Genomic DNA, 56036 nt, shown 5'->3' with positions numbered 1-56036 from the left:
GGTAAACACCGTTTCACCCTCATGATTGACCCCCTCTGGCAAGGTGATATGATCGATGATGACACCGCTGTTTTTTTCAACAATAGTCGCTTTGATTTTGGATTTATAGAGATAAATACTCTCGCCCAGTTCGATAGTAGCACTGACCGTGCATTTCTTTTTCATGTACGCCGAAGCTTTGAACGCCTCTTCCGGCATTAAAAATTTGGGTTCGCCAAAGACCAAGGTATTGAGAAGCAATACAAATAGTAAAAAAAATCTCATGTGGTTAATTCATCCTCTTTTAAAATGTTAATACTTTGTCGCTCTGAATCACCCATTCGCTAAGCTGATCCATCGTCGAGGAGATCTCTTCACTGAAATAAGGGGTATTTTTGTAGATCCCGCACCGTGCATTGCACGTTCCGCAGGCGCGAACACTCACGCCGCGTTCATACAGCTTTTTGATCGTATCGTGCAAATCAAAATCGTATATCTCCGGTTTCACACAAATACCGCGCGCCAAATCGACGGCATCGTTCATCAGGAAAATATTGACCGCTTCACCGTTTTTATGCAAACTTTTCGCTAAGCGAAGCGCATTGTAAGTAATGTCGCTGCCGTCATAAGGTTCATGGTTTAAAATCAAGGTAATCATATTAATCTCCTTATTGCTCTTTGGTCAGCAAAGTAACCCCTAATCCGGTTTCAATCGGGTATCCTTCTTGAGCCCACCCTTTAAGTCCGCCTTTGAGCGTTGTTGCATTGGTAAATCCAAGTTTTCTAAGTGTTTGTGCCGCCAATGCACCACGGCTTCCTCCACGGCAATAGGTGACGATCACGGCATTTTTGTCTTTGATTTTATTAAGCACTTCAAATTCCAAATTTCCGCGTGTGATTGCCATGGTGCTTGGTGCGTAGATTTCACCTTCTGCACGTTGATTCTCCTCACGTACGTCCATCACGATTACTTTTTTTTCAGTATCTAGCATCTCTTTGAGTTGCTTGGGAGTTATCTCACCCGATTCTTGTCTCGCTGTGTCAATCAATTTTTCGCTTTCTGGATGTCCGGCCATCAGAGGCGATCCCATCATAAAAGCTACAAGTATTAGTCCAATTTTAAACGTTTTCATTAACAACCCTCAAGTACTTAAGATATTAGCTAAATAGCTAAGTTATCTGTATGATAGTACAATTATAATAATCTGTCAAGGGTTTAATAAATCGGGATATACGCGAAATGCTCATTTTGCTTATCAATCAGCCCGATTGTCGAGTTGGGTGTCAGTTTGACATAGTCATACACATTGCTTTTATCAATTTTAAGTGCTCTCATTGTCGCTTCGCACATTAAAAACTCTACTTCATAGGTATCTGCCATCGCAGCAATCCGCTTACGGAGTTCATCGTGTACTTTTGCGAGATTTGCATCGTTTTTATACGGTGAAATTTTTAAATCTTTGACAAAAAATTTGTAGGCATCGCCATGAATGACAACGGCAACATCCAGTTTTTCCAATTTTCCTTCATAGTAACTCTTTTCGAATGCGATCCCTTGGAGTACTTTTTTTTCAAACGTACCGATGTCTCCGGTTTTCAAATCAAATACAACCTGCTTAACCCCTTCTTCGGCAAATAAAATTCCTGATAGAGCCAGGATGAGCAACCATTTTTTCATGATGAGCCTTTGTGAAGATTTTATATCATTGTAATAGCACATTGTAAAAATAATGTAAATATACTAATTAGCTAAATACTAAAATTATAACATTCTATTTAGCTAATTTGCTAATTTCATCTCGTATGCTATAATCAACGAATACTTTAGAGTTATTTAGTAAAAAGGGATTGTATGCTCGATATGGAACAAAAGCTCAAGATTTTCAAAGCACTGAGCAATGAGACCCGTTTTCTGATTTTTAAAAATGTTTTTACGGGGGGATATACCTGTTCACTGGATAAAAAACAGCCCGGTGTTGAGGTTAATCATATAGCTACTTGTGTCAGCACGATTGCGGAGCATTTTAACTTTTCCCTTCCGACCATTTCCGCCCACATCAAAGAGCTCAAAGAAGCGAAGATTATTACGGTGGAGAAAAAAGGGAATAAGGTTTATATCGAACCCAACATTGAAACAATCCGTGAGATGGCAGGATGTTTTCAGACTTTAGTGACGAATTTTGATGAGAACCGGGAACTATTTTTTAACGATGCGGTCGCAGTGAAATAACATGACGTGGTTAATCGTAAAATATCTACTGACTGCCGGAGTAGTGGTTCTAGTCTCCGAGATGGCTAAACGGAGCGATAAGCTGGGCGGATTGGTTGCGGCATTGCCGATCGTAACCTTTTTAGCACTGATTTGGCTCTATGTTGAAAATCAGAGTACCGAAAAGATCGCCAATCATGCGTGGTATACGTTTTGGTACGTTGTCCCGACGTTGCCGATGTTTTTGGCGTTTCCGATACTGTTGGAGAAAATCGGGTTTTGGTGGGCGATGGGAGCATCCGTAATAATTACAATAGGATGTTTTATTGCTTTCTCACTTATCGTCCGTCAGTTTGGGGTCGAATTGTGGTGAGGAAAAAAATTACAGATATTGACATCCAAAACATAGGCGATTTTAACTAAGTGTTCGATATTAAAGTGCTGTTTATTATGATAAATTTCTGCAAGTGAAACGATTGAGAGGGATTTATGTCCAATGGCTTGCGCCAATTTTAGCTGACTGATCCCTTTTTCCATACGAATCTTTTTAACATTCTCACCAATCTCAATGTATATTTTATCAATGTAATCATCAGGTAAGTCAATAATATCGTGCATCATTCCAACTTGTTATAAGAAGTTGTGAAGTTTATTAGGATAGAATTTTTTCATCAACTTGTTATCACAAGGTGTTTGAACTAATAGTAATTTTTAATTGCAGTGACCACAGAACAATTTAGTACAGCGGAGTGAGCGTGAGAAATTTAGTCGAAGAACATTCCCGTATTACCGATGAAGTCAAAAAAAGAATTGAACCTATAAAAATCGTTTTTCCTGCTCAATACAGCAAAATATATGCGCAGATAGCGCATTCACATGAGATTGATCTTCAACCGGATCAACTGCTAACCCGTGAAATGCTCGATGAAAAAATGGTTCGGCATATAACGACGTTATCGGTGTGTACGTCTGACGCAATAGACGCTATGAGAAATAAAGATGAAGCTCTCTTAGATGAGATAGTACTAAAAACACAACAGCTTCAAGAAGAGATTCAGGAACTTCGAAAAATTATCTATGAAGATGCTCTTACGCAAAGCTACAATCGAAAATGGTTTGAAGATGAACTGCTTGACATAGCTAAACTTCGGCTTCGAGACAGCGGAACATTAGTGATGATCGATCTGAATAAGTTTAAAGAGATCAATGATACTTACGGTCATGTTGTTGGTGATAAAGTGCTATCGCTGGTAGCGAATAAACTGCGTGAAACCGGAGGTCGGGTTGTTCGCTATGGAGGAGATGAATTTATTGTCGTGTTTGACAAAACACTTTCTCATGTGCAGGTAAAAAGCAAAATAGAATCCATTCTAAGCTACTTTCAAAAAGTCCATTTTAAAGTCGGAGAATACTCATTTAAAATCGATTTTGCATTTGGAATGTCCTCTTTCACACATGATGCGGAGGTATTGACGGTTATTGAATCGGCGGATAAAGCGATGTATCGGAATAAAAAAAAGTAGTACAAAAGAAATATACTATGTAAAATTTGTTATTAATATCGTTAACACGCTATTCAAGGGAAATTAATTTTCAAAGGGCATACTTTCGGTAATTTTAGAATCAGGAAATCAAATGCTAAAAACTATCGTATCCTCCATATTGGTATTAAGTTTGTCTCTCAGTGCAGAGACGTTGCACATGCATAAAATGGATATGACTCCCGATGATGATCGGCAATCATTAGGGATAAAAGGGACACCGCAAGGGGTACACCAACTCTCTAATATGCGAGAGCACTTAGCGGCTATCTCGGAAATCGTCGGGCTTATGAATACCGGAAAGTACGATGAAGCCTCTACCATAGCGACGGAGAAACTAGGGCTAACGTTAGAGAAAAACTCCATGTGCGGCAGTTTTAAGAATCAATCGTTTGAGCAAATGGGGGTGGTGTTTCATAAAAGCGGAGACAATCTTGCCCAAACGTTAAAAACAAAAGATCACGCGAAGTCTATGGTCGCTTTGGAAAAAGTATTGAACGGGTGCGTACTTTGTCACAGTACGTTTAAACAATAAAGCTGAATCAGCCTGAAAGTAACATTTTATTTACTTATATTTTAAGATAGAGTTTATTCAATATTATTGAGTGTATATTATGATAATATTGTGATAATTAACAGGCAAAAGGGACAAAATGATTAAATTGATTCTATTGGTATGGGTAATGGCAATCGGAGCGTTTGCCGCACCGATCCAAAACGACGATCAGTTCAAAACGGCTGTTGCATCGATGGGGAAAGAGAATAAACTGGTATTGATGATCTATACGACCGATGATTGCCCCGAATGTGCTTATATGAAAACAAAGGTCTTTCACGATAAAACGGTAGAACCGTATATGAGCCGAAATTTCGTAGTGATTGAGAAAAACGTCCACAAAAGCAAACTCCCTGATGGGTACGATTTTTTCGGGATTCCGACGATATTTTTTATCGATAAAGCAGGGAATAAGAAAGAGACAATTGTCGGAAGCAAGCGGGCACAACCGTTCTTAAAAGAGTTACACCGTATCCGAGGGATCAAATGAGGACTCTTTTATTAGCAGTTGTTTTAGGGATTTCTTTACATGCTTACGATGCAGCGCACCTGAAAAAAGCGTTGGAAGAGAAAGAGTGTATCGGATGTGATCTACGGGGTGCGAATCTCAGTAAAAATGATTTTAGCGGCGGCGATTTTCACGGCAGCAATCTCAGTTATGCCGATCTGAGCGGAAGTATGTTCGAGATGGGGGATTTCAATGATTGCAATCTCAGCGGTGCAAATGTTGAGGGGGCACTCTTTTGGAAGGGGACTATGAAACGCTCCGACCTTACCCATATCCGTGCACGCGGGGCAAATTTCAAAGGGACGCATTTGGAACAGAGTAATCTGAGTTTTGCCGATCTTCGAGAGACTAAAAGCTGGAAAGCCAATTTTTCGGATGTTCTCCTGTATAAAACCGATTTTACGAATGCAGAGTTAGGCGATGCCAAGTTTATTCGTAATGATTTACGCTTGGCCAAAATGAAAAACACACTGTTATGGCAGACCCGTTTCAGTGATACCGTGATGAATAAAGTACAATGTGTCTATGCCAAAAAAGAAGAGGCGCTTTTGGACGCCAATGTGACGTGCCGTTAAAAAGGTTATAATTAGTGTGTGAATATTTGGTCATTTGATTTTTTTGGTTTTATTACATGGATTCCTGAGTAAATATCCATTTTCCCAATGGCACATGATACAAAGCTCTTAGCACTGGTTGTCAATATTGGTAGTCTACCCAGTTCATCAGTTGTTAGTGGATAACTTAACCCACTAAGTATTAGTTTGAGCGTTTCAATTTGATTTTCTTCGATCTTCAAAATAATTTTTGATATAACTATATTATCACATAATTAGGTTACTATTATTCAAAATCTTCTTACAAAAATAGCTATAATGTTTCATTATTATTTCTAACAATATTATGAATATTTTTCTGATAATCCAGAAATAAATATCTTGTCAAATATTAGGAGACTACTTTTGATTCCTATCGATTCTTTACCTATAAATATTGCAATCTACCGTTATGAGAATGGTAATTTTATTTTTGTCGATTTTAATCGTCAAGCTGAAAAGACTGATAACATTAAACGTGAAGATCTTGTAGGAAAAAATCTGGAAAAAGTTTTTCCGGGGGTCAGAGCGTTTGGTTTTCTTGATGTACTTGAACGTGTCTATACAACAGGTGAACCTGAACATTTTGAGGCTGGTTATTACAAGGATGAGATACGAGAAGGATGGCGGGTTAATGATGTGTCACGTTTGGACAACGGGCATATTATGGCTGTTTATAAGGATGTTACACAAGAAGTACAAAACAAATATTCTCTCGAATCTTTGGGAAATTTGATCGATAAAAATCTTAATGAAATCTACATTTTTCATCCGGAAACATTGACATTCTGCTATGCCAATGGAAGTGCCTTGCATAATATAGGATATACCATAGAGGAACTCTCACGGATGACTCCTCCTGATATTAAACCAGAATATAGCATCGAAAAATTTCGTAAACTTATTCAGCCGCTTCGTGATGGAATAATACCGCTGTTAAGTATAGAGACAAAACATCGCCGTAAAGATGGGACAGAATATGATGTGGAAGCGCGTATACAAAAAATGCTCTATCTCGGTAAAGAGCATTTTGTCGTAAATATTATAGACATTACCGATCGAATCAGAGATCAGCAGGAGATGCTGAAACTTCATCGCATTATCGAACAAAGTGATGATCTTATTATGATTACAGATTCCAATGGGGTGATTGAGTATATCAACAATGCCTATGTAAACTTGACAGGATGGAAAAAAGAGAAATTTATAAAAGCAAAACCTTCCTTCTTCAAGTCGGGTATGCATTCTGATATGTTTTATAAAGAAATTTGGAAAATTATTTTATCAGGAAAAACATATAAAGGGATAATTCAAAATCGAAAGAAGGATGGTTCCCTTTACTGGGAAGAGAAAACGATTACCCCGATAAAACTTACGGGAGAGACTATAACTCATTTTATCTCGACAGGAAAAGATATTACCGAACAGATAAAACTTAAAGAAGCTCTTGAAGAAAATGAATTGCTTTTTAGAACTCTTACGGAAAGTGCCTTAGCGGGTATTTTTCTGTATCGGGAAACCTTTCTCTATGCCAATGAAGCATTTGTAAAAATGACTGGATACAGTTTAAATGACCTAAAAAAAATGACAGCGATGGAACTTGTTGCACCCCAAGAACAAGCGTTTATACAAGAACGCGTGAGCGCTAGATTAAAAGGGGAATTACAAGATCAAATCGTTTACCAAGATTTGAAAATGGTGACAAGAACCGGGGAAGTACGATGGCTCTATATTACTATTTCGACAGTAAAATTTCGAGGAGAATGGACCGGACTTGGAACTGCTATGGATATGACAGAGCGTAAAGAGATGGAAAAGAAACTTGAATATGTAGCACAGACGGATGCTTTAACAGGTTTATATAATCGCCTTAGATTTGATGATATTGTTCAGCGTGAAATTGCTTTCGGAAAACGTCAAGATACACCTCTTTCCGTTATTTATATGGATATTGATTTTTTCAAGAAGATTAACGATACCTGCGGTCATGATGTCGGAGACATCATTCTGAAAGAAATCGCCTTTATCATCCGAGATATATTACGTGCAAGTGATTACCCGTTTCGTTGGGGTGGTGAGGAATTTATAATACTTTGCCCGAGTACGACACTCCAAGAAATTAAAGTCTTAGCCGAGCGGTTACGTGAAAGAATTGCAGAGAATAATTTTTCAGTTTATACAAAAGTAACGGTAAGTATTGGACTCACACAGTATCACAATGATGAATCAGTCGATGAAATGATAAAAAGAGCAGATCTGGCACTTTACCAAGCCAAAGAGAATGGGCGTAATAGATCAATTTATGGTTCTTAGTATTAAAGTAATAAAAACAAGTTTTGAGATAGATAAAGTAATATAATTTATCTTATGCTAATTAACAAAATATAGAAATATAGTCATAATAATATAATATTTTCCCAAAATGGGAAATATCCTGCTATAATACATTCATGAGAGTCATCAGCAAACGAACACTACAAGAGTTTTGGAGTAGCCATCCCGATGCTATGAGCCCATTAGCAGGCTGGTATGCAGAGGCGATGAAAGCTTCTTGGCAATCTCCTCAGGATATAAAGTCTCAGTATCAAGTTGCCAGTTTTCTACGAGATAATCGTGTAGTGTTCAATATAGGTGGAAATAAGTACCGACTGATCGTAAAGATCAATTATCCCTACAGTACGGTATATATCCGATTTGTCGGAACCCATGCCGCGTATGACAAAATAAACGCAGAGGAGATTTAAAAGATGAATATTTTTCCTATTCGAACCGAAGAAGATTATGATGCTGCATTGACGCGTATCGATATGTTAATGAATGCTGATATGGGAACACCTGAAGGGGATGAACTCGATATTCTTGTGACATTGGTTGAGGCGTATGAAGCCAAACATTATCCAATGCCGATTTGTGATCCGGTCGAAGCGATCAAATTCAGAATGGAGCAAATGGGAATGGAGCCTAAAGATCTGACACCGATTATTGGCTCACGTTCAAAAGTATCCGAAGTGCTTAATCATAAACGACAACTCTCTATTGCTATGATTCGTAATCTTCATGTACGATTGCACGTGCCGTATGAGTCCTTAATTGGCGCATAAAACATAATTTTTGACATGAGCTATGTAGAGTAGAATTACAAATGAGAGACTTAGTATTGATGCCTGAATATGAACCTACCGATGAAGAGCTTTGTATATTGATACATAATGTGGCTAGTGAAGCAACCTATAAAGCCATGAATGCTAAAAAGCAATTAAGAGAGTCAATTGCAAAGCAGATTCAAGTAACACATAAAAAATATCAAATACATCTTATGAAAAAGTTAGATTGACTAGCGATAAAGCAAAAGTTTTAAAATCGAAATAGTTAATATTATATTGGTTAACATAAGTTATCTAAAGTAGATTTGTCTGTCATATAAGAATATCCCCTCCAATATAAGCTCCATTGAACTAAAAAAACTCCCTGCTGTAGGTATTTTATTCGAAATCTAGGTTCATTTCATGGACCAATACGTTGAGATTGTTATTTGTTAGACAATTTACATGGGTCAAACTATAAAAACTACGCCATTGACTTACCAATAAACATCTGATACAATTATCCTATGGAAATAGCCGAAACTACGATCTTTACCCGTGAAATCACCCGTATTCTCTCTGATGAGGAATACAAAGAGCTTCAAACTTTTTTGGTGGAACACCCTAAAAGCGGAGCGGTGATCAAAGGATCAGGGGGTTTGCGTAAAATTCGATGGTCTATTAAAAACAGCGGTAAAAGTGGTGGTATCCGAAATATCTACTACTATCATGAGGAAAATAGTCTTATCCTTATGATCTATGTGTATGAAAAAAGTAAAACATCCGATTTATCCCCAAAACAAATCGAGATGCTCAGAAAAACTTTCATGGGAGGCTTATGATGGAAGATGCAATGTTTAATGACTTGCTTGCAAGTGTTGGTGAAGCAAAAGAGATTCTTGGTAAGACAAAAAAACCATCACGTTCATTTATGATCGATGAACCGGATGCCAAGTCTATACGAGCTCGTTTAAAAATGACACAAGATGAATTTGCAGGACTTTTAAATATTAGTGTAAATACACTAAGAAACTGGGAACAATCACGTCGTAAACCAGAAGGTCCGGCTCGTGTATTACTAGGAATTGCAGCTACTCATCCGGAAGTATTTGCTCACTAAAAAATCGGTGTTTATTTATGAGAGAAGAATACGATTTTTCACAATCTGTCCAAAACCCGTATGCGAAACGGACAAAGAAACAGATATCGCTTAATGTTGATGTGGATACCATTGAGTATTTTAAAGAGCTATCGGTAAAAATGGGATTGCCTTATCAAACCCTAATCAACTCATACCTGGCTATTTCTCAACAAACAGGGTAAAAGTCCCATGGTTCTTAGAAATAGCTTAATTAGTGATTTCTAGCACTCTCTTGGCAAAATCTCTTAGCTCCCCATTCGGTCCAATATATTTATAAAGAGTAGGCCTTGTAATCCCCAACTCAGCACAAAGTTCTTTTACACTGGTATCTCTATTTTTCATACTTGCTTCCGCTAATCTTACTTGTGACTTGGTAAGGTTAAACTTTCTTCCACCTTTTCTTCCTCTTGCTCTTGCAGCTTGAAGTCCGGCTATTGTTCTTTCTCTGATTAAGTCTCTCTCAAATTCTGCAAAAGCACCAAAAATTGAGAACATCATTTTTCCGGCAGAAGTGGTTGTATCAATATTAACACCTTGTCCGCTTAAAACTTTAAATCCTATATTTCTTTTGTTTAAATCATCAATAGTATTGATAAGATGCTTGAGATTTCTGCCAAGACGGTCAAGCTTCCAGACAACTAAAATATCTTCTTCTCGTAAAGCTTTCAAGCAATTTTCCAAGCCGGGTCTTTCGTCTTTGATCCCTGAAATTTTATCGGTGTAAATACTTTCTTGATTTACACCCGCTTGGAGAAGTGCATCGATTTGTAAATCTAAAACTTGAGAGTCATCAGATTTTGAAACTCTTGCATAACCGATAAGCATTCCACTCCCTTTGTGATGTAAATTAAACCTTCGTTTGCATTACACTCTGAAATTTATCCATAAACTATCTGATAAGTGTAAACTTAAGTATAAATCAAACAAAGTATAGCAAACAGTATATATAATCAGAATAAATTACACAAAAAAGGAAAAAAGTGACAACTTTACAAATTTTATCAAAAGAGGAAGAAAAAGCATTCAATCAAAAACCAATATTTAATTTTAACCAGCAAAAATTTTATTTTTCAATCCCAAAGAATTTACTCGAAAAAATAGAAATCGATTTTAATCAAATTTATTTTGTGCTGCTGTATGGCTATTTCAAAGCAACAAATAAATTCTTCACAGATTTAAATGATGATAAAAATTTAGATTATATTGCCTCCGATATTTTAAAAATATCAATCGATACAGATGCTGTAAGTTTAACAAAAAGTACACTTTATAGATATCAGCAGATCATTAAGCAGCACCTGCGAATTAACGAATACACCTATGAGATAAAAGATATCCTTGTAAAAGAAGCTATCACGTTGGCGAATAATTTTACCCATCGTAAAAAAATCTTTTATGCTCTTGTTGAGTTTTCTAAAAAGCTATCAATCGAAGTGCCGAGTTACACGGAGTTATATCGCATTATCACAGTCGCCATCAATTCTCAAAAAAGAGATATTCTAGAGAGATTAACGCCATTCATTAAAGATCAAAAACTGAATATACTAGATGAATTTTTACAAAAAGATGGAGACTATAAAAACAGATGGAGTCTCACGCACTATAAGATACTGGAGCACTCTACTAAAAAAGCTGCCATGATGGTAAGTCTTCAAAAATTTAAAACGATACAATCAAAATTCAATATCTTGGAGAGTATCTTTATATCGGGAGGAATCACCCCTAAAATAGCCCAGTATCATGCTAAATGGATTGAAAAAAGCCAAGTTTTTCAAGTAAAGCGAAAGAAAGATGTAGAATCTAACTTCTTACTTCTATCATTTGTATATTATCAGTACTTGATCCGTAACGATAATCTCATAGATAGATTTATATCAACGGTGCAGACGGCTAAAAACTCCTCACTTCGTTCCCAAAAAGAGTATAGTTTTGAACAAGAACCTCATAAAAATCGGGTCATACAGTCACTTGAGAATGCAAATCTTTCAACACTAAATGATATTGAAGCTATTGTCAAAGACAGCGATTTAAGTGCTGTTCAAAAAGTAGCTACAATAGAGAAACTTCTTCAGCAAAAGACACTGGCACTCAATGAGATTCTTACAGAGAAAAAAGTTTTCGACACTGTTGTTGAATGCAAGTATGATTTTATAGAGAGCAAGTCAGTATCGCTGCAAGGCAAGCTTTCGGGGATTTTAAAAGCGATTGAGTTTGATGAAAAAGCATCGAATAAAAATCTTATTGAAGCCATTAACTATTTCAAAAACAATCCCACTCTCACCAATAAAGTACCTAAAGCATTTTTAGATGAAGAAGAGCGTATCGCTGTATTTGATGGCGATAAATTTAAAGTCTCACTCTATAAAATATTACTCTTCTTTCATGTAAGCGATGCCATTAAAAATGGAACTCTTAATTTGAAATACTCTTACAGATACAAAAACTTTGATGACTATATGATTGATAAAGATGATTGGATTAAAAATAAAGATCTACTTCTAACGAAGCATGAAATGGAGTATTTAAAACCGTTTGATACCTTTATGAACACCGTCAAAGACAAAGTTGAAGCAAGCTACAAAGAAACAAATCATAATATTTTAAATGGTACAAACACCTATTTTACGGCATCAGACGACTCTTACATCCTCAAAACTCCTAAGCTGGAAAAGGATGAAGATGAAGAAAAAAATCCTCTCGCAAAATATTTCCCAACGGAAGAGTACCTATCCGTGATTGATGTTCTCAATTCAATTGATAAGGAAACAGATTTTTTATCATCATTTCAACACTACTCTCAAAGTCGCATTAAAAGCAATCACAATCTATTACTTGCATCCATACTTGGATATGGATGCAACCTAAGCCTTTCACGGATGGGGAAAATATCAAAAGGCATCAACGAAAACCAGCTTGATAATACCAAAATATGGTACTTTTCAGAGGATAATACGACCGAAGCAAATGACAAAATTGTGGCATATATGGAGAAATTGGAGCTTGTAAAAATAGTAAGACATCACACCGATATCAATCATACTTCAAGTGATGGGCAAAAATACTCCATTGCTTCAAATATCGATTCTACTAATGCAGGACACTCAAACAAATACTTTGGTGCCGACAAAGGAGTTGTCACCTATACTTTTATTGACGAATCAAATCGCCTGTTTCATTCCACTGTTATCAATGTCAGTGAAAGAGAATCGGGGTATGTTATTGATGGACTGTTGCACAATGAGACAGTCAAGAGCGATTTACATTCCGGGGATAGCCACAGCTATACAGAGCTAATATTTGGTTTAACAAATATTCTTGGATTCAATTTTGGTCCAAGAATTAAAAATTTCAAAGATCAACAGCTTTACGGCTTTTTTACACCAAAACACTATCATAATTTAGGTTATAAATTGGCACCTAAAAGAAAAATCAATACTCAAATAATCAAAGAGAGTTGGGATGATATTTTACGGTTTGCCGTAACAATTAAAGAGAGAAAAACAACGGCTACACAGCTCTTAAAAAGGCTCACTTCCTATTCACGACAGCACAAACTATACACTGCGTTGAAAGAATTTGGAAAGATTATAAAATCCGATTTTTTGCTCAATTATATCGATGATGTAAAGCTTCGCCAACGGATAGAAAAGCAGCTCAATAAGATAGAAGCCTCTAATCGATTTTCAAAAGCGGTATTTTTTGGAAACAATCAAGAGTTTACGGTTGCAACTACCGAAGAGCAAAACGTTGCAAATAACTCAAAACGACTTATTCAAAATGCTATAATCCTTTGGAATTATCTTTATCTTACCAAAAAATTACAACATTCTAAAAATAGCACCGAGAAAGATGAAATCCTCACAGCACTTAAAAACAGTTCAATTATTCACTGGAGTCATATTAATTTTTATGGGATTTATGATTTTACCAACTATTCAAAGAGAGTTTACAATTTAATTGCGATTGATAAAGAAAAAGAGTTTATGCAGCCTTTAGGTCTCGGAAATTAATTTCGTGGCTTGTAGAGGAGATATGAGGGCTGGTTTTTAGCGAAAAGACCATTTTTAAGCTATTTCTAAGAACCATGGGACTTTTACCCTGTTTGTTGAGAAATAGCCTAAGTTCACTAAAAATAAATTGGCCTACCACCATAAAAATCTCAAAGAGTCATTAGTAGAAACAGCATTCGAGATAGTTGATAAAGAAGGGTTAAAAGTACTAACACTGCGCGAATTATCCATTCGGCTGAACATATCAAGGTCAGCTATATATCGTCATTATGATAATAAGGAAGCACTAATTTTAGATGTTATGGATAAAGGGTATAAACAACTTAATTTGGTATTAGCTCCTATCTTACAAGATAAAACTCATAGTATTGCAAAGCGTTTTGAAATGATGTTGGGGGAGTATCTCAATATTGCGATGGAGCAACCAAACCTTTACCGTTTACTGTTCGGAAATAAATATCATAAAGAGTATGAAAAATCACATGGCCATAAAGATGAAAATCACCTAATGGGCTTGCACCCCCTCATAAGTCTTCTCGTAGATGCCCAAGAAACTGAGGGTATCGTATTAGAAAATCCAATGCTTCAGCTGACAATAATATGGGCTTCTGTCCATGGTCTTGCATTATTCTTAGTTGATGGAAATTTATTGATAAAGTCGAACAAGGAAGCAATTAATGAATACTTGAAAAATGTATTGTTAAAAGTCTTAAAGGGGTTGTAAGAGTAAAAATTACTGCGAAAACTTGTTTCGCATTCCGAATAACGCGCCCGCTAAACCTATAGCCACACTTGATGCAATTATAAAAGGTAAAAAACTTCCATAATGATCCCATAACCAACCACTAACAGTTAACGATATGAGGGTAGCTGCTCCAATAGACGTATAATAGACCCCATAGGCAGTTGCTTTTAGCTCAAGCGGTGCGGTATCGGAGATAATTGCTTTTGCTAATGAGTTAAATCCTCCGGCAAAAAATCCGTAAATGGCAAATCCAAGCCATGCACCCAAAATCGTTCCTGATGACATGGCAAAAGCTCCCAAACCAAATGCTAAATAGACGATAGACAATAGCGTAATTTTTCCGAAACGGTCTGCCATTTCACCAATCGGTATAGCAAAAACTGATAAGATAAGATTATAGAGGGTGTACGCTAATGGAATCATAGCTAGGGCCATACCATTATCTCCCGCTTTGAGGATCATAAACGAATAATTCATAGCGAAGAGACTAAAGATGCTTTGAAAACCGACTAACCAATAAAACGGTGTACTCAGTGCTTTTGGACGGAATTTTCGTAATGGTGAAGGGGTGAACGGAGCATCTGTTACAAATAATACAAGAATCGCTAGAGAAATAATACCTGGGATGAGGCTAAGAGCGAAAATAGTCCGAAATGTAGCTTCACTCTGTCCCAAAAACCACAATAATACAAAAGCGCTCAATGAGCCTGCAACAGCTCCAACGCTGTCCATCATTTTATGAAACCCAAAAATAAAACCGCTTACCTCTTTCTGAGTGTTGGCACTGATAAGGGCATCACGAGGTGCAGACCGGATCCCTTTACCTACTCGGTCAGCAATACGGATTGTTGCAATCATTGTAGCACTTTGGGCAAAAAAAGCAAACGGCTTGATAATGTTAGATAAACCATATCCGATAATGGTAAGCCCTTTACGCTTTCCAGCCCGATCAGAATAAAAGCCGGATAGCGCGATAAGTAACGCAACACCCATTTCTGCAGACCCTTCAATCAATCCAATCTCACCTTTTGTTGCGTGTAAAAAATGCTCCAAAAATATCGGCAAGAGAGGCAAGACCATTTCGGTTGAAAAGTCAGTAAAAAAGCTGTTGATTCCCAAAGCGATGATATTTTTATTGATTTTTTTCACTGGTTTCCTTCCAATATAACTCGGGAAAAATATTGGGATATAAGTGTCGAAGAATTTTAGAAGTGATAGAGGTTTTATTCGCTGAGATACTTCTTTACCTGTAACACTTTTTTCTTAGCTTCACTATCACAAGAAAATTTCAATATGATTTGTCTTTAGGTTAACTAAAAACAGATTAATTCATACTTTATTGCATTCCCCAAAAGGGGAAACAGCTTTAGAGACTTTGACGAACGCGTTTGGTCGCTTCAACCATATTTTCTAATGCCGCTTTGGTCTCTGCCCATCCACGGGTTTTCAAACCACAGTCAGGATTAATCCAGAGCTGAGCGGCGGGAAGGACTTCGAGAAGTGCATGGATTTGTTTTTCCATCTCTTCAATACTAGGGATCCGAGGAGAATGGATATCATAGACTCCCAGTCCCACTTCCTGTGCATACCCTACCTCGGCGAAGATTTTGAGGAGACGGTTACCGCTACGAGAAGTTTCGATTGAGATTACATCCGCGTCCATCGCTTCGATGGTTTTGATGATATCGGTAAACTCGCTGTAGCACATGTGGGTATGGATTTGGGTATCACGTTCCGCCACGGCGGTGGATAGGAGGAAACTCTCCAATGCCCATTTTTCATATTCGGCACGTTTTTCACGACGCAGCGGATACCCCTCTTTGAACGCCGCTTCGTCCACTTGGATCATTTTGATCCCGGAGCGTTGCAAATCATCTACTTCATCGCGGATAGCGAGGGCGATTTGAGTTGAAGTGAGGGAGCGGGGCTGATCGTCACGGACGAAACTCCAGTTGAGAATCGTTACGGGTCCCGTGAGCATCCCTTTCATCGATCGCGCTGTAAGACTTTGGGCAAATAGACTCCATTCTAGCGTCATTGGGTACGGTCGGCTCACATCACCATAAAGTAGTGGTGGTTTGACACATCGGCTTCCGTAGCTCTGTACCCAGCCATTGCTGCTAAAAGCAAATCCGCTGAGTTGTTCACCGAAATACTCCACCATATCGTTACGCTCAAACTCCCCGTGCACCAAGACATCCAGATCAATCGACTCTTGAAATTCGACGCAATCACGGATCCCATTTTTCATTTCGATTTCATAGATTTCTCGGGAGATGAGCCCTTTTTTGAACTCTTGACGAATTTTGCGGATGTCTGCGGTTTGGGGAAACGATCCGATGGTTGTCGTCGGTAGAATCGGCAGATCGAACAAATCGTGCGCTGCTTCTTGTCGAAGGGGAAACGGATAAGTACGTTTGTAATCACCGCTTTGCAATGCAGAGAGTCGTATTTGAACCGCAGGGTCGGTGCGAGAGGGGTCATATCGCTGATATACGATTTCTTCATTGTCAAAAAATGCTTTTGAGAGAGCGGATAGTTCTGTGAGCTTCTCTTCGGCAAAGGCTAATAATGTCTTCACATTTGCATCCAATGTTGTTTCATGTCGCAACGTATAGGGGACATGCAAAAGTGAACATGAACTGCTGAGGCTCAGACGCTCTTTGGGAATATAATCTGCGATTGTATTCAAGGTCTTTAGTGAAGCGGAAAGATCGTTTTTCCAGACATTGCGACCGTTTATGATCCCGACGCTCACGTGTTTATCACTTTTGCCTAACACCTCAAGCGATTCGATATTTTTCTCTCCGTGAACAAAATCAAGATAAAGCCCTTTAATGGGAGTGTGCACCAAAACGGCAGTCGCTTCGTTGGAATGTTCAAAATAGGTTGCTACCCAAAGAGGCGCAAGTGTTCCCAGCCGATCATACGCTATTTTGAGCAAGGATAGATCGTGAGGCGTAGGATCACACACGAGTGATGGTTCATGTATTATGATCTCGGCATCTAAAGCTTGCAATGTTTCTAATAAAGCGACGTATTGTGCTATTACCTTATCAAACAGCGCTTGACGTACCGATTCGGAGCATTTTGAGAGAGCAAAAAATGTCATTGGACCGATCAGCTGAATACACCCCTCTAATCCGAGAGCTTTGGCTTCGTTAAACTCATGGATGATTTTTTCGGCATTCACTGCGCCGAACACAAATTGATCGTGCAATTCAGGAACAAGGTAGTGGTAGTTGGTGTTGAACCATTTGGTCATTTCCATCGCCACATGGCTCTCATCTCCCCGTGCCATCGTAAAATATCGACGTATTGGGTCGGATATATCGCTAAAGCGTTCGGGTGTAGCACCGAGGGTTACCATGATATCAAGCATAGTGTCGTAGAAGCTAAAATCGTTAATGGCAACTTTTTGGATACCGGAATCACGCTGTAAGTTCCAGTGGCGCTTTCGAAGATCAGATGCAATTGTCTCCAGTTCATCGAAGCCAATAGTTCCTTTCCAAAAACTTTCTAATGCAAATTTGAGTTCTCTTTTTTCTCCGATACGTGGAAATCCGAGCAGGGTAATAGTATTTTTCATAATGTGTTTCCTTGTACATGTAAAACCGTAGGGTCATGTTTATAGAGGCACTTCTCCATTAATTATGTCAATGGAATGTGCCACATGAGCGACTAATATGGTGCTGATAATTACGAAAAGAAAAGAGGCGAGGGCGGAGAGGTATCAGTGTGAAAATAGCGAAATAAAAAGCGAAGTTTTGGGGTCAATGAGGAGAGATATAGGGCACATCGAGTTCGACGCCCGTAGAAACGGTTACAATGGCACTGACAACGGGATACCTTTGGGGTGAAAGGTTCTAGTGCTTCGAGGAGAATATCGAGTTCATCGGGGGGAGACTCATCGATACTCGCATCAGCAGAATAAATGCGATAGGCATGGCAACTTTGGGTGCGAACGGCACGGTTATGCAACGTCGTAGCATTGACAGTTGCGGTGATCGCTTGGAGTGAAAAATATTTTCCACCGAAACCTTTTGCCATAGTATCCTCATAAAATAATTGATGGAATTATACTGAAAAATTTCGAAACTATTTGACAGTATCATTTAGGTTTAATTAGTTATAATTTAATATGTTTAATGAAATTACTTCCCGACTTATTACTCTCGAAAATGATCTAAATTTCAAATCAGAATTAGATATACGTGTACAAATTCTCTCTATTCATCAACATATTCTTGATCAATGGGGATCTTTTTCCCCTGAAGAGGGATTTTTACTCACCAATAAAATTTTTAAAATCACTGAAGAATTAAACGAGAAAAATCGCCGTCCTGAATCTAATTAATCGATTTTAAATTTCTATCTACAATTTACTTCCAGCCGGAAAGTACGTTGTTAGCATTCATTCATCATTCAACTATACAATTTCTCATATCTGTTCGATCATGCATCAGGAGAGAAACGAATGTATAAATATCACGATAAATCCAAACGATTTTTAGCCACCGCTCTGATTACTACCGGTCTATTGGGCACGACTCCATTAATGAGTGAGGAAATCATTCATTCTGATCGCTCTGCCATCACACAAGAAAAGATTTCACCACGTATCGATTCACAATTGTGCAATCAACAGTTCCAATGCGCTAAAACGGGTTTTATTCTCCATTTCTTGCCCGAGGCAAAAGCACGTTTTATTCATCCACAATCCTCTCAAGCGCTTCATGCCGATTACCGTGTCCATTTTGATCACAGTATTGCGATGAACGTATATGAGAACCCATCCAAACACTTTGATCTGATGATGCATCAAATCAACATTGCCTCCGATGGATTCAGTGCCAAGGTCAATGGAGAGACCCGCTATTTTCAGAAGGTTTAGTTCCTTTTATTTGATCTTTTGGCGCATCATGAGTTCGGGATTATTCTTCACATAAGCACTGAACGTCGTATTGGTTGACGTGTGCCCCAGCTCCATCGCGACAATTGCCAAATCTTTCCCATCGGCGAGCTCTTTGGTCGCATATCCCCTACGGATGATATGACGTCCGCTTTTATTCACCCCGATCGCTTTTAGAGCATAAGTGGTGAATTTCCACATATCCACATCGGGCATTTTCTTATTCGTGTAGGTTCCGTTGGTATAGGTACTGGAGAGGACATAGGAAGGATCCGGGAGTACGGCTCTCATGTAATGGACAAACGGTTCAATCTCTTCACGTCTCACCACTACTTCGCGGTATTTATCCCCTTTGGTCGTATGATAGGCGATCGTATAAAACAGATGTGTAGTACCATGGTCATCTTTATATTCAGACTCTTTGATATACTCCATTTTTAGAGAGATCACTTCATCGGCACGTGCACCGCTTAGGCAGTAAAGCAGTACGATCAAGGCATTGCGATAGGCATAACGCTCCGAACTCTTTGGGAAATGCTCTTTAAAAACTTCAGGCCAATGCTTCATAAAATCGATTAGTTCTTCGAGTTCACTCTCAGTGACAAACTCCGTTTTACGTTTTTGCACTTTGATTTTGGTGAAGTATTTAAAGAGGGAAGTGAAGTCTTTGTTCTCTTTATTGTTTTCACTGATGAACAGCAGAAGCTGTTTAAGTACGGTTAAACGGTGAGAGAGACTTTTCTCATAGCGATAGACAATAGAGAGCTTCGCATCGTTTTTCCCCCGGTTGGCTTTACGATTGGAGAGGACTTGATGATACTCTTCCTTCGATATTTTTTTAGCTTCGAGATCTTTAGAGGCGAGATGTTCTTGGTACCACATGAGGTAGTTATTCACAAACTTCGCCGATAACCCATCCAAATCCATGATCGAATCATACTGATGAGAAAACTCTATAAGAGGGGTCAGTGCTTCTCCGTAGGATTTACGGGTCTTATCGCTTACCCCTTGAGCCACCTTCTCAGTAATGTAGCGATCACGCCAGGCATCGAGATCGCTTACTAACCCTTTTCCGGTACAGAGATCCCACTCGGCAAGGTCGTCTTGGAAGTGTTGAGGGGACATCTAAATGCCTTCAATAGTAATAACAATTACGCTATGTTTTGTATCATTAATCATGAGTTAACAGCCATTTCCAAAGAGGGATTAAATAGACTATTTTATCTCCTACACTCATGGAGCCTTCACGCTCTTTTGTGATGAGAACACTCTTATCCACCCCTATGAACTCCATCCCCTCGGCAAGTGAGTTTATTTCACGCTCGAAGGTGTCAGGATTGCTGATATCCACGCTGACATTGATAAGCTGTTTTTCACCGTCAATTACACAATAAAAATCGATTTCCTGACGCTCTTTGATGTAATAGACTTCATTGGTTTTGGACCTGAGTGCCAAAAAGACGAGATTTTCATAGAGTTTGGAGTAATCAGGTGAAAATGAGGCATCATACACCGCTCGCAGTCCGTTATCGATTGCATAGATTTTTTTAGGATTACGCTGCTCTTCACGTACAGAGCTTCTAAATATTGGGATACTAAAAATGGCATAGGCCTCTTCCAAATATCCGAAATAATCAAACAGTGTCTCTTTGCCGAGCTTAAAGCCATTAGATTTAAAGTCGTTATAGAGCTTGGTAATACTCACCGAGGTTGCCATGTTGACGAATGCATATTTGATCAAATGTTTCAAAAGAGCGGTATTGGTAATACCATAGCGTTCAATGAGGTCCTTATAGACAATCAGATTCACGTAATCGCTCAGAATCCTTTTTTGAATGGATCCCTCTTGCCCTATTGTTTCAGGAAATCCTCCACAGAGCAGATACTCTTCAAAATTGTGCTTGATAAAGCTCAGTGATTTAGAAGAATCTAGATTGACGGTAATGTTTTTAAAACGGAGATACTCTTTGAAAGAAAACGGGAATATCTCATATGTGAGCGTTCGCCCGCGCAGCGATGTAGCTATCTCGCTACTGAGGAGTTTGGAAGAAGAACCGGTGATGATAATCTGAACATTTAATGTATCGTATATACGACGGATAAACACTTCCCATCCCGGAATGTTTTGCACTTCATCGACAAAGAGATAGATTTTTTCATCCCTTTTTTCAGGGTACAGCTCGAAATATCCTTCAATAAGATCATCCAAATCACTGACAGTGGTTCCCATCAACCGGTCATCTTCAAAATTAATATACACAATATTCTTAGAGTCGATATTCTCTCGAAGTTCTTCAATCATCTTATAAAGGATTGAAGTTTTACCACAACGACGCACTCCTATAAGAGTAATTATCTTATCATTAAATAAAGGAATTTGAACATCACGTTTAATTGTAGGTCGTAGACTACGTTCTTGAAAATCGATGATAATACGGCGAAATACTTCTCTCATATTTTATCCTTTTATATAAAACCAATTTTATATATTTTTGTACTTATTGTCAAGTACTAAATTAACACGGTTAATACTTTTATCAATCACCATACATCATAAAATCACTTGCTACATAATTGCAGCTTGTTGAACTTTGGTAGACTACAATGTTTCCACATTTTGGATGAATCTTTTTCAACCGTTTTAAAAAAGTCGATAAACCTACAAAAGGATTTTTTTTCCCATCCATTTTAAAAAATCTTAAATAGCAACCATTCAGAAAACGGAAAACATAGCACGTTAAGATAATCAAGCCTTTCCAATCTATAAGTCAAATATTATTGACCTATCTCTACATATTGTCAAATTATGAATATATAGTCTAGTTAATTAGACTATATATGATACTAATGACACATTAAGTATCTAAACAATATCCAATCTCTATTAAATGACCTCTATATTTTCAACGAAGCAATCAAAACTCATCTCTAAATCTATCGATCATTTAATAAATTATAGCAAAATTGCCTTTTACTTACAAGATAATATTGTATTATCTTAGTATTAATACCAAAACGAAGCCATATTATGTATCGATTTAGCAACGGATCGCTCCATATAGCTAAAGTGTATTATCTATGCAATATTAAAATAAATAGTTTACATAATGTCATAATTATTGACACTACTTTAATATATAGCTATTATACTTATATTAAATAGCCATTAAGTCTTACTATAAGGAATTATCTAATGAGTAATGAAAAAATAGACCGTAGAGTCGTTTTAGAGAGTAATAGTCTCGAAGAACTCACTAAAATTGCCAATACTCTCGATTTAGACAAAGGGGTTAATGAACGGGAACGTTTAGGTGCAGCGATTGAGTCTTTACTCGAAATCAAACGTCTATTTGATAAAGAGTTCATTGAACTAGACCTTACTTCCAAAGAGCGTATCCATACCATGATTGGGTTTGGGGAATACGGCTCAAAAGAAGAAGTAGTTACCTCATCAATCGAAAAGTTGTTTGCTGAGCATCGAGAGAAGATTATTAAGAAGATTGAGGCATTATAGAAGCTATTTGATTTCTAATACAATCTCATAGCGTACATTTCGTCCCTGTGTCCCCTCGATATGTCGGATACATCCGATCTCGATGAGTTGAGTGATATCTCTGGAAGCTGTTGTAGATGAAGCATCGGCAATTGTCATGTATTTCTTTTTGCTCAACGCACCCTGAAAGTTCTCAGCCCCCATATCTAGGATTTTATTGAGTACTTTGGTTTGTCTTGGATTGAGATCATACTCGCGAAACTTATCCCAAAACGTCGTTTTTTGAACAATGTAATCTAACTTCTTTTTCGTATCGATCAATGCTGTATGAAGCGTTGTGAGAAACCACTCACACCAATCGGTAATATCCAGATGGTTTGATTCTTTATGAACATACCCCGTCGTTTTTTCCAACGCTTTGTAATAACCATTACGGTCATTGTTGATCGCACTGGACATCGAATAGAGTCTTGAAACACTCGATTTTTCAATCTTAGATAAGACCAAGTCAGTGATTGCACGTCCAATTCGACCGTTACCATCATCAAAAGGGTGGATGATGACGAACCAAAGATGAGCGATACACGATTTGATTAGACTGGGCGGTGTGGTATTAAACCATTGCAGGTATCTTTCCATCTCGTGTTCGAGAATCGATAGCGGGGGTGCAACATAGTAGGTTTTCTCTTTACCTGCCGCTCCGCCGATAACCTCCATCGGATCTTCGCCTCTAAACTCAGCGACATTGATTTTAGACAATCCTCTGTATCCTCGTGGAAAGAGTGCATTGTGCCATCCAAATAATCGCTCAAGAGTTAGAGGCTTATCATAATTTGTATTGGCATCGATGAGAATTTCTATCAAATAATCAGTGCTCTCATCTCCTTTCAAAGAATCAATTCCCAAGAGCCCAAGCTTTCGTGCGATAGAGGCTTTAACACTGTCGCGGTTAAGCATTTCCCCCTCAATCGCAGAGGTACTGATCGCTTCGCTCATCAGCGCTTCGAGCTGTCGCTGGGCAATATTGTCACTGTCCATTGTCTGAGTCAATGCGATCAGATACCCCTGCTCCAATGACACCTCTTGAATTAAACGCTCAAGTCGGAATAAATCGTAGGTAAAATCGGGGTAAGACTCTTGCTCCCATATCCAGCGTTTCATGTATTGTATTGCCTTTTGGTATATCGATTAAAATTAATTGAATAGATTCAATGGACTAATCATACCATATTTGGTGTGAATACTTATTATTATCATCCCACCAAGTCACCTAAACGAAACATTATTTTCAGAAAAAGTAGACTGTTTTCCTGAAATTATTTTGGAAAATAAACATATGGGACTTTTCGAAATAAGGGTACTTTCTACCCTATACAAAAAAGGCAAAGGGTATGTGTTTTCTGTTGAGGCAATTTATACTATAATTCTGATACTTAGGCTTTCTAACGGACGCACATTGTCTGGTACTGCTTGCAGCTGAAAACCGAGTCAACATTTATCAATCAATCATAGTAGACGCTGTAATTATTTTCTATACGTTTTTCCATGAAAGTATCTTGTAAAGATAAATTTTTGTGTTTATCGGAGCAAATTTTGACATCTACAAAAGAATTAACTCTCGCATCAAGCTCTTCTATGCTGCTGATAATGAAGCAAACTCTACAGTGATGAAATAGTTCTTCTATATCCATACTTACGCTTTTAAAAAGATCCTTTTGTTTGCCGTTAATGATTATTAATGGCTTATTCGAAGAATCGTATATTTTCAATTTTCGGACTATAGAAGATAAAACCATACCTAGATAGTTACACCGCATTGTATAGTGATCAATTTGAAAATGGTTTATTTTACCATGTACCGTTTTGGGCACATTACTAAATTTCTTCAGTAAAGGAATATTCATTCTCTCTAACAATTTAGTAAAATACTTCACGCCTAAATCATAATTTGACCATTTTAATACGACATCTGAATAATTTCTTTTGCTGGGATCCTCAAAAAGATACTGTTCCAATAGCAGTCTTGCATCCTTAGCCAGTTTATCGAAATCAGAATCTGTAAAATAATCATCTGGATATTTTGATTTCAAACTGTCTAACTGATCAAGCGTTTTAAAAAATTTGTTACCTATCCTGGATTTTGGAGTATTGATAATATTGCCAAGAAGCTTGATAAGTTCATCTACATCAAAAGTGGTTCTGTCATCAGATTGGTAAACAGCCTCAAGCAGGTGTTTCAAATAAATTTGTCCGTCGACTTTTGTATCAAACAGTTCGGCATGAAGGCAATCGCAGATATCTTGGATATATCTGTCAAAGTGTATTTTCGAGATCTCTTTTTCTTTAAAAAACTCAAATAAATTGTATTGCTGGGGGACTCGATTCAATTCCTTTTTAAAATTCGGTTTGACCCCATAGCTCACCATATCAAAATAAAAAATCTCGTTGTGACGTGACTCTAACCCTTCCGTTAGCTCGTTAAAAATATCGATGTTATATCCCTGGTCATATCCATAAATCAAAAAACTGTTTTTACTGAGAATGGCTTGCTTAATTTCGTCTCTCATGTGCGATAACCTCTTCAATTAATTCATAGTGGATGTAACTTCTCATTGTAACGTCCGGAGTTACGTGACCGATTTCGATCGAAAAATTCAAAAGCGCGTCATTAAAATTTTGGCCACTCATGATTCTTTGCATGAACCACCATGTGGCATAGGAATGCCTCAACGAATGAAGAGTGGCATACCTTTTCGTCACCTTCGAAATGATTTCATTCAGAATCTGCGCCTTTGAAAGCTTCATAACGCTATCAAATTTTGAGTGTCCGGCCAGGTCAAAATCTTTAAACAAATACATCTCGTTTTTCTTAGATTTCTCTTTCAAAAATGCATCAAATATTTTCGCGTGTTTCTCGTTGGAAATGACAAACCCTACCCGTCTGCTGGCGTTCGAGGTTTTAAAACTATTGGCTGTTTTACTGTCTAAATCTGTTTTTAGACCTTCAACATTGATGTCTACCGAATACACTGCATCTTTGATCCTACGATCATATAGATACAAAGGTTCTCGAATAATATCGGCATGCCTTCTGGTTCTAATCTCATTGAGGCGCATACCTGAGTAATAACCCAGTAGGACAAACGACTGATATTGGCGAATGATGTATTTGTAGAATTTTGAATACCTTTTTTTATGTTCAGCCGCCGCTTTTTTATAAAAATTTTCAATTTCCTCCAATATCAAATCTATCTCCTCTGGGAAGACAAGAGATTTAGGGATATGCTTCGCCTTGATTTTATATTTTTGGAAATTGACATTATGAAATTTTAAAAAATCAGACACTAAGAAATTGAGCTGTTTTATTGAATTCAATGCTGCGCCGCTAGCTTTGTATGGATCCAGAATATTGGATAAAACCGCTTCATCTATATGCTCAAAATCGCTTATCTGGGTAAATAAGTGTTTACGCAATAATCCTATATATTTGATAAAGGTCGCTATATTGATACCTTCGGCTTGTTTTTTTCCTATGTATATTCTGCCTAACACATCACGGATATAATACAAGACCATCAACGTCGAAATATCTTTTTCGAATTGGATTGCCTTCTCAAAATGGCTCTTGATTTGTTCCAGTGTTTCTCGGTTCAAATCCCTTGGCGTTGTTTTCAACAGATTGACCCATTGTTTCCCTTCCTTGAATGTGAATAAAGGAGCTATCTTCAAGTTATAGTCAAATTCCGTATCGATAAACATCTCATCCACGTAATCGTCCAAGCCCTCAACCTCAGACGTTTGACCAATCAGTCCGTTATTGTATACCTCGATCTCAAGCAAGTGGGCCGGAATCTGCTGAGGGTACAAATAAGCCAGTTCCCCAAGGCAGAGTGGAACCGTAGTCACCGTTTTATATTGACACGCTACGATCGCCGGTGGTTGAGTCATCATTGCATTGAAAATAAAGGCATTACGGATCGCATCGACAGAGATTTTTTTGCCAAAATATCTTTCAATTTCTCTTTTAGACTCTTTTTTCATTCTGTTCGGATTATCAAAGAGCGGTGTTGTGCCCATCTCTTTGAACCGTGCCAGAAGCGCGTAAGCTTTTTTGATCCGAAAGATTTTCAACCTTTTAAAGCCATCTTCCAGTGGATCTTCAATGATGCATTGGTAGCCCTGGTCATGGATGACAAAAAAATTATTAAGCGATGCCCTGCGTAACGCTTCTTCGCGCCAGCCATCCTCTTCAAAATAAACCAAGGCGATATAGACGGCTAGCCGAGGATCAGTTTTCGTCAGTTCATTTAAGACATATTCCTCAAAATCTTCCACCTGATCGGCAAGATAGAAATACTTTGGCGGCAAAAAATGATGATAACGGTTGATCTGACGCAGCGGCTTTTTAAGCGCGTATGACGCGGAGCTATTGCTTATGTAGCCATGATTTTTGAGATATTCGACAAATTCAAAGATTGTATTTGACCCTATTTGAAGCGAACTCATCTGTTCATATCCGGATAGATGGATCATAAATTTTTCTGTAAGGGTGAATTTGTTGTGCCGGACCGAGAGCAACTTATCAGATTCCTCCAAGCTCAATACCTCTAATAATGCTCTATAGTGTGCCTCATATTGCTTCGGGACCGAGGATTCAAGGCTGTTCAGCCGCTCGAGCGCTTTTTCAAAGAGCAGCATGTTCATGGATGTCCTTGAGCCTGTAAATGCAAGCAATTTCATTTAGGATCGTACCAAAGGTATTGCGGTATTTTTGGGTGTCATGCATACTGAACCGTCCGAGCAGTTCTCCCCCGTTGACCGCATGCCCCATGAATGCGTTCATGTCATCTTGACGAATTCCCGCTTCCGTCGCCATAGAGGTAATCAGATGGCGCCCAAGGTTTAGAGGAACCAGATTGAGCATCTCATACAGTTCCGTATGCTGTTTATAAAAACGAAATGCCTTAAAGGCTTTTTGCATGGTACCAAGCGTCAGGGGAACGGTATTTTTGCCATCAAATAGAACGACCGATTTGGTTGTTATTCCAAACTTCTCCAGTGTCTTGAGGTAGTTTTGAATGATCGTTTGCGCCAATTCAGATAGAGGAATGCACCTGAAGCCGGTATTTGTCTCTTTCCCTTTTTCCTGGATCATTATCACCTTATGCTTCCAGCTGATCCTGCCAAGGTCGACTGATTTTCCAAAATCCCTGGTACCCAACAATAGACTCAGGGTATAGCGGACATGGATCGAATAGATATTGAATCTCGCATATTTATCAAGCCTGCGCTCTTTTAACAGGTTTTCGATATTTTGCAAGAATTCGATAAATACATCTTTCTTGACAAGCTTACGCGAACCGATTATTTTTGCTTCATCGAAATTAATAACCCGTTCATTGCTGAATGCCTTCTCAAAAATATGCACTTGTAAATGCGCTTTAATCCCCAGAAGCTCTGTGTATTCAATCAGCCAGTTGGAATACTCATCCATCTGAGATGAAGCGGCGGTGTAATAAACGATCGGACTGGCGTTCTTATCGATGTTCTTGGTAGCAAGCATTATTTCTGTGCTGATGTTTTTATAGAGAATTTTTTTGTGAACCATCGAGCAGTGCCAGATTTTTTGAAAATTGATGTGTAATTTTTTGTCAAAATCCTTTTTTTTGGTTCGGATTACTTTCCGAAATTCCTCTTCTTCATAGGGTACTTTGATGTCATACAGAGACAGAATCAAATGCATGAGTTCAAAAGGGATTTTATAGGTGATTGCATCGGTGGTGACAATCCCAACTTCTTCATCAAAGCGATCGTATTTGGCGAAGTATTCGTCTGAGATTTGAAGCTCTACGGTGTTGTTGTCACTCACGAATTTTTGATTACCAAAAAAAAGTTTCGAACATTGTTCCGGCTTTATCCCCATGACCACAGAGATGATAAACAACCCGCAATAATATTGATCCTCATCCCCTTTCATTCTTTTGATCAAAAATCGGCAAAACTCGGATAGAAATCCTATACTTGGAAGCGTATATAAAGAGGGCAGTTGCAGCTTATTCTTCGCGATCGCGGCGGAAATGGCAAGAATCTTTTTATTCTGCAATGTTTTTGTATTCTTCTTTGTTCCCGTACTCACCTGAACTCTTTGCCTGCGGGCAATACCCTCTTCTGCCTCTTCTTCGGCTTCTTGAGCGGCTGGCATTTTTTTAACTGAGGTGGTGTAGGATTCACTTGGACAATACTCATGGTTTTCCGCGGAAGTATCTATGTGGTCCGAAGAACGTTTATATGTTTTTTTGGTAAACCCATAGAAGCTTTTGAGCGCTTTGATGTCCCTCTTCAAATCGATATTTTTTAATGTAAAGTTACTGCTTATTTGATACGAAATACCATTGACACTCACAACATAGTAAGACTCCTTATTCTCCTTTGTCTCCGGCTCGTTTTTTTTATCAGCATTACCTTCATTTGCATCATTCTGATCGTCTTCGTTTTCGCTAGTATTTGAACCCTTGGTATGATGTTGAGATTTTTTGACTATAACATGGTCGTCATCAATGCATAAAAGAAGGTTTTTAAAGTCATTTTTCACAAACCGATCAATTCGAATTTTATTCTTACGCATATATTCAAGGATCTCTATCATATGAACAAAATGCCGGATGGTCGCAGACATTTCATGGGTTTTCATATGTTGTTTTTGTTTGAGGTATTTGATATGAAACTTCAACACTTCGGTCGCTGAAGCATCGGACAAACGTTCATCCATAGGGAGCTTATAATAGAGCGTCGCGATCGGGAAATCTTCAAACTGCTTTTTGTCGATCATATATTTTTCTCTGACTTGTTTATGTACCGGCTCGAACTCATCGGTACCCCTGATGAGACCATCCAAATACTCAATTAGATCATTTTGATTTTGTTGAATACTTTCTAAAAAGAGATCCCTGGTAGACTGCTCCGCACTAAGAAAAATAGATTTGAAATTAAATGCAATCTGATTTTGCGCATGTGTTTGGTTTTCGTATTCGAATAGATCAAATGTCATAGATAATTGACCATGTCAAATATTTGCAATTTGTCTTTTAAACTCCAAGTAACAATTTTTTTCCCATCCAAATAATTAGAGGAATAACGCTCAGAAATCAATATTGATTGATCTTTCAAATTCATATCTGGTATTGATTTAACATCAAATTTTTTATAAATATCAAATGGTGTGCCCTGATGGGTGCAATTAAATACGACCCTTTTACCATTTAGCTGAAACAACTTTGCATAGTGGGTATATAGATTGTTATCAATATCAATATAATCTTGTTGGTCCTCATCAGTAAAATTTATCAAAAAACTTTGGCTGCATATTGGACAACAAAAGTTAGAAAGTATTTTTGGTAAAAATCTATCATGTGCAATACCTATATTTTTATGAATATATTTTATTAATGGGATATACTCGATATCATCATATGGCTTGATAATTTGGATCATATAGCTACCATTAGATTTTACAGGTTGGACATTATTCTTAAAAAATTTCTGAAGATATTTGGTGTCATTTTCTTGAACAATATCGGGCAAAAAAAATGAGCATGGAATGTGAAAAGGATTGTACTTAGCAAATTGCGTATTCTCATGAGAGCACTTGAAGTGAATATTATTGTCTTCAATTTTTATCAAATCATCTTTTAATGGGTGCTCTATCGCGCAAATCGGACAATGAATCAGTTTAATTTCTTTTTTTGGATTGGATGCATTGTCAAAACTCAAGTATGTTTTATTGGGTTGAAGATATAGATTTAGCCAAGGATTTTCAATATCAGATTTGGACTTTACGATTGAAGCTTTTCTTTTTCTAGGAAATATATTTTTAATGCTAGTGGATCCAAAAAAATCTAATTCATTTTCACCATAAATTTTTTCCAATAGATCAACATCTAGTGAAGAAGAATTAGGATTTGTATATGAAATGAAATCCATCAAAAGTTTCATTTTTTGGTATCTGTCAAAATTTACTTCTTTTGCTATTTCATCATTGATAACAATGACATTGATCTGTATATCAGACAAATTTTTTTCTTCACTTTTTTGTAAAAATAGCCTGTATAAAATCAATAATTCTGGATTGAAAATATAGGTTATATCCAGAACAAAAAGACTAAATAAATTTTCCAATCCTTTTATTTCAGATGAAGCCTTAGCTGTAACGTTACCCTCATCACGCAAAAAAATTATTAGTGGGATCTTCAACACCTCATACATAAAATCAGGTGCAATTTTTTTCATTGTATAGGAATATATTTGGGGATCAACATCTTTATACAGTGTTTCCATAGTAATGTATCGATGGGTAAGTTTTAGACAATTTTCGATGCTTATCTGGATAGTCTTAAGTTTCATGTAAGCTCATTATTATATTTATAGATATATTTTACACTATATTTACATTTTAATTGATTATATTCAATATATCGTGTAAGACTATTAAAAATAAGCCCATAAAAATACTGATCACCCTAATCCTTATATTGATATTCATTTACTGCTTCATAAAATACTATTTTTAGTATAAATTGTAAGTATATAAAATCTATTTAGATACTTTCTTTCTATTTATATATTACAAAAGCTCTTTTTAGTGCTATAATTATTTTTATATAGCATTTTAGGAGGGATCTAATGCGTTTTTCACTATTAAGTGATGAAGAAATACTCAAAGAACTAGCGCATCGCATCGATCGAAGACGACGTGAAAAAGAAATAAGCGATGCTGATTTGGTTGAAAAAAGTGGTACCAATATCGCTACTCTAAAACGCTTTCGTGCTAACAAGGGGACAATATCTCTAACCAGTTTTATCCGAATTCTTAGAGGACTTGGGGAGCTCGATGCGCTGAATGCCCTTTTGGAATCAACCCAAACATTTAGTCCCTCACAACAAATCGAAAAACCGCTCAAGAAGCGGATCTATAAAAAGAAATCCAAACCTTCAAACTTTCAATGGGGAGATGAATAATGGCTGCACCGGTAATTACAATAAATTTATGGAGCAAGACAATTGGTTATTTGGGTTACGCTCCCGGGCAAAATGAAATAGCTACGTTTGAATACGCACCTGAGTTTGCAACCTCAAATATTCAGCTCTCACCCTTAGAGATGAAATATCCCCCTATGATTCACTCATTCCCAACTATTAGCCAAAGAACCTTTCACGGGCTCCCAGGAATCTTTGCCGATTCGCTCCCCGATAAATTCGGAAACAAACTGATCGATCGGTTCTTTGCCGATAAAGGGTTATCTGCATCGGATATTACTGCTTTGGATCGTTTGGCCTATATTGGTAAACGAAGCATGGGTGCCTTTGAATATGAGCCATCAACCAACGATACGATGGCAATGGATGGAGGAACCCTAAACATTCATCATCTCAACGAACTAGCCAATATGGTATTACGCGAAAAGAGCGATTTCAATCTCAAATTATCCACCGCATCGTATGAAGAGATGTTAGCCCTTATTCGTGTCGGATCGAGTGCCGGAGGGGCAAGATCTAAAGCATTGGTAGCCCAAGACGCGCAAGGAAGATTTTATGACGGTACGTTGGATGCGGGTGCCGATAAACGCTACTGGCTTTTGAAGTTTGATTCGGATGACAACAGCGATAAAGAGCGAAAAGACCCTAAAGGGATCACGCGAATCGAATACATCTATTCTCTGATTGCCAAGGAATGTGGAATTGATATTCCCTCAACAACCTACATCTCTGACGGTGATGATTTTCATTATATGATAGAGCGGTTTGACCGTGAAATCATTAATGGAAAGGTGCGTAAAAAGCACTATGCTTCTTGGGCAGGCTTGCGACATTTTGATCGAGATCATGTCGGTGTGTACTCGTATGAGCAGTTACTCATGTCATGTCGTGAACTTGGATTAGGTCAAAACGAATTCAATGAGCTGTTTCGTCGCGCCGTCTTTAACATCATCGGGCGTAATCAAGATGATCATGCCAAAAATTTCGGCTTCATGATGGATCGTCGTGGAGTATGGTCACTCTCACCTGCGTTCGATATGACCTATGCGTATGATCCGCTTGGAAAGTGGACCGCGCAACACCAAATCTCACTATCTGGCAAACGAGATCAGTTTGAGCGAAACGATCTTTTGGCCTTTGCATCTAAGTGCAGTATACCCACAAAACATGCTAATGAAATTATTGAACAAGCGCTTGAGGCATTTAGTAGTTTTACACGGTTGGCTATAGAACATGAAGTTCCGAATGATCTTTACAAACAGGTTTTTGCATCGCTCAGAATTAAAAATTTATAGGTCTAAATTCTTCAATTTTATGGGGTATTGACGAGTCGTTCTTCAATGATTTTGAAGCACTCCGCATCATCTGCCAGCTCAATCGCATAATGTTCGATTGAGAGTTCAATAGCGCGTTTAATCTGATACGCTTTTTTCTCATCCCCTGAAAAACACTCTATTAACATATCAACCGCGGCATGGGGCATCGTAAAACGCCATTGATTATCCTTGTAGGCTTCACTGAAGAGATCCGTATCATCGGGGTGAGAGGTAATGAAGTTACTTCTGCGAAAGTCACGTATCTGGGGATCCTCTTCTGCCTGATAGATACGAAACCTATTTTCTTCTTTATTTTGCTTATGGTGTTTTTTGGGTGAACGTTTATAGCCTATAGCATAGACGATCAAGCCAAGCAGCACAATAATATTTACCACCATCCAAAAATTACTCATTCTCGTTTCTCCTTAGCTGTTTAAAATGATTTGGGTGCGGTTTAAAAAAGCTCCAACACCCTTTTGGAAAACTCGCTTTGTGGATAAAAGATAATGGCAGCGGCCGTAAATGCTATTCCAAACAAAAATATCGCCACCCCAAATTCTTGAATACTGTGCACCCCTGCCCCTGCAATAAGTGCGGGGATAAAAAAGATCAAAGCACTCATCCATTTATTGGTGCGCATCGGTTTGTATAACCCTTTTTTAGTTTGGCATTTATCAATGCTTGAATCGACTCGGCGGCGACTTCTGCACTGTCATAAATCTCACGGATCACACCGGTGGGTTTAAGTTTTTTGATGGAGCCGTACGTGCGAACTACCATCCACTCCCCAAAGAGATTGGGGATCAATTCAAGGGTGTAATACCTCACCCTTCCCTTAACGCTTCGTGTCATTGTCATTTTCATAATCGTGTTTCCCGGACTCTAAATCTTTCATTGCACTGTTTTCCATTAAATGACCTACGTTTTTTGATTTTTGGTACGCATCGATCTGCTTTTGTGTGATACCACTTTCACAGTACCCCCGTTTCATATCCTTGTTGTTCAGATATCGCCCGACCAAACCCAGCAGACCAATAATGGTTAATGTAGCGGCGATGATAGTTGTGGGATTGATTTGATCATCGAATCCGTAGGTTTGTCCGTATTGATAGATAGCCAGCCCATAGATTTGCACAAGCACCAGCAGTGTCCAGTAGGTCAGAAATTTAGACATTCTTTTGCTCATGGTGTGCCTCCTTCATGTATTCATCACTCGATTCATAGTAATCTCCTATAAACTCGTTCCACTCTTTAAGCTCCGGATCGGTTCTATAGAGTTCCGCCATCGCAGCAGCTCCTTTTTCGATTGCAGCTTTACGTTCCTCACGAGCTTTGATTTTTATGTGGCTCTCGTTTAGCCGTCGAAACATCCAGACCATCCACCCAACTATCCCGATCAATGCGCTTGTTCCGATAATGATCTGTGTTGTAACGCTTATGCAGTGCGGTTCGCTTTGATTAATGATCTCGCATTGATCATCGAGTATATCTACTCCACGATTCCCTTTAAATAGATACGATCCCTTATGTTCCCAACCTCGGGTATGGGATACGAGGAGTGGATGGGCAGAATCATCTTTGCAGATAATCTCCCCTCCGCTATCAAAGTGATCTCCATAAAAATTCAGCCGGTCACTTCGACTGCAAATATCATCTCCCCAAACCATAACTAAAAGTAAAAACAGCCCAACCATCGGGACGATCATCTCTTTGAGAAACGTTACACTCACTCCACCCATCAAGAGTATCAGTCCCATCAATGCCATCATATCCATATCAAAGTGACTCATCTTTTCCCCCTTATGCCGCAATCAGCCCTTTTAAAGTATTTTGTGCGGCTTCCTCAAACCAGCTCATATCAAATTCCGCAGCTTTAAGCAGTTCATCGTAATGTTTTTGCTTGTAGCATTGAATATGTCTGAATCGCTCAGAGAGGAGTCGATGAAGGTTTTGACTCCCGGCAAAGAGTAATAAAGCAATGATCTTCTCATTCACCTCTTTGATGTTGTTGGGATAGGGTTTCATCATCGGTGCAGTACCGCTGATGGCACATAGGTATCCATAAGTCTCTCCGCGTGTGAGAGGCATCAATGCGCTCACCAGCTCCTCATCGCTGATTTGGGAGGCATGGGCAAGAATCTGTTTGGTCCAGTTGGCATTTTTAGCGTGTTTAAGTCTGACGTTACACGCCAATTTATCAACTTGCTTCAAATAGTCGCGTTTCATCCACAAAAACTGAATCCGATCGAACATCTTAGAAAAAAAAGCTCCAATGCTTTTTGTGTCGATCCCCATGTTGTCATAGACAAAGACGCAATTACGGTGTTGATGCTCGATCGCATGGGTAATCGCTTCAATGAGGGCGAACTCTTCGGCTTCGTGTACATTCATGGCGTGGACAAATACAGAATGGCTTTGGTTCGTATAGAGGTTTTTTACCCCTATTCCCACCTCTTTTGTGAGGTGGTCATACGATGCATCACTGAGATATATGACATTATTTTCCATGGGGTGTCTCCTCCTTTTGGGAGTGTTCTGCATGCTTTTCCTCTTCATGCATCGTTTTAAGATCCCGTATACACTGACGGCTTTGCTTTAAAAGGATCCACAGTGTGAGAGACATAGAGATCACCATAAAGATCAAGCTTGCCGCCAATAGCCATTTCATCGCTATGGCCTGCCCCACTCCCACACTTAAAACTAAATACCCGACACTGATTAGATAAAGTCGTTGACGCCGTTCATGTATGATAATCCGTAGCATCAAGACGCTAAGTCCCCAGTAAAAAAGACTTAGAAAAACGATATTACTCAGCTCTTGCGTCATCTTTTTCCTCCTCAACACCCAGCGTCACCGCCCGCAGAATCATCAACACTCCCATAACAGTGACTAAGACCATCCAATACGGAACGCTTGATGGCTCTGGAAAAGGTTTTTCAATCACCCTACACACTCCAGGATCATTAATGATCACATCCCCTTTCACAAATCCGGTCCCCTCCTCATATCTCCACCCGCTGAAGCGATCGACCCTCGCACTCTCCCCTCTCCATAAACCGCAGGACAATGCCCTCCCCTCATGAAACTGTTCCATTAAAAAACGCTCACCTAGGTAGTGTGTGTGGTTACTGTAGGCAATAGTAAATACTCCCGCAATCACCACCATCCCGACAAAAACAAACTCAGCCCCTCTTCCATAGAGGATAAATCCAGCTCCAATGAGTAGCAATACGCTCAACAGCAACACTTCGCCGGTACTGGTAACCAACATCTCAGGATGCATCTCATCTCTCCTCGTAGGTACTGGAGATCACCGCAGAGCGCTCATGGATTCGATATTCTTTGTGCTGACACAGATATACACTTCGAATTTCACGTTTCAACACGCCGCACACGTTGTACCAAGTAAATCCGAAAAAGCTTTTTTTATGGATCAGCTCTTTGGGGTGAAGGCAAAGAAGCTTTTCATAATCAAGACCCATCCCTTTATGCTCGGTGTAGAGGGTCTGTTCCCCTTCAATCTCATATCTCTCCTTATCCGAGTCGTACCGTAATATCGCGTCACGGAAAATTTTATGTTGCTCGTCACACTCCACAAAGTAAAAACGTTCCCCCTTAGGATTAATCAGGATCTCTTTTCTCCCTTCATCAATGAGTAGATCGATATCGCTAAAACACACATGGCTCATGAAATCTCCTTTTAGTATGAGTAAAAATAAACATACGTTTATTTATTAAGTAATTATATACTCATACATAAACAATGTCAACACTTTATATACTTATATGATTACATTAAAGCACTAATTATTACTTATATGTAAATTTATTGCATTTTGCAAAGTGGGTAGTCGGAAGTAGTAGTATTTGTATGAAATAAACGTTTGATTAGTAATAGTCTTATTAAATTCACAAATAAGACTTTTTAAGTCATTTAGTAAACATTTGAGGTGATTTAGATAGAATTTTATAAACGAATAAGTATTAGAGAGAAAATGGACAAATACGCTTTTAATGATCTTCTCAAAACCGCCGGTCTTTCTAAGAAAGAATTTGCCGAAATTTTAGGGACCACCGGCGGTACCATCAGTAACTGGGGGAATGAGGGGCGTGAGATCCCTTATTGGGTTGAATCGTGGCTTCATCTCTATATCGAGAATCAGCACTGTAAGAAGATCAAAGAGGCGATAAGTAAAAGCGGTGTATGCGATTTAATGGATAAAAAATCCAAGTGAACTTTTTAACTTTTGACTCTTTTATCTCGATTCCGGTACTGATAGCCTTCTATTACATCGGAGCACTGATGATCCCTGCACTGCTTTGGTATAAGCGTACATGGGTTGTGAAAATAGCCGATGCTTTGATGCGAACGTTTCCCATTACAACCTCACGGCTTGTTCTGAGTTTTATAATTTTATTTATCGGATTTGAGATACTGTGGCGGATGATGTTTGAGATGCTTATCGGGTATTTCAAGATGATTGAGTATTTACGCCATTTGTCTTCTTGAACCTTAAAACGACGTCTACTAAAACCCTCTCATCCAGCTAGGTACCATTGCACCCTGCCCTACTTTGAGAGCCTCGTCGATTTCACCTATTAGCCGATCACGATCTTTTGGGAGGGTTCCGGAGAGATGGAGTGCATTTGAGGCATGGTTGGATCTGAATATGACCTTTTCCAGAGGATTGATGAGAGAAAGTAAATCACGCTGTTCGTGCAGAATCTGTAGGTCCTTTAATAGAGTAAAGGAATCAAATGGTCTGAGAAAGCGATCCTTCACACCCTCTTCCAATCCCAGCTGTAAGGTAGAGAGATAGGTTATCGGTGCAGCGTTGATCACTCTGGCCGTATCGCTGATGTGTTCACGAGTATGTTCTGTCCCCCCTATTCCCAGTATGACGGTTGCTGAGATCTTGATATTGGCTTCATGGGCACGGTCAAGTGCTTCGATCATTTGATCACGATTGACACCTTTATCGATTTTACTCAGCAGTTCATTATTCCCCGTCTCAATCCCAAAGTACGCTAGACTCAGCCCCCCTGCTCTGAGCTCTTTTAGCTCATCAATACTTTTTTCCAGAAAGTTCTGCGCTGTAGCATAGAGCGATACACGTGTGAGTCTTGGAAACGAAGTTTTTAGTAAACGTAACAACTTTGCGAAATGCTCTGTAGGAAGTGCCAATGCGTCTCCATCGGCTAAAAACACTTTATTAGCATTTGGATAAGCGTGTGCAAGTGCTTCGATCTCACGACGTACCTCATTTAATGGACGTATTGTATAGCGTTTGGTTTTATACATGGTGCAAAAGCTACATCGGTTGTGGCTGCATCCTAATGTGGCTTGGACAATAATGTTCTCGGCTTCTGCTGAGGGACGGTAGAGGGGGAAGGAATAGTGAATCATTTTAAATTTCTATGTTCATATTATTTAAAACTTCGAGTGTTTTTGTGACATCGTAAACAGCACTATGGTATTGCTCTTCATCAAACTCAATTTGGTAATGTCTGCAGGTTTCCAACAGTTTCGGGTTCTTGAGACTCCCTCGGATATTGATTGCTCCGACAATCTTTTTATTCGATTTCATCGTACAAAAGTGTTTCTCGAATCGAACCAGTTCACCGAGATGACGCAGTTCAAACGTTATGTTGTGTGCGATAAGAGTCTTAGCACCCTGACAAAACTCTACGAACTCGCTATCCTCTGCGAAATGCTCTGCGTAATCAACGTTTGCCCGCAATCTCTCGATTCGTTGCGGTGAGAGTTTATGGACGGCAAGCGCGTAAGGGTTAACCTCATATTCGGAGAAGTAGTAGCGATGAAAGGTATCGGCGATGACATAAACACCCTCTTCTCTTTTGATCCGAAATGCTGCGACTTCGATCACATCATGGATATTGGCAGAGTTGGTTTCAAAGTCCAGAATGATCAAATGTTCTCCATCGTATATGAGCAGGTGTAATTCACTATTTTACCGTATTGCTTGTTTTGATCATATTTTTTTAGATTTTGCCTTGCTTTCAAAGCAAGGGCGAAATATATGTATTTGTTGTATACAAATATATAAGATGTATAGTAAACCCCTATTACCCGCTTATTATGGGTAGAAAAAAGGGTAATAGGGGTAACAAATAGGATATTAAAGGTAACAAATAGGATATTAGGGAATATATAAATAAGGTATTAGGGGTCTATCGCCTAATACCCTCCTTGCAATATAAGGTATTAGGGGTAAGCAAAGAAATATTTAAATGGGTAAGCGTGTTCGAACTTCATAATAGGGTATTAGGGGTAAACATGGCACATTTTTTTAAATATTTAGAGTATTAGGGGTATATCGTCTAATACCCTCTTTGCAATATAAGGTATTAGGGGTTGTATTTTAGTTTATTAGAGGTATGCCGATATGGTATATCCTAATACTCTACAGTATTAGGATAAAGACAATAGGGTATTAGAGGTTATTCTGAATCCGTCATCGGAAGAGGTTTAATATAGTAGTGGCTTTTATTTTCTAGCTCGTTAAACACAAGTGTTTCATCGCCGATTAATGTAATTCCAAATTTCTCGTTTAATAGTTCCTGTGTATCGTGACTTTTTAACAACTTGATATTGCGATCAAGCTCGATTTGACTCATAATCTTGTCAGTCCTCAATTTTTCGATGAGATTACTGATCTTGATTTTTGAATTCTTTCCATTATTGGTAAGCATGTATCGTACCACTGCCTTAACGAAGGTATTGTCGATGCTTACGATGTCGTCGATGTAATTAGAGTAATCCAATATCTCTGTACGTGCTAAAAACGCTGTATAAGCCTCTGAGAAGACGACCTTGATGGTTTTCTCACCTGATTTGACGATATTGCCCTCTGAGTCCTTTTTTGTGACTCCTGTAACGGTTTCAATGAAGTTAAATGAGAAGTCGTCTTCACCATCAAAGAGAAACCGTAAACGGCATTCAGCAATTTCATTGATTTTACTGGATAACCATTCTTTATTTGATGTAGTTACTCCAAGGCGTTTTAATATCTGATATGCTGACATCTCTACAGAAAATTTACGATCGTTTTTATTAAAAACTTTTTCGCCCGTAAGTAATACTTCGAGAATATCCTTATGAATTTGACCCAATAAGCGGCCACGTATCTGCATGCGTCCTGTTTGGCCAAATAGATCATGATCGATTTCAAGCACTTGATTGTTTTTTAAAAAGCGTTTTGAAACATCTGAATTCTCAATCCTTTTAAAGGGGAGGAATATTGAAGTTGCATTTTCAAGTAAGGATGAACATGCTCTATTAATATTTGGAGCAGAGGATACAAACTCAAGAACGGATAGAGATAAGTCTTTATTTTCTTGTTCTGACATAGTTGCCCCCTCCCCTACTCGAATTTAATGCCGCTTGCCGCAGCTTCTTTTATTTTTTTATCGAGTATGGCTTGCTCGTCTGGCGTGAGTTCTCTATTTGATGGTTCGTCTACAATTCTAATGTTCGCACCAAGAGGTAAAGTCGTTCTTCGCGGCGGCTGTGCTTTATCTTTTATAAGCCCAGATTTCTTTGTAGATACAGTGGCGTCATAATCTTTAACTGTCTGTTCAGTAAATATCTGCTGAGGAGGGAAAAATTTAATATCTTGTTGAAAGCCAAAATGCTTACTTGCATTGTAATTATCTTTGGTCAGAAACACACGGCGCAATGATTTGTCTATCTTTTTTTCATCCTCATCATGGGTAGGCTTGATTTTTTCGAATTCATATACTGCTCTAACTGCATCCACGAATGCGGAAGCGCCACGCGTTTTACTCTCCCCCCCTACCCTAACCCCTTTGGAACTGTGATGGATAAATACGATCGTCTTGTTTTCTTTAGCGGCCCACTGAGTGAAGAGCTGCATAAATTGGCGCGCATGAGCATTGCTATTTTCATCTCCTGTGAAGAAACCGATTAGCGGATCGATTATTATGAGGTCATAAGGCTTCAGTTTTGATTTCATCTGATAGAACTCAGGCCGTACAATCCCCTCCCCTGATGATTTGAATGTCATTACAGGGAATGTGGCGTTATCAGAGATATCCATTAAGCCGTTGAGCTGCATAAAGCTTTTATTTAATACTTTTGCCGCAATATCTGCCGCCCTACTTTTAGAAAGTCCCGCTGGATCTTCTGATAACCAAAGAAAAACTTTTTTTTCATATGATTCTTCTTCAATATAACGCATTGCAAGCTGAAGAGCGGCCATCGTTTTACCTGTACCGCCACCGGCTGAAAAGATTGTGATTGTCCGTTTTGGGATTGGTATCCACTCTTTGCAGATAAATTCGGGTTCTTCTATTACTACATCATGGAGACTTTTGATGCTAAAAATGTCTAGTGATTCATCGTCACGGAGTTTATCCGCAGTCGCTTCAAAGTGAGACAAGAGCTCATCGCCGTCAACTTCATCACTTATTGATTTAATTTTATTTACTGCAGAAAGGATATCCCTTTTTTTTGCCATTTTTTTTAACTCAATAATATATGACGTGATATCGGCAATCGGATTTGCGGTGAGTATTTCAACCATTATACGTTCGTCAAATATCTTCTTTTTTTCCAGCTCTATTCGAATAAATTCCTCATCAATCGGTTTTTCTGCATTGTTGAGGCTTTGAATTGCTCTGAAAATATTTCGGTGAGCCTCTAAAAAGAATACATTTGGATTAAGTGTTAAAGAGGAGAAAATGCTTGGCTCAAAAATGATAGAACTTAATACCGCTCTTTCAAATGATAAATTGTAATAAGAATCCGTCATTTCACCCACCCTATTTCTATATTGAATTATTATAGGGTATTAGAGGTAAAAGAAAGATTATGTACAGCGTTCAATAAAATCTTCCTTCAGGTTTATTATTTTCTACTTATTATCGCTCCAAATGCAACCTGGATGAATATATTGAAATCTAAGCGCTCCGGAACGCTTAGATCTTTTAATGATAAAATTTAAAAACCACTTGCATTATATTTATTTAGATGCTATTATTTTAATAATTAGAAAGTAAGCGTTCCAGCGCGCTTACATTTATAAAGGTAGTTCTTATGGCAAAAGGTCAGGTTGTGGTTGTAGCAAACCAAAAAGGCGGTGTTGGTAAATCGACTACAGTTTACGCTCTTATGGACGAGTTCGCGGAGACTCTGGGGCTTAAGATACTTGTGATCGATTATGATCCACAAGGTACCCTTACCTCATTATTAGACATTGACCAAGCAGTTCTTGCAGAATGTCGAAAAGAGGGAAGTATCTGCAATATGTTTGAGCGTAAAGAGGTAAATATCATCGAATACTCTGATAAAATCGATTTCATCCCGAGTGATGACGCTTTAAATGATTCGTTTTATTCATCTAAACCGGGCAAAGAGTTGATGTTGCAAAAATACGTCGATAAAGTTCGTGGTGATTATGATCTTATCTTTATTGACACAAAACCTGACTTACAAGCGCCGATTATCAGTGCTATATTGGCAGCCGACATCATTGTAAATACTATCGCAACCGGCGGAATCGAAGAAGATGCAACAATCAAGTTCTACAACAAACTTGACGAGATTGTCGATCTTTATAATAAGAAAATTTTGAAAGTATTTGTTATACCTACAATGCTAGACACTTCACGTGATGCTAAAGATGCTCTGTATTCAATAAAAGTGAATTTGCCGGATCTTTATAGCAAACGATATGCAGCACTTGTAAATGTGCCGTTAGAGATACTAAAACCTATTCCAAGACGTGCCGTGTTTAAAAACGCCACTGGAGTAAAAGTATCAATTCGTAAATATATTGAAGAGTTTGATACCGGTAAGAAAGATGTCCTTTTGGATCTTGAACAAATTGCTAAGAAAATATGGGGTGAGGTAAAACAAAATGGCTAAGATGAAATTTGAGCGAAAAGGGGCATTCGCAGCTGTTGTAGAAGAAGAAAATGCTAAGGTTGAAGCGGCTCTGAAAGAAGTTGAGAAGAGGGTATCCACTAATGATGTCGTGATGATCGATATAGATATGATCACAAACCCTAAAAAGCATGATAGAGTAGGATACAGTCAAAGTACCATTAACGAAATGGCTCTTTCTTTTAACGAGGTAGGTCAACTACAGCCAATAGTGGTGCGAACACTACCAAGCGGAAAATATGAACGAATTATTGGTTTTAGACGTATTCTAGCGGCCAAAGAAGCTAAATGGGGACAAATCAAGGCTATTGTCCTCGATAACATTTCTGATGACATAGCAGCTCTTATGATGTTGTCTGAGAATATGCACCGTGAAGACCCGAATATTTACGATCAAACGATTAAGCTGATTGAGTTTATTTCAATTTCAATGGGGATTGGTGAAGAAGAGTTAATCAAGCTTCTTTACCGTTTCCGCAACTTCGATTCTAATCGTCTTGATGGGCTAGAAGAGGGCGAAAAAGAAGCCCGCGAAAAGATCGAGATTATATTGGAGCGTACAGCAAAAATTACGTTGCGTACCATGTCGGATCGATTACGGGTATTGTCTCTTGATGAGGACATTATTCATGCTATGCGCGAAAGAGGGCTCTCTTATATTAATGCGGTCGAGATCAATAAAGTTAAAAATGATGAGAGTCGAAGGGTATTATTAGAACGTGCTATAGAGGAGCGACCGAGTAAGAATGAAGTGATTGCGTGGGTCAAGGCACTCAAACCCGATGAAGTTACTGAAAACTCGAAAGAGGGTGTGGTTGAGATGGCTAAAAAGCTAACAAAAGGGATCACTGCTAAATCGATTAAGAATCTTGCGAAAGCGGATCAAGACAAGTTGATGGACTATCTTAAAAAAATTGATGAAATTTTAAAAAATCAATAGGACAAAAGGGGCTAGAAGTATTTACAACTCCCCTCCCCCTCTCACAATATCCATCCCATACTTATCCCGTATCTTCGTTAATGCATCGGTAAGACGACGCATCTTGGTATCGTCTTCATATTCAAGCATATCGAGTGTTTTGGGATCGTGGTGAATAAACTTACTGGCACTCATTCCAATATACTTAACCGCAATATGGGGATAGAGATCAAGCTCTTTGAACTTATCATAAGCGAACTCTTGAATAAACTTCTCGTTAAAGAGGCGATAGATAGTGTATTGTTTCTTCGAACTTCCCCAGTTCTCATATCCGAGCGAGAAATGAAACGTTGTCGGATTGACTCCGAGTTTCATGATCGTATGGCTCCAGTGCCTCACCATGATGTGTATCCGTCGGAAGAGTTCATCACGTTCTTTGATCGGATGATCCATACTTCTGGATATTCCAATACCTTTACGACTTCGTGACGCCTGTACACTCTCATGATCTTCACCCGTGAGTCTGGCATAAAGATCTCTCCCCTGTCGTCCCCAGGAAGCAAAGAGATGAGGAGAATCCCAAGCCTGTCCTATTGTCCTGATCCCATACTTCTGCATCTTTTTGGAAAACGCTCTGCCTACTCCGGGGAACTCATCGATAGCGATATCGTTCACGAATGCTCTAATATCCTCTTTGTACACCACTTTGGTTCCATAAGGCTTTGCAGTACCGGTAGCAAGTTTCGCAATCCATTTCGCCGGACTCGCCCCTATAGAGACGGGGAGTTTGAACTTCATGGTGATATCGCTTTGAAGCTGTTTGATAAAATCATCCGTCTCATTATCTTCTATCCATCCTCGAAGATCTCCAAATATCTCATCAATGCTGTATTGCTCCATAACAGGCACAAGAGTATGCAGATATTCCATCAGCTCATGACTCATCGTGTGATAGAGCAGATGATTGGGAGGGAGGAGGGTGATATCTGGACACTTCTGTAATGCTTCATAAATAGTCATTCCCGTTTTCACACCAAATTGGCGTGCCTCATAGCTTGCAGTGGTAACGATCCCCCGTATTTTCTCACCCTCACGGAAATACTTAGAGTGATCATGCTCGCTATGAAAGAGTGAGGGGACAAACGCACCGGAATTAAGAGCAACGAGCTTTTTGGCATGCGAGGGTTTACGATCAAAGATAAACGGATCACCCCGTCCTCCCACGGCAATCTTCTTGCCGATCAAGGAGGGATTCATCACCCGCTCGCAGGAACAAAAGAAAGTATCGAGATCTAAATGGATTATCATAGTGCGAAGGATATTTCAATTTGCCACAATATGGACGATTTATTGCAAAACGTCATAGACTGGTGATTATGAAAAAGTACCTTGAAACAAATGAATTGGCAGCATTGTTCTTCTTGCATTACTTTAAGTACACCCGCTATGCCTTTAAAAAGCAAAAGAGCGAAGAAGACATTGCCTCCATCCATGCCCACAGAGAACTGATGCGTCTCTTTGGAAGGTTGCACAACGCCAGGGCGAGGGTAGGGGGGCAAAGTGTCGTCGATATGATTGTAGAGCAAATCTCACCATCCAATAACCCCTTTGTACAAAGGGTATCGAGTGTGATGGAAGAGAGCATTGCCTTTATCTACGATCATGTCCTTCTTGAAGAGAGGGAACACCCTTTGCTAGAGCGATACGCATGATAAGACGTCTATTTAAAAAACTGTTCGGTAGTCGCAGTAAACACACCAAAGAGTACCACATCACCAACCTCGCATTTGGATGCATAGAGTAGGGGGTATCCATGATGAACTCGCTAAATGATTTTCGTACCGAAGTGATTGAAACCTTGTGTGAACTGGGGGGATACTGCGAAGGCGATGCCCAAGCCATAGCAGAGGAAAAACACTCCGATATCGAATACGGCCATAAATACCGTCTCAGTCCAGCCATTATCGCAGGGTCTATTTTGGGAATAAACGATTGCTGTGTTCCAAACCAACCCCCAAAGAGTTGACCTTTGCAAAATCGATATAGCGGTGATATGGGAGACTTCGGAAAGTTTCTCCTCCTCAAACACCTTTTCCCCACAGAATCTATTGCTACCATCTGGTATCTCTATCCTGATGAGACCCACAACAATGACGGAAGTCATAAGGTTGTAGAGGGCAATAGCAACCTCTACCGCCACTGTCACTCGCTAGATCCGCAGATGTCTGAACTCTTCCACAAAATCCATCAACGAGACTGTCGTCATATCGACTTGTTTGAAGAACTGTGTGTTTTAGAGAACGGCCATTATTTCACCGAGAGTATTCTAGGAGATGGGGAAGGTTACCGGAGTCAATGGATGGAACGTGCCATAGAATTTATTCGATCCAAACCTAGCAATGTTGTCTGTATTGATCCCGATAATGGTATTGAACCCTCTTCCATCTCTAAACTTTCCACTCTTAAACAGGGAAAATACGCCACCTATGTAGAGATCGAGTCATTCTTTACTCTTGAGTGTGTAAATCATCTGGTGATCTATCAGCACTTTCATCGGCAGCAATCGCATGATATGCAGATGAGGGAAGCCAAATTAAAATTCGAGAGGCTGTATGAAGGGAGAGCGGTGGTAACTATCATCCGTCACAATCCGGTTCAGGCAAGGTTTTACATCATTCTCTCCAAACCAACTGAGATTTTAGAGCCTATACGATCATTGGAAGATCGTATGTATGGTCCCAGAGCGTTTTTTAGCATCCTTAGAGCGATGAACGAATAATAAACAACTCTGTCTTGCAATAAATCTTTTCTGAGCCTTAGAGGTGTGTTATCATTGCGCTAATGAAACATCCATAAGAGAGGAACACCATGCAGCAACCTTTTATGGCGTATGAAAACGATACGGATGGATTCACTACCGGCAATCTCCTTATTCAAAACGGTACCCATACCATCAGAGTAGAAGGCACTCTCGAAATCACCAAAGACCGCCAAGGACTCGAAGCGGCACTAAAACTTAAACGCGCCGTCGATGCCGCCATCGATGCGCTCAAACGTGATCGTAATCTCCCCGATAGCCTTCGAGACTAAGGTGAGAACGACCTATGGAAGAGATAGAAGAATTACAACTTCATCCCCAAATTAAAACCGAAGCGGCCAAAGGGCGCACCTATGGCGAGTGTGTCATGGATGAGATTATGAGTATTCGTATGATTGACGGAGAGTTTCGCACCACCTTGCACATTAAAGAGAAACCCAAACGGCTAGGTCGTGAAGATGCCTTGATCTATTACACCCAAAAACTGCGCACCGTATGGGCGAATATCTTGGAATAGGGCAGGGCGTTAAAAGGCTATTTTTCTAACGCTCTTTCGGTAATTGCCACTCCTGTTTCACACTCATAATAACCGACTTGCGTAGCGGAGGAAAAAAAGATCGCGTATTGCTCCTCTGCTTTGGCTAATTCAATTGCCTCTTCAAATGGGATCTCATAGATGCAATAACTCTCTTCACTGTGATCGTCCAAATACCCAAGCGCTTCATCAAACGGATATCCGTACTCTAAAAGCTTCTCAAAGAGCTCTTCGTTACGAGCCGTATTTTCCTCAAGACTTAGTGGTTGATTGTTTGGATTCCATGCGGTGAGAATGGCAAAGGGTGCATCGAAGGGTGGATAAGAGGGTAGGGTGTCAATGGTAAAATCGATCTCTTCGCCGTTGTGAGAGATTCTAAAATGGGTGTTATCGTAAATGTCTTTCATGCAATCAGTATAGCATCAAGATGGCTTGAGCTTAGCTGAATGCTAAAATCAAGCCTTGATGTCGAGATTTTGACCTATACCGGTCAGCTCAGCAGCTAGTGATGCATTGGAATCTTGAGGAACAGGGACACTCTCAAGCAATTTCATAATTCCTTGATCTTGCGAATCGATCGCTTTTTTCAAAGCGTACATCTGCGGTCCCATTCCACCTTGTGAATTGATTGGATCCATTAGTTATCCTCCTTTTGGAGTTAGAGATATATCGGCAAATATTTTGATAACCATTAAAAAAAGATCCATTCGAATACAACAGGGTTGCATTCTCAATTATTTACAGATACAATTTCAACAATACATACAAAGGAGAGACCATGAAAAGTCATACTATGCCTATTTCACAACCCATTACGGACAACCGTATCGTGAGCTTCTCTCTCCTCCTGCTGCCACTCCTGTAATTTCCTTTTTTTCCGTTTCTTTTTTACATTTTTAGTTTTGCTATATCGGGCGTAATGCGTCCATATGTCAGCATTTTTTTATTGTTAACTATATGAGGATATCTCTATGCACACGCATACAAAATACACACCGTATCCAACGGTCACATTGGATAAACGAGAGTGGGCGGATAAATCTGCCACAGTTGCCCCGCGTTGGGTCAGTACCGATTTACGCGACGGGAATCAAGCGTTAGCAAACCCTATGGGTATAGAGCAAAAGGTTGCTTATTTTAAAGCGTTGGTTGAATTTGGGTTTAAAGAGATCGAGGTCGCTTATCCCAGCGCATCACAGACTGAGTTTGATTTCTGCCGTCGCTTAATAGAGGAGGGGTTAATCCCTGAGGATGTCACTATCGGTGTCCTTGTCCCCTCGATAGAGTGTCATATCGTTCGTAGTTTTGAGGCATTACGCGGAGCTAAGCGGATCAATATCCATTTGTACAATCCGACCGCCGCCAATCAGCGCAGTGTCGTCTTTCGCCGCAGTCGTGAGCAGATCATTGCGTTGGCGTTAGAGGGGGTAGAGTGTATCAAACGTGAAGCACAGGACTTTGGCGGAGAAGTAGTATTCGAGTATTCACCGGAGAGCTTTTCACAGACCGAGTTGGATTTCGCCCGCGATATCTCCAATGCAGTGATTACAGCGTGGGAACCGACGCGGGAGCATCCAATGATTTTGAATCTTCCCAATACTTTGGAAGCATGTTCACCGAACATCTATGCCGATCGTATCGAGTGGATGTCCAAGCATATAAAAAATCGTGAGAGCGTCATCATCAGCGTCCATCCGCACAATGACCGAGGATGTGCAGTAGCAAGTTCGGAGTTGGCGGTATTGGCAGGAGCACAGAGAGTGGAGGGGACGATTCTTGGAAATGGCGAGCGGGCAGGGAATGTTGATTTGATCACGTTGGCGTTCAACTATTTTTCGCAGGGCATCGATCCGTGTTTGAGAGTTGAAAAGGTCGATGCGATATTAAGCCGTATCACGAGCATCACGGGTATGAGCGTAGCCGAGCGTCATCCGTATGTGGGTTCGATGATCTATACCGCATTTTCAGGTACCCACCAAGACGCGATCAAAAAAGGGATGGAACACCACAGAGAGCAAAACAGCCCCACATGGGAAGTGCCTTATTTGGCGATCGATCCGCGTGACATTGGCAGAGAGTATAAAGACTCTATCCGTATCAACTCCCAATCGGGCAAAGGGGGAGTGGCGTATGTGTTAAAAGAGATATACGGTATCGATGTCCCCAACGATATGCAGACGAAACTTGCCGACGAGGTAAAACGTATTTCGCAAAAACGAGGCGGTGAAATCAGCAGTGACGAGGTGCTAGGGATTTATGAGGGGATGATGAAACGTCATGAAAACAGTTGGAATGCACAGGAATACAATAAACATGCGTCGTTTGTCTCAACCTTAGCATTGCCCGTCGTTGACTTGCTTGCTCCGATAGAGGGAGAGGTAATATTGGATTTGGGATGCGGAGAGGGGACGTTGGCACTTGAAATCCAAAAGAGCGGTGCGAAAGTAACGGGTGTCGATTTGAGTCACGAGATGGTAAAAAATTCACGTGCAAAAGGGATTGATGCAACGGTAATGAGTGTTACAGAGTTGGAGTTTAAAAACCGATTTGATGCGGTCTTTTCCAATGCGGTGCTTCACTGGGTAAAAGAGAGTGAAACCGCCGTTAGAAACATTTATGAAGCATTGAAGCCTAATGGAAGATTTGTCGCAGAGTTTGGAGGGGAAGGTAATTGTAAAACAGCCGTCGATGCAATGAAAGAGGTGTTTAAAAATCATCCTGAATTTGGAGTGTTTGAAGACCCGTGGTACTTCCCGAGTATTAAAGAATATCGTACACTCTTGGAGTCGTGCGGTTTTAGAGTAGAATACATCGAATTAATCCCACGACCAACCCCAGTGGATGATATTGCCAACTGGCTTGATCTTTTTGCCAATGGGGTAACGGCTCATTTGAGTCGCGAAGAGTTTAGTGTGTTTAAAGAAGAGGTTAGTAGGATTACGAAACCGAAGTTGTACGATGAAAACGACGGTTGGCATGTTGATTATGTCAGGTTGAGAGTTAAAGCAGTGAAAGGAAAATAAATGATCGATACAGTGTTTGCAGAGCGCTTCGCCCATGAGTGGGTCGAGGCGTGGAATAGTCATGATTTGGAAGCGGTACTATCGCATTACAGCGATGATTTCGAGATGAGTTCGCCGTTTATCATCGCGTTCAGCCTTGAATCGGGTGGGACGCTCAGAGGCAAAGAAGCGGTAGGTGCTTATTGGGCGGCGGCGTTGGAGAAATTCAGTGATCTGCATTTCGTACTGGATAGTGTATTTGTCGGGGCGGATTCGATCGCCCTCACGTATACGTCAATTTTGGATAAAAAGGCGGTAGAGGTTTTCTTTTTCGATGAGAATTGGAAAGTGGTGAAAGCGGTGGCGCATTATTGTTAATACAGTGAGTTCCATACTTCTAAAAATGGAATATTTCACTCTCAAGCTGAAGATTGGGCGTGTGTATGTTCACGCATTCCCAACGAGGATATTGAGAATGAGGGAAAGAGTGCCACAATTATTGTTTATTACTAAACTCAAATTGACTTCTTGCATCTTTTAAAGACATCCAAGCACCTATTCCAACACATTCCAATGTAATATTTTTTTTATTAGCACGCAGTAATTTTAATCCATTCATTTTACTTGTGATGATGGATTCAAAATCATTTTGTTCTGCTTTGCCTCCCGCTGATGGCCAAAATGCCAACAAGAATGAAAAAGAACGCAGATGTACCACACGAAGTATTTTTTGACCAATATTTGGAACTTTAAAAAGAATGTGACCTACTCTATGGATTTTCGGCTCAATAATTATTGTTTCATCCGAAGTAATGGTTTTATCAATCTCTCTTTTTTTGACTTCCTCTGGATATGTAAGTAGAGCAAAGAGTTGAACAGAACGACCTAAGTTATCATCTTCTCCTAAAATATAGGGTAACATGAGTTCTAGCGCTTTTTCATCATGAGCACTATGAATTCTTGCTGAGTTGTAGCTCATTTTTAACAGCCAACGCTTTAATAGATGGTAATCATATTCAAAAGAAATTTTTTCATTGAATTTAATAATATTAATAAACTCCCTATCAAATAAATTGCAGATATACGCATCTAATATTGATAATGTAACATTATTACAATGAGCACAGACGTCTTTTATTGTTGGTTCATTGGGAATAGTACGTTGTAGTCTTGATAGCCAAAAATAATTTTCGTTTTGTTCGTTAGCGGCATAAATTCTTTTATGTAAAGAATTAGGCCATAAATGTTCTTTTGTTAATTTTTTCTCTTCTTTGCAATATGCACAAATTTTTTGTTTTTCCATTCTTTTCTTGTACGCTTAACGTTTAAATTGAACAATCATAAGCCACTTGCTGGTTTTTAAGTTACAGATCATGAAAAAATCTGCTTCCAGTACGCACCGAACTTGGTGCCTTCTATGCCTTTGCCAATATTATCCATTCCTCGAACCATTACATAGAGACTACCAAGTATCTGAATGGCATGAGTTGCACCCAATTTCGAGTAGTCGAAGTCAGGCAGAAAGATGTAGTACCCCATTAGTACACCTACACAGAACTCAAATACACCATAAGACAATCTGTAACGCTCGCGATACCAATACAGCCCTATACCGATTAAAGGAAGCGCCAGTATGGTTCCCCAAACTGGAATAGTAGAAAGTAACTGGTTGCGGTAAGAAAAAAGCATGTTACTAACTAGCGAGGCAACGATACCCATAGCAAAGCTGGTAACTGCGAAACGACTTTGAGATGAAGCTAATCTTCCAGCTGATTCCTGTAACACTTGATTGGCTTTTTGCGAACTTGTATTCGCGATGAACTGTTGCGCTCCAAATGCCTCGATATTTCTGGATTCGAGAAATTGAATTAGTGCCTTATCAGCCGTAACAACACTTACTGCTGTCTTTCCAAATCGGTTAGTGAGGTCAATAGCAATTCGAGCTATATCAATGTCAGCCCCGCTCAGGCGTTGAGCAGCACGATCCATTGATTGTATATTTAGCTTAACTTCGTGGGGGGATTGCATCACTTCGACACCACGAGAAATTGCTTCTTCGACTAGGGTTTGAAGCCCTTCCCATCTTCCAGTACTGGGAGCATGGGAGATTTCAGCTAATACAGCTTCAGGAAGCACAAGCTTAATTTGCTCACCGACTTTAGCGAAGACCTCGGGGTACTGAATAAGAACATTGGTATCTAGGATGTACCTGTGAGTCATACGATTTTCCAAGTGAAGCCTAATTGTTTATTCATACCAAAAATGTACCATTTTGATAGAAATCCACAAGATAATCGGAGGTTCAAAATATCCTACTATCAGAAACATCCAACCAGAATATTACATATTGATATATTTTAAACATTTTACGCGGATTTTCTTAAAATAATTTCTGCTAACACTTTAACTGAGGGTTTGATTCCATCGATCCAACAGCTCAAACAGCGTTTTATTGGCTGTAGGGATGTGATGCGCTTCAGATTGGATCGTATCGGTATCGGCAACAAACACAGAGTCAGATTGAAGATACTCACCATCGGCATCTAAAAGTTTCCCCATACTCTCCGCTGTCGTCTCAAAATGAAATTGAGTAGCGATGATCCGTCCATCCACCGTGGCAAACGCCTGATTCTCAAAAGCATCATTTCGTGCAATACGGACGGTATCGTTTGGTAGATCAAACGTATCTCCATGCCAATGAAAGACGCATTGGGTCTTATCCAGTGAATCGGTGAGCGGATGAGGCATGAGGTCGATACTTCTCCATCCTGCCTCGCGCGTTCCGGAAGAATAGACCCGTGATCCCATCGCGCTTGCCAACAATTGCGCGCCCAAACAGATACCGAAAATTTTGCCTCCTGATTCAATCCGTTTACGTAAAAATTCGATTTCGTTTTTAATGAAACCTATATCATCATACGCACTCATCGATCCGCCCAATACCACCAGTAAATCATCCGCTTCCAAGGGTTCGTTTTCCCAACATCGGATGATGCGGTAAGTGATTCCCTTCATACGTGCCCACTCGCCGATTGCCGCTTCGTTTTCAAACGGTACATGTTGCCAAATCGTCATAATACGCTCCTGTGTTATTTCGGTTAGAGTTGAATTCGTAACGGAATCATGGAGGACTTTTCAAATCCCATGCCCTCGTAAAAGCGGTGAGCCGCGATATTGTCTCCATCGGTGAGGAGGGTAAGGCGCTGAATCCCCTTTTCTTTGCTGATTGTGAGGACGTATTCGAGTAAGAATGAGCCGATATCCTCTCCTCGGTGATTCTCGTCGATAACCATATCTTCGAGAATGGCTACCGTTCCTCCCAATGCCGTCGACACGGTGTAGAGCAGGTTTGCCATCCCCACAATCTCGCCCTCTTTGGATGCAACGTATATCTCACCGATATTCTCATCGTCGATGATTTTTTTCAATGCCTTTGTCTGATTCGCACTATCAGGTGTAAACTCCGCTTCTTGTGAGAAGAGCTGATCTAGTAGGCGACAGAGACTTGGGATATCCTCGGTGGTTGCCGTTCGGTACGTGAGAGGTGTCTCTTTTGAGACTGACTCATAGGCGATGAGGATCTTTTTGCGCTCAATCCCCCACCGATACCCACTCATAGCACCACTTTTGGCGATGACACGGTGACAGGGGATGAGATAGCCGATATGGTTTTCACCGATTGCACTGGCTACCGCGCGCACCGCTTTGGGATTATCGATAGTATTGGCGATATCTTGATAGGTTGTTACTGCACCATCTGGGAGATTGATGAGGGCTTTCCATACATTGATTTGGAGGTTTGTCCCTTTGACCATGAGGTTGTATTTTTTGTTTTTGATAAAAATATTTTCCAAATAGGTTTGCGCTTTTTCATCATCGTGTTGCAGGTTTGCATTTTCCCACAGTTCATTAAATCGTTTAAAAATAGCCTCTTTGTTTTTATCGATAAACCCTAAATAACAGACCCCTTTGTCCGTGTAGGCGATCAGTGCTTCACCGAAGGGGGTGAGCCCGAAACCGTAGGTGATGGTGACGTCTTTTCCTTTTTCTTTCCACTCTTTTGGGGTAACCCCGATGAGATTGACAAAAAGTTCATGAAGTCTGCTGGAACTGGATAATCCGATATCCAGCGTACTGTCCAACAGAGATTTAGACTCTTTGATATGCTCTTTGGCATAGTTTAGTGTTACGGAGTGGAGAAATTGTTTGGGGGTTACTCCGACATACTCTTTAAACACCCGCATAAAATGGTATTTACTCATACCGATATTTTTAGCGATTTCATCGATAGAGGGCTGATTTTTGAAATGGGTGTCGATATAGGTGATGGCTTTGGCAATGAGATGATAATTTTGGTTTAATATTTCGAGCTCTTGCATGAATCGCCTTTAATAGGTTGCATAATTATAGACTCTAAAACCCTTCAAAAGAGTTTCGAGCTCCGCTTTAATCTCCATTTGAAGAGGGATGTTTTGTATGTCATCTAAAACATCGCTGATTCTATGCGCGATCAGGGTAAACTCTTTTTCTTTCATTCCCAGTGTCGTTAATGCGGCACTTCCTATGCGTATACCTGAGGTAGACGAAGCAGGGCGGGGATCGGAGGGGATCGAATTTTTATTGACGGTGATACCGGCATTTTCCAACGCCACACTTGCCTCTTCACCTGAAAACTCTTTGTCCATCAACGATATGAGAATCATATGATTATCGGTTCCTCCGCTGATGAGCTGAAACCCTCTTTGGTTCATAATCTCCCCTAAAAGTTTTGCGTTGCTTTTAACCGCTTTGGCATACTCTTTCCATGAGGGGTGTAAAACCTCTCCAAACGCCACCGCTTTTGCGGCGATGACATGCACCAGAGGACCACCTTGTATTCCGGGAAAAATAGCACTGTCGATTTTTTTGGCTATCTCTTCGTTATTGGTCATAATCACCCCGCCGCGAGGACCTCTGAGTGTTTTATGGGTTGTAGAGGTGACGACATCGGCGTAGGGAAACGGGTTCATATGCTCACCCGCCGCGACCAATCCGGCAATATGGGCAATATCGGCAAAGAGTATCGCACCAACACGCTCCGCTATGGTTCGGAACTTTTTAAAATCGATTTCCCGCGTATAGGCACTTGCACCGCATACGATGATTTTAGGTTTTACAATTTCCGCGATCTGAGCTATCTTTTCATAATCCATTCTTCCATCTGCTTCCACACCATACGTAAAAGAGTGGTAGTTTTTTCCTGAAAAACTGGGTTTTGCACCGTGCGTCAAATGTCCACCGTGACGCAAATCCATCCCCAATATCTTATCGCCTGCTTGCAATAACGCGGCATAAACCGCCCCGTTGGCTTGACTTCCTGAATGGGGCTGTACGTTTGCATAGTCACATCCGAAAATTTTACAGAGTCGATCTTTCGCCAGTTGCTCTACTTGATCGGCAAATTGACATCCTCCGTAGTATCGTTTGTTCGGATACCCCTCAGCGTATTTATTGGTAAATATACTCCCCATCGCCTCCATAACGGCGGGAGAGGTAAAGTTCTCACTGGCGATCATTTCCAAATGGGTTGATTGTCGCTCAAACTCATTTTGTATAATGGCGAACACTTCCGTATCTGCAACCGATAGATCCTCTTCGTGTATAAAACTCATGGTCTCCCCTTGTTGGATGGTTCGTAAAAGTTTAGCAGTTACGAATATCGGTTGCAATCCAAA

The 56036-nt window shown here is 39.6% G+C and carries 68 protein-coding genes (1 of these 68 running past the window's edge); 31 read left to right on the top strand and 37 right to left on the bottom strand.

Going from position 1 to position 56036, the window contains the following annotated elements:
• From dsbD to SULKU_RS13750, 4 genes are all read right to left on the bottom strand, one after another.
• A protein-coding gene (gene dsbD, locus SULKU_RS13765) for a protein-disulfide reductase DsbD (protein ID WP_013449997.1) crosses the window boundary here: on the bottom strand, window positions 1-264 show its beginning. Its footprint begins 1539 nt before the window's first position; only the first 264 of its 1803 coding nucleotides appear in the window; the start codon lies at window positions 262-264; the stop codon falls past the left edge of the window.
• A gap of 19 nt (window positions 265-283) precedes the next feature.
• Complete coding sequence (locus SULKU_RS13760; protein ID WP_013449996.1) at window positions 284-637, bottom strand: DsrE/DsrF/TusD sulfur relay family protein; 354 nt, start codon at window positions 635-637, stop codon at window positions 284-286.
• Between the two features lie 10 nt (window positions 638-647).
• Entirely contained in the window at window positions 648-1112 is a 465-nt protein-coding gene (locus tag SULKU_RS13755; protein ID WP_013449995.1) for a rhodanese-like domain-containing protein, read from the bottom strand.
• Window positions 1113-1195: 83 nt separating this feature from the next.
• Window positions 1196-1657, bottom strand: coding sequence for a DsrE family protein (locus SULKU_RS13750; RefSeq protein ID WP_013449994.1), 462 nt, complete (start codon window positions 1655-1657; stop codon window positions 1196-1198).
• Window positions 1658-1831: 174 nt separating this feature from the next.
• On the opposite strand from SULKU_RS13750, the gene SULKU_RS13745 reads away from it, so the two are divergent.
• Together SULKU_RS13745 and SULKU_RS13740 are read left to right on the top strand one after the other, a co-directional pair.
• Window positions 1832-2209, top strand: a complete 378-nt coding sequence (locus SULKU_RS13745; protein WP_013449993.1) for an ArsR/SmtB family transcription factor — start codon at window positions 1832-1834, stop codon at window positions 2207-2209.
• A 1-nt stretch (window position 2210) separates the two neighbouring features.
• On the top strand, window positions 2211-2561 hold the full coding sequence (locus SULKU_RS13740; protein ID WP_013449992.1) for a DUF3147 family protein: 351 nt from the start codon (window positions 2211-2213) through the stop codon (window positions 2559-2561).
• Here SULKU_RS13740 and SULKU_RS13735 read toward each other — a convergent pair.
• A complete protein-coding gene (locus SULKU_RS13735; protein WP_013449991.1) occupies window positions 2537-2809 on the bottom strand; it encodes a helix-turn-helix domain-containing protein in 273 nt (90 codons plus the stop codon). The two genes, SULKU_RS13740 and SULKU_RS13735, sit on opposite strands and share 25 nt — an antisense overlap.
• Before the next feature lie 134 nt (window positions 2810-2943).
• Between SULKU_RS13735 and SULKU_RS13730 the strand changes: the two genes are divergently transcribed.
• The 11 genes from SULKU_RS13730 to SULKU_RS13680 all read left to right on the top strand — a co-directional run bounded on the left by SULKU_RS13730 (window position 2944) and on the right by SULKU_RS13680 (window position 9792).
• Complete coding sequence (locus SULKU_RS13730; RefSeq protein WP_013449990.1) at window positions 2944-3711, top strand: GGDEF domain-containing protein; 768 nt, start codon at window positions 2944-2946, stop codon at window positions 3709-3711.
• Window positions 3712-3823: 112 nt separating this feature from the next.
• Window positions 3824-4264: a hypothetical protein gene (locus SULKU_RS13725; protein ID WP_013449989.1), complete on the top strand. Its 441-nt coding sequence runs from the start codon at window positions 3824-3826 to the stop codon at window positions 4262-4264.
• Between the two features lie 118 nt (window positions 4265-4382).
• The gene (locus SULKU_RS13720; RefSeq protein WP_013449988.1) at window positions 4383-4775 is read left to right on the top strand and encodes a thioredoxin family protein; all 393 of its coding nucleotides are present in this window, start codon (window positions 4383-4385) and stop codon (window positions 4773-4775) included.
• The gene (locus tag SULKU_RS13715) at window positions 4772-5368 is read left to right on the top strand and encodes a pentapeptide repeat-containing protein (protein ID WP_013449987.1); all 597 of its coding nucleotides are present in this window, start codon (window positions 4772-4774) and stop codon (window positions 5366-5368) included. The genes SULKU_RS13720 and SULKU_RS13715 overlap by 4 nt, the downstream gene beginning before the upstream one ends.
• Window positions 5369-5752: 384 nt before the next feature.
• Window positions 5753-7699, top strand: coding sequence for a sensor domain-containing diguanylate cyclase (locus tag SULKU_RS13710; RefSeq protein WP_013449986.1), 1947 nt, complete (start codon window positions 5753-5755; stop codon window positions 7697-7699).
• A gap of 137 nt (window positions 7700-7836) precedes the next feature.
• A complete protein-coding gene (locus tag SULKU_RS13705) occupies window positions 7837-8130 on the top strand; it encodes a type II toxin-antitoxin system HigB family toxin (protein ID WP_013449985.1) in 294 nt (97 codons plus the stop codon).
• A 3-nt stretch (window positions 8131-8133) separates the two neighbouring features.
• Window positions 8134-8487 (top strand): helix-turn-helix domain-containing protein, encoded by a 354-nt coding sequence (locus SULKU_RS13700; RefSeq protein WP_013449984.1) that lies wholly within the window; start codon window positions 8134-8136, stop codon window positions 8485-8487.
• 41 nt (window positions 8488-8528) lie between these two features.
• Window positions 8529-8720 (top strand): hypothetical protein, encoded by a 192-nt coding sequence (locus SULKU_RS13695; protein ID WP_013449983.1) that lies wholly within the window; start codon window positions 8529-8531, stop codon window positions 8718-8720.
• Window positions 8721-8996: 276 nt separating this feature from the next.
• The gene (locus SULKU_RS13690) at window positions 8997-9311 is read left to right on the top strand and encodes a type II toxin-antitoxin system RelE/ParE family toxin (protein ID WP_013449982.1); all 315 of its coding nucleotides are present in this window, start codon (window positions 8997-8999) and stop codon (window positions 9309-9311) included.
• A complete protein-coding gene (nadS, locus tag SULKU_RS13685; RefSeq protein WP_245535189.1) occupies window positions 9308-9589 on the top strand; it encodes a NadS family protein in 282 nt (93 codons plus the stop codon). The genes SULKU_RS13690 and nadS overlap by 4 nt, the downstream gene beginning before the upstream one ends.
• Window positions 9590-9606: 17 nt before the next feature.
• Entirely contained in the window at window positions 9607-9792 is a 186-nt protein-coding gene (locus SULKU_RS13680) for a BrnA antitoxin family protein (protein WP_013449980.1), read from the top strand.
• A 25-nt stretch (window positions 9793-9817) separates the two neighbouring features.
• Here SULKU_RS13680 and SULKU_RS13675 read toward each other — a convergent pair whose 3' ends face one another.
• Window positions 9818-10435 carry a recombinase family protein gene (locus SULKU_RS13675; protein ID WP_013449888.1) on the bottom strand — a complete coding sequence of 206 codons (618 nt, stop codon included), beginning with the start codon at window positions 10433-10435 and terminating at the stop codon, window positions 9818-9820.
• 155 nt (window positions 10436-10590) lie between these two features.
• On the opposite strand from SULKU_RS13675, the gene SULKU_RS14670 reads away from it, so the two are divergent.
• Together SULKU_RS14670 and SULKU_RS13665 are read left to right on the top strand one after the other, a co-directional pair.
• Window positions 10591-13620: a Tn3 family transposase gene (locus SULKU_RS14670; protein ID WP_013449979.1), complete on the top strand. Its 3030-nt coding sequence runs from the start codon at window positions 10591-10593 to the stop codon at window positions 13618-13620.
• Between the two features lie 127 nt (window positions 13621-13747).
• Window positions 13748-14344, top strand: a complete 597-nt coding sequence (locus SULKU_RS13665) for a TetR/AcrR family transcriptional regulator (RefSeq protein ID WP_013449978.1) — start codon at window positions 13748-13750, stop codon at window positions 14342-14344.
• 9 nt (window positions 14345-14353) lie between these two features.
• Here SULKU_RS13665 and SULKU_RS13660 read toward each other — a convergent pair whose 3' ends face one another.
• The 3 genes from SULKU_RS13660 to SULKU_RS13650 form a co-directional block, all read right to left on the bottom strand.
• On the bottom strand, window positions 14354-15514 hold the full coding sequence (locus SULKU_RS13660) for an MFS transporter (RefSeq protein WP_013449977.1): 1161 nt from the start codon (window positions 15512-15514) through the stop codon (window positions 14354-14356).
• A gap of 217 nt (window positions 15515-15731) precedes the next feature.
• Window positions 15732-17954, bottom strand: coding sequence for a 5-methyltetrahydropteroyltriglutamate--homocysteine S-methyltransferase (gene metE / locus SULKU_RS13655; RefSeq protein WP_013449976.1), 2223 nt, complete (start codon window positions 17952-17954; stop codon window positions 15732-15734).
• A gap of 110 nt (window positions 17955-18064) precedes the next feature.
• Complete coding sequence (locus SULKU_RS13650; protein ID WP_013449975.1) at window positions 18065-18415, bottom strand: hypothetical protein; 351 nt, start codon at window positions 18413-18415, stop codon at window positions 18065-18067.
• 91 nt (window positions 18416-18506) lie between these two features.
• Between SULKU_RS13650 and SULKU_RS13645 the strand changes: the two genes are divergently transcribed.
• Window positions 18507-18722: a hypothetical protein gene (locus SULKU_RS13645; protein ID WP_013449974.1), complete on the top strand. Its 216-nt coding sequence runs from the start codon at window positions 18507-18509 to the stop codon at window positions 18720-18722.
• A 120-nt stretch (window positions 18723-18842) separates the two neighbouring features.
• Window positions 18843-19259 carry a hypothetical protein gene (locus SULKU_RS13640; RefSeq protein ID WP_013449973.1) on the top strand — a complete coding sequence of 139 codons (417 nt, stop codon included), beginning with the start codon at window positions 18843-18845 and terminating at the stop codon, window positions 19257-19259.
• A 6-nt stretch (window positions 19260-19265) separates the two neighbouring features.
• Here SULKU_RS13640 and SULKU_RS13635 read toward each other — a convergent pair whose 3' ends face one another.
• Window positions 19266-20402 (bottom strand): tyrosine-type recombinase/integrase, encoded by a 1137-nt coding sequence (locus SULKU_RS13635; protein WP_013449972.1) that lies wholly within the window; start codon window positions 20400-20402, stop codon window positions 19266-19268.
• Between the two features lie 46 nt (window positions 20403-20448).
• Window positions 20449-21732, bottom strand: a complete 1284-nt coding sequence (locus SULKU_RS13630; RefSeq protein ID WP_013449971.1) for an ATP-binding protein — start codon at window positions 21730-21732, stop codon at window positions 20449-20451.
• A 738-nt stretch (window positions 21733-22470) separates the two neighbouring features.
• On the opposite strand from SULKU_RS13630, the gene SULKU_RS13625 reads away from it, so the two are divergent.
• Window positions 22471-22791, top strand: coding sequence for a hypothetical protein (locus tag SULKU_RS13625; protein ID WP_013449970.1), 321 nt, complete (start codon window positions 22471-22473; stop codon window positions 22789-22791).
• Between the two features lie 3 nt (window positions 22792-22794).
• Here the strand turns inward: SULKU_RS13625 and SULKU_RS13620 are convergent, their stop codons facing one another.
• The 5 genes from SULKU_RS13620 to SULKU_RS13600 form a co-directional block, all read right to left on the bottom strand.
• Window positions 22795-23931: a Fic family protein gene (locus SULKU_RS13620; RefSeq protein ID WP_013449969.1), complete on the bottom strand. Its 1137-nt coding sequence runs from the start codon at window positions 23929-23931 to the stop codon at window positions 22795-22797.
• Window positions 23932-24272: 341 nt separating this feature from the next.
• The gene (locus SULKU_RS13615; protein WP_013449968.1) at window positions 24273-25337 is read right to left on the bottom strand and encodes a hypothetical protein; all 1065 of its coding nucleotides are present in this window, start codon (window positions 25335-25337) and stop codon (window positions 24273-24275) included.
• A complete protein-coding gene (locus SULKU_RS13610) occupies window positions 25321-27474 on the bottom strand; it encodes a site-specific integrase (RefSeq protein ID WP_013449967.1) in 2154 nt (717 codons plus the stop codon). Before SULKU_RS13610 ends, SULKU_RS13615 begins: the two co-directional genes overlap by 17 nt.
• Window positions 27455-29818: a hypothetical protein gene (locus tag SULKU_RS13605; protein WP_013449966.1), complete on the bottom strand. Its 2364-nt coding sequence runs from the start codon at window positions 29816-29818 to the stop codon at window positions 27455-27457. Before SULKU_RS13605 ends, SULKU_RS13610 begins: the two co-directional genes overlap by 20 nt.
• Window positions 29815-31104, bottom strand: coding sequence for a hypothetical protein (locus SULKU_RS13600; protein ID WP_151174366.1), 1290 nt, complete (start codon window positions 31102-31104; stop codon window positions 29815-29817). Before SULKU_RS13600 ends, SULKU_RS13605 begins: the two co-directional genes overlap by 4 nt.
• A gap of 345 nt (window positions 31105-31449) precedes the next feature.
• Here SULKU_RS13600 and SULKU_RS13595 point away from each other — a divergent pair, with 345 nt between their 5' ends.
• Window positions 31450-31785 (top strand): transcriptional regulator, XRE family, encoded by a 336-nt coding sequence (locus SULKU_RS13595; RefSeq protein ID WP_013449964.1) that lies wholly within the window; start codon window positions 31450-31452, stop codon window positions 31783-31785.
• Window positions 31785-33098: a type II toxin-antitoxin system HipA family toxin gene (locus SULKU_RS13590; protein ID WP_013449963.1), complete on the top strand. Its 1314-nt coding sequence runs from the start codon at window positions 31785-31787 to the stop codon at window positions 33096-33098. The genes SULKU_RS13595 and SULKU_RS13590 overlap by 1 nt, the downstream gene beginning before the upstream one ends.
• Before the next feature lie 17 nt (window positions 33099-33115).
• Here SULKU_RS13590 and SULKU_RS13585 read toward each other — a convergent pair whose 3' ends face one another.
• Genes SULKU_RS13585 through SULKU_RS13555 form a run of 9 tightly spaced genes read right to left on the bottom strand, consistent with a single transcriptional unit; the run spans window position 33116 to window position 36809 of the window.
• A complete protein-coding gene (locus tag SULKU_RS13585) occupies window positions 33116-33532 on the bottom strand; it encodes a hypothetical protein (RefSeq protein ID WP_013449962.1) in 417 nt (138 codons plus the stop codon).
• Window positions 33533-33573: 41 nt separating this feature from the next.
• Window positions 33574-33759 (bottom strand): hypothetical protein, encoded by a 186-nt coding sequence (locus SULKU_RS14935; protein ID WP_151174365.1) that lies wholly within the window; start codon window positions 33757-33759, stop codon window positions 33574-33576.
• A complete protein-coding gene (locus SULKU_RS14855) occupies window positions 33738-33971 on the bottom strand; it encodes a WGR domain-containing protein (protein ID WP_245535191.1) in 234 nt (77 codons plus the stop codon). Before SULKU_RS14855 ends, SULKU_RS14935 begins: the two co-directional genes overlap by 22 nt.
• The gene (locus SULKU_RS13580; protein ID WP_013449959.1) at window positions 33955-34305 is read right to left on the bottom strand and encodes a hypothetical protein; all 351 of its coding nucleotides are present in this window, start codon (window positions 34303-34305) and stop codon (window positions 33955-33957) included. The genes SULKU_RS14855 and SULKU_RS13580 overlap by 17 nt, the downstream gene beginning before the upstream one ends.
• A complete protein-coding gene (locus SULKU_RS13575) occupies window positions 34286-34909 on the bottom strand; it encodes a hypothetical protein (RefSeq protein WP_013449958.1) in 624 nt (207 codons plus the stop codon). Before SULKU_RS13575 ends, SULKU_RS13580 begins: the two co-directional genes overlap by 20 nt.
• A gap of 10 nt (window positions 34910-34919) precedes the next feature.
• Complete coding sequence (locus SULKU_RS13570; RefSeq protein WP_013449957.1) at window positions 34920-35627, bottom strand: hypothetical protein; 708 nt, start codon at window positions 35625-35627, stop codon at window positions 34920-34922.
• Complete coding sequence (locus tag SULKU_RS13565) at window positions 35617-35946, bottom strand: hypothetical protein (RefSeq protein ID WP_013449956.1); 330 nt, start codon at window positions 35944-35946, stop codon at window positions 35617-35619. The genes SULKU_RS13570 and SULKU_RS13565 overlap by 11 nt, the downstream gene beginning before the upstream one ends.
• Complete coding sequence (locus tag SULKU_RS13560) at window positions 35927-36403, bottom strand: hypothetical protein (RefSeq protein ID WP_013449955.1); 477 nt, start codon at window positions 36401-36403, stop codon at window positions 35927-35929. The genes SULKU_RS13565 and SULKU_RS13560 overlap by 20 nt, the downstream gene beginning before the upstream one ends.
• A 1-nt stretch (window position 36404) precedes the next feature.
• Window positions 36405-36809: a hypothetical protein gene (locus tag SULKU_RS13555; RefSeq protein ID WP_013449954.1), complete on the bottom strand. Its 405-nt coding sequence runs from the start codon at window positions 36807-36809 to the stop codon at window positions 36405-36407.
• A 306-nt stretch (window positions 36810-37115) separates the two neighbouring features.
• Here SULKU_RS13555 and SULKU_RS13550 point away from each other — a divergent pair, with 306 nt between their 5' ends.
• Window positions 37116-37355: a helix-turn-helix domain-containing protein gene (locus tag SULKU_RS13550; RefSeq protein WP_013449953.1), complete on the top strand. Its 240-nt coding sequence runs from the start codon at window positions 37116-37118 to the stop codon at window positions 37353-37355.
• Window positions 37352-37630, top strand: a complete 279-nt coding sequence (locus SULKU_RS13545) for a DUF4282 domain-containing protein (protein ID WP_013449952.1) — start codon at window positions 37352-37354, stop codon at window positions 37628-37630. The genes SULKU_RS13550 and SULKU_RS13545 overlap by 4 nt, the downstream gene beginning before the upstream one ends.
• Window positions 37631-37648: 18 nt before the next feature.
• Here the strand turns inward: SULKU_RS13545 and SULKU_RS13540 are convergent, their stop codons facing one another.
• From SULKU_RS13540 to SULKU_RS13525, 4 genes are all read right to left on the bottom strand, one after another.
• On the bottom strand, window positions 37649-38527 hold the full coding sequence (locus SULKU_RS13540) for a radical SAM protein (RefSeq protein WP_013449951.1): 879 nt from the start codon (window positions 38525-38527) through the stop codon (window positions 37649-37651).
• 1 nt (window position 38528) lies between these two features.
• Window positions 38529-39053, bottom strand: coding sequence for a 3'-5' exonuclease (locus SULKU_RS13535; protein WP_013449950.1), 525 nt, complete (start codon window positions 39051-39053; stop codon window positions 38529-38531).
• A 529-nt stretch (window positions 39054-39582) separates the two neighbouring features.
• Window positions 39583-40491: a hypothetical protein gene (locus SULKU_RS13530; RefSeq protein ID WP_013449949.1), complete on the bottom strand. Its 909-nt coding sequence runs from the start codon at window positions 40489-40491 to the stop codon at window positions 39583-39585.
• A gap of 14 nt (window positions 40492-40505) precedes the next feature.
• A complete protein-coding gene (locus SULKU_RS13525; protein WP_013449948.1) occupies window positions 40506-41915 on the bottom strand; it encodes an AAA family ATPase in 1410 nt (469 codons plus the stop codon).
• 284 nt (window positions 41916-42199) lie between these two features.
• On the opposite strand from SULKU_RS13525, the gene SULKU_RS13520 reads away from it, so the two are divergent.
• Both SULKU_RS13520 and SULKU_RS13515 read left to right on the top strand, forming a co-directional pair.
• Entirely contained in the window at window positions 42200-43030 is an 831-nt protein-coding gene (locus tag SULKU_RS13520; protein WP_013449947.1) for a ParA family protein, read from the top strand.
• A 1-nt stretch (window position 43031) separates the two neighbouring features.
• Window positions 43032-43988 (top strand): ParB/RepB/Spo0J family partition protein, encoded by a 957-nt coding sequence (locus tag SULKU_RS13515; protein WP_172633623.1) that lies wholly within the window; start codon window positions 43032-43034, stop codon window positions 43986-43988.
• Window positions 43989-44009: 21 nt separating this feature from the next.
• On the opposite strand, the gene SULKU_RS13510 is transcribed toward SULKU_RS13515, so the two are convergent.
• Window positions 44010-45275: a DNA polymerase Y family protein gene (locus SULKU_RS13510; protein ID WP_041667264.1), complete on the bottom strand. Its 1266-nt coding sequence runs from the start codon at window positions 45273-45275 to the stop codon at window positions 44010-44012.
• 68 nt (window positions 45276-45343) lie between these two features.
• Between SULKU_RS13510 and SULKU_RS13505 the strand changes: the two genes are divergently transcribed.
• The 5 genes from SULKU_RS13505 to SULKU_RS13485 all read left to right on the top strand — a co-directional run bounded on the left by SULKU_RS13505 (window position 45344) and on the right by SULKU_RS13485 (window position 47302).
• Window positions 45344-45679: a hypothetical protein gene (locus SULKU_RS13505; protein WP_245535190.1), complete on the top strand. Its 336-nt coding sequence runs from the start codon at window positions 45344-45346 to the stop codon at window positions 45677-45679.
• Window positions 45680-45780: 101 nt separating this feature from the next.
• On the top strand, window positions 45781-45993 hold the full coding sequence (locus tag SULKU_RS13500; RefSeq protein ID WP_013449943.1) for a hypothetical protein: 213 nt from the start codon (window positions 45781-45783) through the stop codon (window positions 45991-45993).
• A gap of 3 nt (window positions 45994-45996) precedes the next feature.
• Window positions 45997-46746: a hypothetical protein gene (locus SULKU_RS13495; RefSeq protein WP_041667263.1), complete on the top strand. Its 750-nt coding sequence runs from the start codon at window positions 45997-45999 to the stop codon at window positions 46744-46746.
• Window positions 46747-46835: 89 nt separating this feature from the next.
• Window positions 46836-47057 carry a hypothetical protein gene (locus SULKU_RS13490; RefSeq protein WP_013449941.1) on the top strand — a complete coding sequence of 74 codons (222 nt, stop codon included), beginning with the start codon at window positions 46836-46838 and terminating at the stop codon, window positions 47055-47057.
• Window positions 47058-47071: 14 nt separating this feature from the next.
• The gene (locus tag SULKU_RS13485) at window positions 47072-47302 is read left to right on the top strand and encodes a hypothetical protein (RefSeq protein WP_013449940.1); all 231 of its coding nucleotides are present in this window, start codon (window positions 47072-47074) and stop codon (window positions 47300-47302) included.
• A gap of 17 nt (window positions 47303-47319) precedes the next feature.
• Here the strand turns inward: SULKU_RS13485 and SULKU_RS13480 are convergent, their stop codons facing one another.
• A complete protein-coding gene (locus SULKU_RS13480) occupies window positions 47320-47727 on the bottom strand; it encodes a DUF3293 domain-containing protein (RefSeq protein WP_013449939.1) in 408 nt (135 codons plus the stop codon).
• A gap of 48 nt (window positions 47728-47775) precedes the next feature.
• Window positions 47776-47958 (bottom strand): hypothetical protein, encoded by a 183-nt coding sequence (locus SULKU_RS13475; RefSeq protein WP_013449938.1) that lies wholly within the window; start codon window positions 47956-47958, stop codon window positions 47776-47778.
• A 333-nt stretch (window positions 47959-48291) separates the two neighbouring features.
• Between SULKU_RS13475 and SULKU_RS13470 the strand changes: the two genes are divergently transcribed.
• Together SULKU_RS13470 and SULKU_RS13465 are read left to right on the top strand one after the other, a co-directional pair.
• Window positions 48292-50343, top strand: coding sequence for a 2-isopropylmalate synthase (locus tag SULKU_RS13470; RefSeq protein ID WP_013449937.1), 2052 nt, complete (start codon window positions 48292-48294; stop codon window positions 50341-50343).
• Window positions 50344-50700 (top strand): nuclear transport factor 2 family protein, encoded by a 357-nt coding sequence (locus tag SULKU_RS13465; RefSeq protein WP_013449936.1) that lies wholly within the window; start codon window positions 50344-50346, stop codon window positions 50698-50700.
• 118 nt (window positions 50701-50818) lie between these two features.
• Here the strand turns inward: SULKU_RS13465 and SULKU_RS13460 are convergent, their stop codons facing one another.
• The 5 genes from SULKU_RS13460 to SULKU_RS13440 all read right to left on the bottom strand — a co-directional run bounded on the left by SULKU_RS13460 (window position 50819) and on the right by SULKU_RS13440 (window position 55973).
• Window positions 50819-51625 (bottom strand): hypothetical protein, encoded by an 807-nt coding sequence (locus SULKU_RS13460; protein ID WP_013449935.1) that lies wholly within the window; start codon window positions 51623-51625, stop codon window positions 50819-50821.
• A 68-nt stretch (window positions 51626-51693) separates the two neighbouring features.
• Entirely contained in the window at window positions 51694-52554 is an 861-nt protein-coding gene (locus SULKU_RS13455; RefSeq protein WP_151174363.1) for a PIN domain-containing protein, read from the bottom strand.
• 171 nt (window positions 52555-52725) lie between these two features.
• Window positions 52726-53397, bottom strand: a complete 672-nt coding sequence (locus SULKU_RS13450) for a type 1 glutamine amidotransferase (RefSeq protein ID WP_013449933.1) — start codon at window positions 53395-53397, stop codon at window positions 52726-52728.
• Between the two features lie 23 nt (window positions 53398-53420).
• Window positions 53421-54701 carry a GNAT family N-acetyltransferase gene (locus SULKU_RS15070; protein ID WP_013449932.1) on the bottom strand — a complete coding sequence of 427 codons (1281 nt, stop codon included), beginning with the start codon at window positions 54699-54701 and terminating at the stop codon, window positions 53421-53423.
• A gap of 9 nt (window positions 54702-54710) precedes the next feature.
• Window positions 54711-55973 (bottom strand): serine hydroxymethyltransferase, encoded by a 1263-nt coding sequence (locus tag SULKU_RS13440; RefSeq protein ID WP_013449931.1) that lies wholly within the window; start codon window positions 55971-55973, stop codon window positions 54711-54713.
• Window positions 55974-56036 lie beyond the last annotated feature (63 nt).

Source organism: Sulfuricurvum kujiense DSM 16994 (assembly GCF_000183725.1).
GTDB classification, from domain to species: Bacteria; Campylobacterota; Campylobacteria; order Campylobacterales; family Sulfurimonadaceae; genus Sulfuricurvum; species Sulfuricurvum kujiense.
This window is presented reverse-complemented; position numbering and strand designations above follow the sequence as displayed.

Bases quoted from the DNA above. Each gene is read 5' to 3' on its own strand.
- SULKU_RS13760 (WP_013449996.1), bottom strand. From the start codon at position 637: ATGATTACCTTGATTTTAAACCATGAACCTTATGACGGCAGCGACATT.
- SULKU_RS13755 (WP_013449995.1), bottom strand. From the start codon at position 1,112: ATGAAAACGTTTAAAATTGGACTAATACTTGTAGCTTTTATGATGGGA.
- SULKU_RS13750 (WP_013449994.1), bottom strand. From the start codon at position 1,657: ATGAAAAAATGGTTGCTCATCCTGGCTCTATCAGGAATTTTATTTGCC.
- SULKU_RS13745 (WP_013449993.1), top strand. From the start codon at position 1,832: ATGCTCGATATGGAACAAAAGCTCAAGATTTTCAAAGCACTGAGCAAT.
- SULKU_RS13740 (WP_013449992.1), top strand. From the start codon at position 2,211: ATGACGTGGTTAATCGTAAAATATCTACTGACTGCCGGAGTAGTGGTT.
- SULKU_RS13735 (WP_013449991.1), bottom strand. From the start codon at position 2,809: ATGATGCACGATATTATTGACTTACCTGATGATTACATTGATAAAATA.
- SULKU_RS13725 (WP_013449989.1), top strand. From the start codon at position 3,824: ATGCTAAAAACTATCGTATCCTCCATATTGGTATTAAGTTTGTCTCTC.
- SULKU_RS13720 (WP_013449988.1), top strand. From the start codon at position 4,383: ATGATTAAATTGATTCTATTGGTATGGGTAATGGCAATCGGAGCGTTT.
- SULKU_RS13715 (WP_013449987.1), top strand. From the start codon at position 4,772: ATGAGGACTCTTTTATTAGCAGTTGTTTTAGGGATTTCTTTACATGCT.
- SULKU_RS13705 (WP_013449985.1), top strand. From the start codon at position 7,837: ATGAGAGTCATCAGCAAACGAACACTACAAGAGTTTTGGAGTAGCCAT.
- SULKU_RS13700 (WP_013449984.1), top strand. From the start codon at position 8,134: ATGAATATTTTTCCTATTCGAACCGAAGAAGATTATGATGCTGCATTG.
- SULKU_RS13695 (WP_013449983.1), top strand. From the start codon at position 8,529: ATGAGAGACTTAGTATTGATGCCTGAATATGAACCTACCGATGAAGAG.
- SULKU_RS13690 (WP_013449982.1), top strand. From the start codon at position 8,997: ATGGAAATAGCCGAAACTACGATCTTTACCCGTGAAATCACCCGTATT.
- nadS (WP_245535189.1), top strand. From the start codon at position 9,308: ATGATGGAAGATGCAATGTTTAATGACTTGCTTGCAAGTGTTGGTGAA.
- SULKU_RS13680 (WP_013449980.1), top strand. From the start codon at position 9,607: ATGAGAGAAGAATACGATTTTTCACAATCTGTCCAAAACCCGTATGCG.
- SULKU_RS13675 (WP_013449888.1), bottom strand. From the start codon at position 10,435: ATGCTTATCGGTTATGCAAGAGTTTCAAAATCTGATGACTCTCAAGTT.
- metE (WP_013449976.1), bottom strand. From the start codon at position 17,954: ATGAAAAATACTATTACCCTGCTCGGATTTCCACGTATCGGAGAAAAA.
- SULKU_RS13650 (WP_013449975.1), bottom strand. From the start codon at position 18,415: ATGGCAAAAGGTTTCGGTGGAAAATATTTTTCACTCCAAGCGATCACC.
- SULKU_RS13645 (WP_013449974.1), top strand. From the start codon at position 18,507: ATGTTTAATGAAATTACTTCCCGACTTATTACTCTCGAAAATGATCTA.
- SULKU_RS13640 (WP_013449973.1), top strand. From the start codon at position 18,843: ATGTATAAATATCACGATAAATCCAAACGATTTTTAGCCACCGCTCTG.
- SULKU_RS13635 (WP_013449972.1), bottom strand. From the start codon at position 20,402: ATGTCCCCTCAACACTTCCAAGACGACCTTGCCGAGTGGGATCTCTGT.
- SULKU_RS13630 (WP_013449971.1), bottom strand. From the start codon at position 21,732: ATGAGAGAAGTATTTCGCCGTATTATCATCGATTTTCAAGAACGTAGT.
- SULKU_RS13625 (WP_013449970.1), top strand. From the start codon at position 22,471: ATGAGTAATGAAAAAATAGACCGTAGAGTCGTTTTAGAGAGTAATAGT.
- SULKU_RS13620 (WP_013449969.1), bottom strand. From the start codon at position 23,931: ATGAAACGCTGGATATGGGAGCAAGAGTCTTACCCCGATTTTACCTAC.
- SULKU_RS13615 (WP_013449968.1), bottom strand. From the start codon at position 25,337: ATGAGAGACGAAATTAAGCAAGCCATTCTCAGTAAAAACAGTTTTTTG.
- SULKU_RS13610 (WP_013449967.1), bottom strand. From the start codon at position 27,474: ATGAACATGCTGCTCTTTGAAAAAGCGCTCGAGCGGCTGAACAGCCTT.
- SULKU_RS13605 (WP_013449966.1), bottom strand. From the start codon at position 29,818: ATGACATTTGATCTATTCGAATACGAAAACCAAACACATGCGCAAAAT.
- SULKU_RS13600 (WP_151174366.1), bottom strand. From the start codon at position 31,104: ATGGAAACACTGTATAAAGATGTTGATCCCCAAATATATTCCTATACA.
- SULKU_RS13595 (WP_013449964.1), top strand. From the start codon at position 31,450: ATGCGTTTTTCACTATTAAGTGATGAAGAAATACTCAAAGAACTAGCG.
- SULKU_RS13590 (WP_013449963.1), top strand. From the start codon at position 31,785: ATGGCTGCACCGGTAATTACAATAAATTTATGGAGCAAGACAATTGGT.
- SULKU_RS13585 (WP_013449962.1), bottom strand. From the start codon at position 33,532: ATGAGTAATTTTTGGATGGTGGTAAATATTATTGTGCTGCTTGGCTTG.
- SULKU_RS14935 (WP_151174365.1), bottom strand. From the start codon at position 33,759: ATGCGCACCAATAAATGGATGAGTGCTTTGATCTTTTTTATCCCCGCA.
- SULKU_RS14855 (WP_245535191.1), bottom strand. From the start codon at position 33,971: ATGACACGAAGCGTTAAGGGAAGGGTGAGGTATTACACCCTTGAATTG.
- SULKU_RS13580 (WP_013449959.1), bottom strand. From the start codon at position 34,305: ATGAGCAAAAGAATGTCTAAATTTCTGACCTACTGGACACTGCTGGTG.
- SULKU_RS13575 (WP_013449958.1), bottom strand. From the start codon at position 34,909: ATGAGTCACTTTGATATGGATATGATGGCATTGATGGGACTGATACTC.
- SULKU_RS13570 (WP_013449957.1), bottom strand. From the start codon at position 35,627: ATGGAAAATAATGTCATATATCTCAGTGATGCATCGTATGACCACCTC.
- SULKU_RS13565 (WP_013449956.1), bottom strand. From the start codon at position 35,946: ATGACGCAAGAGCTGAGTAATATCGTTTTTCTAAGTCTTTTTTACTGG.
- SULKU_RS13560 (WP_013449955.1), bottom strand. From the start codon at position 36,403: ATGCATCCTGAGATGTTGGTTACCAGTACCGGCGAAGTGTTGCTGTTG.
- SULKU_RS13555 (WP_013449954.1), bottom strand. From the start codon at position 36,809: ATGAGCCATGTGTGTTTTAGCGATATCGATCTACTCATTGATGAAGGG.
- SULKU_RS13550 (WP_013449953.1), top strand. From the start codon at position 37,116: ATGGACAAATACGCTTTTAATGATCTTCTCAAAACCGCCGGTCTTTCT.
- SULKU_RS13540 (WP_013449951.1), bottom strand. From the start codon at position 38,527: ATGATTCACTATTCCTTCCCCCTCTACCGTCCCTCAGCAGAAGCCGAG.
- SULKU_RS13530 (WP_013449949.1), bottom strand. From the start codon at position 40,491: ATGTCAGAACAAGAAAATAAAGACTTATCTCTATCCGTTCTTGAGTTT.
- SULKU_RS13525 (WP_013449948.1), bottom strand. From the start codon at position 41,915: ATGACGGATTCTTATTACAATTTATCATTTGAAAGAGCGGTATTAAGT.
- SULKU_RS13520 (WP_013449947.1), top strand. From the start codon at position 42,200: ATGGCAAAAGGTCAGGTTGTGGTTGTAGCAAACCAAAAAGGCGGTGTT.
- SULKU_RS13515 (WP_172633623.1), top strand. From the start codon at position 43,032: ATGAAATTTGAGCGAAAAGGGGCATTCGCAGCTGTTGTAGAAGAAGAA.
- SULKU_RS13510 (WP_041667264.1), bottom strand. From the start codon at position 45,275: ATGATAATCCATTTAGATCTCGATACTTTCTTTTGTTCCTGCGAGCGG.
- SULKU_RS13505 (WP_245535190.1), top strand. From the start codon at position 45,344: ATGAAAAAGTACCTTGAAACAAATGAATTGGCAGCATTGTTCTTCTTG.
- SULKU_RS13500 (WP_013449943.1), top strand. From the start codon at position 45,781: ATGATGAACTCGCTAAATGATTTTCGTACCGAAGTGATTGAAACCTTG.
- SULKU_RS13490 (WP_013449941.1), top strand. From the start codon at position 46,836: ATGCAGCAACCTTTTATGGCGTATGAAAACGATACGGATGGATTCACT.
- SULKU_RS13485 (WP_013449940.1), top strand. From the start codon at position 47,072: ATGGAAGAGATAGAAGAATTACAACTTCATCCCCAAATTAAAACCGAA.
- SULKU_RS13480 (WP_013449939.1), bottom strand. From the start codon at position 47,727: ATGAAAGACATTTACGATAACACCCATTTTAGAATCTCTCACAACGGC.
- SULKU_RS13475 (WP_013449938.1), bottom strand. From the start codon at position 47,958: ATGGATCCAATCAATTCACAAGGTGGAATGGGACCGCAGATGTACGCT.
- SULKU_RS13470 (WP_013449937.1), top strand. From the start codon at position 48,292: ATGCACACGCATACAAAATACACACCGTATCCAACGGTCACATTGGAT.
- SULKU_RS13465 (WP_013449936.1), top strand. From the start codon at position 50,344: ATGATCGATACAGTGTTTGCAGAGCGCTTCGCCCATGAGTGGGTCGAG.
- SULKU_RS13460 (WP_013449935.1), bottom strand. From the start codon at position 51,625: ATGGAAAAACAAAAAATTTGTGCATATTGCAAAGAAGAGAAAAAATTA.
- SULKU_RS13450 (WP_013449933.1), bottom strand. From the start codon at position 53,397: ATGACGATTTGGCAACATGTACCGTTTGAAAACGAAGCGGCAATCGGC.
- SULKU_RS15070 (WP_013449932.1), bottom strand. From the start codon at position 54,701: ATGCAAGAGCTCGAAATATTAAACCAAAATTATCATCTCATTGCCAAA.
- SULKU_RS13440 (WP_013449931.1), bottom strand. From the start codon at position 55,973: ATGAGTTTTATACACGAAGAGGATCTATCGGTTGCAGATACGGAAGTG.